Origin of the sequence: Falsiroseomonas algicola, from assembly GCF_011040385.1 — a bacterium.
In the GTDB taxonomy this organism is placed as follows: domain Bacteria; phylum Pseudomonadota; class Alphaproteobacteria; order Acetobacterales; family Acetobacteraceae; genus Falsiroseomonas; species Falsiroseomonas algicola.
The window spans coordinates 1-49,252 of record NZ_JAAIKB010000025.1 but is presented as its reverse complement, the minus strand read 5'-3'; the positions used below and the strand labels follow the sequence as shown (position 1 = coordinate 49,252).

Genomic DNA, 49,252 nt, shown 5'->3' with positions numbered 1-49,252 from the left:
TACCTCCAAAGCCCCCACGGCCACCGCCGCGGGGGCTTTCGCACGTCCAGCCCCGGAGACGCGCAGCAAAGACGCCAAGTTGCCACTGATCTCGAGCCACAACTCGCCAGGCGCTGTGACGTGCTCCCCGCCTTCCTGCCGCGGATGACTTGGATCCGTCCTCCGTCTGCCCCTGGTTGGGGCCTTGGTGGATCGGGCCGAGGGCGCGGAGTCCCCAAGTAGCGCAGCGGCCTTGGCCCGATCCTTCGCGCGGGCGCTGCATCCGGCAAACTCCTCGGGCGTCCGACCGCCGAGGTTGCCGTGCGGCCTGACACGACTGTCGTCGTCCTGCCAGGCTTCGATCAGCCGATGCGCCTCCGTCAGCAAGGCGAACACATGCTCATTCAGGCATTCGTCCCGCAGGCGACCATTGAAGCTTTCCACGCACGCATATGGATAGGAGCCGGCTCGACCGAGGCAATGCCGCTGCGGCGGGCGCCTTCGGTTCACGCCCTCGCCGTCAGGATCGAATTGCACGTGTCACGTCGGTTTGAGCCTCCTGTCCCGGACGTCCCCCCAATCTAAATGTTGCAGGCCCCAGCAACGTAACTGTTCCCGGCGGGTTTCCATGCAGGCTGACGGGTCCTCCAGGCGCGCCAGCTCCATTTCACCCACGGGAGCAGCCACTTGACGACGGGTTTCCATGTCTCAAACGAAGGCACCCGCTTGCATCCTGTCGCCAGTCTCCTGACCACAGCCGCCGTGCCCGTCAGCCCGACCACGCTGCACAGCTTTGACGTGTTCGATACGCTGGTGACGCGGACGACCTGGCGGCCAGAGGATGTGTTCCTGCTCCTCGGCTCGCGGCTTCATGCAGCAGGGTTGCTGCGGACGAAGCCCGAGTTGTTCGCCGCGCACCGCATGGCGGCCGAGGCTGCGTTGCGCGCTGCTCCCGGAACCGAGGAAGTCGACCTTCACGCCATCCATGCTGCGCTGGCCGCCACCCATGGCTGGGGCATGGCAGAGATCCAGCGGGCGATGGAACTGGAAGTGGAGGTCGAGACACTCTGCATCCGCCCCATTGCCGCCAATGTCGCTCGGCTCGCGGCACTGCAAGCCGCTGGCGCCGAGGTTGCGCTGCTGAGTGATACCTATTTCGACCACCCGTCTCTGCTGCGTCTTCTGGCCCGCGCCGGCGTCACCGTTCCGGCAGAACGCGTCTTCGCCTCAGCGCCACTCCAGGCCACCAAGCGGACGGGTCTTCTGTTCCATCACGTAGCCAACGAGCTGGGCCTGCTGCCGACACAGATCAGCCATTGTGGCGATCATCCCCATTCGGATCTGGCGGTGCCTCATCGCTTGGGCATCGATGCCACGCATTGGCTGGACGGCATGCCAACGCGGCACGAGCGCATGCTGCATGCGGGTGCCGAACGCCACCCCGCCCTGTTGCGCTCGCTTTTGGCCGGCGCCGCGCGTGTCGCGAGGCTGTCGCCCGGCCCGCTGACGCCGCATGAGCGTACTCTGTGGAACACGGGCGCAACGGTCGCAGGACCGCTTCTCTGCGGCTTCGTGCTGTGGGTCCTGCAACGCGCGCGGGCCATGGGCGAGAAGCATGTGCACTTCGTTGCCCGTGACGGCCAGGTGCTGAAGGCGATTGCGGAGATCCTCCTTGCCGGGCTGGGCTGGGACATCCGATGCAGCTACCTGCACGGGTCGCGGCAGGCGTGGCATCTGCCAGCGCTGGACGGGTTGGACGAGACGGTCCTGTCCTGGTTGTCGGACGATGCACCTCACGAGCCGCTGCGCAGCATCCTGGCGCGGGCCGATCTGCGTCTGGAGGCGCTGACGGCACCGCTCTCGCGCCACCAGATGGATGGGGCGGAAGCGCTTGATCGGCCGGTCGCCAAAGACAGGCTGCGCGCGTTGCTGGCGGAGCCGGAGGTCGAGATCGAATTGCGTCGGGCGGGGCGCCGGCGCCGCGCCGCCGCGCTCGGCTATCTCCGGCAGCAGGGTGTTGTCGGCGTGTCCTCGGCCTTGATCGTGGATCTCGGTTGGCATGGCCGCTTGCAGCGATCGCTCCGTCGGCTGGTTGAGGTCGGCGCGGAGAAGGGTGAGACGACGCGGCTGACAGGCTTCTACCTTGCGCTGCGCAGCAGGCCGGAGGGCTTCGCTGGTGCGGAGATGCAGGCATACATCGAGGATCCGCGATTCCTGAAGCGCCTCAATCCCGTGCTGCTGGAGATCTTCTGCTCGGCAGACCACGGCACGACACGCGGCTATCGCCAGCGCGCCGACGGCAGGTTCGAGCCGGAGTTGGCCGAGGAGACCGACACGCGTGTGCTTGCGTGGGGACTCCGCAGCCTGCAGGGCGGCATGCTGGCCTTCGCGCATGAACTGACGCGTGCGATGGCGCTGACAGGCAACACCGAGACGGAATCCTGGACGGCCGCGCTGCGCGATGCCGGGGTCGCTGCCTATGACGACTTCCGCCGCGATCCGAATGAGGCGGAGGCCTTGGCCTTCGGCACCTTCCTGCATGCCGATGGGCAGTCGCATGACGCGTGGAGTGAATGTGCCCCGCTGGTCGCTCAAACGGCGCGGCTCCGGCTGGCCTTCGGGCTGCGGGTGCCCGGCTATACGGGCCACTGGCCGGAGGCATCGGTTCGACGGGATGGCGGAAGGCTGGGTGAAGGGCTGATTGCGCTCAAGCGACTGCGCGTCCGGCTGTTGGCCAGGATGGCGTCAGCGCGGGCCTGAACGGCGCACTCTCGGGCAGAAGGTGCCCGCTGCTTCCGGACGCCGGGCGACGGTGGCCGTGCCATCGAAGGGATGTGCTGGAGCGCCGAAAAGGGGGCGCAGCCGATGCGGTCGAGGACGACGTCACGGGGACACTCCGCATCGGCGCGGATGCCATCCCGGTTGAGCCAGGATCGGTGCCCCTCTCGCCAACCGGGACCGCTTGAGGGCGATGGCCGAACAGGCAGCGGCGAGGGTGCGATCGGGGTTCGTCGGGTCCAGGACACTACCACGCTACCTGACGCTGGCAGGGCTCATGCCGCTTTGCAGAAATGCTGACGCATTTCCGCGCTCAAACGCCGGCGCGGCCATCCGGCCGCCTGGCTTCGCCGCATAAGCGGCGGGCCGCAGTCGCGGCCTCGGCTGGCGGTGTCGGCCGCAGGTCACGACATGTGCGCGGCGGTATCAGACAGGCACGGGGGCCGCGCTGCGCGTGCAACCTCGGTCGGGTAATTCCTGGTCGGGACCGCACGACTGTCAGAACTGGAAATGGACGAACTCCCGCCCGTCAGCCATCAGCGTCAGCGCGAAGAGGAAGCCCAGCGCAGCAAGCGGCTTAGCAACCCAGCGCGCCCGCTGCATGACCCTGCAAAACCATCGGCTCTGTGAGCAGCAATCCCACCGTCAGCCTGCCCGCCGCGGCCGCCTGACCCGGCGGCCCAACCTGCCAAGCAGCTCCGTTCCTATGCCACGCCTCGGGGCAGGATCGACATGCGCTCGGTGCTGGGAAGGGTGATGGATATCCTGAGCACCGGGTGTCCGTGGGCGGCGCTCGGACGCAGACCGGACGCTCGATCGCATCCGCATCAGGCAATGATCCCGGACGAGGCCTCCGCAGACCACCTGTCTAATTACTGGAAATTTAACCTGGAATCACCTTTGAGGTTAGACAATTTCTCGTTAAGGGTGAGTTCGGATCATTTTGGCAGCGAATTGCGGACCTGGCGCGGCTCTTGACCGGCCCCTCGACTGTCCGCTTTGCAAGACCCGGCGGGATGGACGATGGAAGGCACTGACACGCTTGTTTTCCCGGTCTCGCGCGACTTCTTCCTCGCTCCCGAGCAGCGCACGGTTCAGGTCACCTTCAACAATGAGGAAGCAGGCTGGGACGCCTATTGGGAAGATGGCGCGGAGCTGATCGAGGTCCCGCAGCTCCTTGTGGGTCTGATGCTGAGCACTGGAGGTGTCGCTGGCGCCGGCGTGCTGGCGGCGGCAACCGCCATCGCGATCAGCAACGAGGACGTCCTCCGCTTCTTCTTCGATCCCGGCGAGATCCTGGGCGAGATCCCTGTCATCGGCGGGCTCCTTGGCGCCCTGCCGCTGACCTTCGCCGTGCTGCTGGAGGCGGGCAGCGCCGATTCCGTCATGGGTACCGCGGGGAAGGACTGGCTCCTCGGCGGTTCGTCCAACGATACGCTCTACGGCCTGGGCGGCGACGACAAGCTGGAGGGCGGCGAGCGCGAGGACATCATCTATGGCGGCGCCGGCGATGACCTGATCACCGGCGGCGGCGACAGCGAGGAAGCGGACGAGACCTTCACCGACGGCTCCTCCCAATGGTCTGAGAAGATCCAGGGCGCGGCCGACATCACCTGGGATGGCGACACGCTCTACGGCGAGGCCGGGGCCGACGTGGTGCGCGGCGACTACGGCAGTGACTACCTCTCCGGTGGCACGGGGTGGGACGCCCTCATGGGCGGGATGGGGAATGACACGCTGCTCGGTGACGAGGGCAACGATCTCCTCATCGATGGCGGCGATGTCCGGGGCCGCGACTTCGAATGGATCAGCCTGGAGGATCTTGCCTCCCCATCCAATGTCGCCGACCCCGTGGGCTTCATCCAGGGCAAGCTGCGCGATTTCGGCCTCTTCCTGGTCATGGAACATGCCGTCTCCTCCCCGGAGGATGACGTGCTGTATGGCGGCGACGGACGGGACACGATCCTGGCCAGCCAGGGCACCAACCAGCTCTATGGCGGCTATGGCGACGACAGCATCGAAGGCGGGAACGGCCGCGACACCATCAATGGCGACAGGCTGATACGCTGGAGCGGCAGCTACAACGGCCAGGCCATGGTGGACACCTATGGCGACGGCACCGGCAACGATACCATCGACGGCGGCTATGGCCAGGACGTGCTGGAAGGTGGCGATGGCGACGACGTCATCACCGACCCCGGCAGCAACGGCCACACCTTCGGCACCTCCCTCGCCAACCTTTTCGGCGGCGGCAAGAAGGTGGCCGAGACCGACTTCCTGTACGGCGGGAACGGCAACGACACGGTCGGCAGCGGCAAGCGCTTCGACCCCTCGCGGCTGGAAGGCGAGGCCGGCGACGACGAGCTGCGCAGCGGCAATGGCGCGGATACGATGGTCGGCGGCGCGGGCAATGATTCCTACTACGGGATCGATTCCGGCGACCAGATGATCGAACTTGCCGATGGCGGGTCGGACTGGATCTACGCTTTCGGCAGCTTCACCCTGTCCTTGAACATCGAGCGGGTGACGACCTCCACCGAGCTCGATCCCGACCTCTTCGCCGGCTACGCCCTGCGGACGACGGCCATCACCGTCACCGGCAACGCCCAGGACAACTGGTTCAAGGCCGGTTGGTCCGGGGATGTCTTCATCGGCGGCGCCGGCAACGACACCTATATCGGCACGGAGAACATCGTCGAGGAAGCCGATGGCGGCTTCGACATGGTGGTGGTCCGCCAGGGCGGCCGGCTGCGCGACAACATCGAGGCGATGGAACTCGCCAGCGGCAACGCCGACGGCAACAACCAGGACAACCTGCTGCGCGTCACCTCCGTGCAGTATGATGGACGGATCCAGGGCTTCGGCGGCAATGACACGATCGCCGTCGAGAATTCCGTCCAGAGCGCGGTGCGCGGCGATGGCCGCGGCAACATGTCCGGCCAGCTCGGTGCCCAGATCCGCTTCGGCGATCGCAACGCCACGCTGGATGGCGGCGAGGGGCATGACAGCATCATCGCCAACGACCAGGACACGACGCTGATCGGCGGCGCGGGCGATGACACGCTGGCCGGGGGCCGGGGGCGGGACTGGCTGTCGGGCGGCGCGGGCAACGACCTCTACCGCTTCAGCGGCGGCGATACGATCACCGGCGAAACCGCCGGCGCGGACACGATCGAATCCATCGATGATGTGTCGATGGGCCGCGGCATCGAGGTTCTGCGACTGACCGGCACGACCGGCGCGGGGGGCGTCGGCAGCGCTGACGCCAATCGGATGATCGGCAATGCCGGGGCCAATCGCCTGCTGGGCCAGAGCGGCGACGATACGCTGGATGGCGGCCAGGGCAGCGATACGCTGGAGGGCAGCTCGGGCAACGACCTGCTGGCGGATAGCGCGGAGGCGATGCCCACGCTTACCAGCAGCTTCGATCGCGGCCTTTCCGCTTCGGTCTGGGAACGCGATCCCGACAGCATCCGGGTCTCCGACCGCCTGATCGAGACGGTGCTGGTGGACACCGCGCAGAACGGCACCAGGGCGCTGTATGCCCTCAGCGCCGATCAGCGCTACCTCGTCTTCACCTCCACACCCGGCCTGGTCGATGAAGGGCGTGGCAACACGCCCGTGCTGTTCCGGATGGACCTGCTGACGCGCGACATCCTGAAGGTGCCGGGATCGGATCTCGGCAGCGTCAGCGATCCGAGCGTCTCGGTCGATGGCAACCTGGTCGCCTTCACCTTCACGGAGGGCGGCGTCCAGAAGATCGGCCTGTCCTGGTTCCAGGCCCTGCCCAACCAGACCTGGCCGCGCCAGAACGGCCAGTACTTCGAGGTGGCGAGCAACTGGTACGCCTCCGCGGCCAACAGGGCGGGGGAGGCCGCGGATGGCGACAGCCGAAATGCCGTGCTCTCCGCCGATGGCGGCTGGCTGGCCTTCGAGACGCTGGCCAGCAACCTGTCCCGCACGCCGCAGGGCGAACTGCTTGACCTCGTGCCGAACGATACCAACGGCACCTGGGACATCTACCTGCGCAGCACCGCGCCGATCGGCGCGGTGGACTACTATAATGGTCCCGCCGGCTACTCCGTTGCCTATGGCAACATGACCCGCGTCTCCATCGGCATGGGCGGTGCCCAGTCGAATGGCGCCAGCGTCAGCGCCGACCTGTCCACCGATGGCCGCTTCGTCGCCTTCCTCAGCGATGCCAGCAACCTTGTCGTCAACGACGCCAACGGGCTGCGCGATGCCTTCGTGCGGGATGTGGAACTCGGCGTCACGCATCTGATCACGGCTGGCGCCAACGCCGCGACAACGCGCGTCGCCCTGTCCGATGGTGGCCAGACCGTCGCCTTCATCACGCGCGCGACGAACATCGCCGCCGTGCTCCGCCCCGGGGAAGCCCGCCCGGGCTGGCTGGATGCCGCGCTCGCTGACGGGCAGGCGCATATCTACGTCCAGAATCGCGCCACCGGTGAGACGGTGGTGCTCACAGACCGCGACGGCAACCTCGTCATCGCGCGTGAGGACATCGCCCTCAATCTCTGGAATGCCGATGGCCGCCTCTGGCTCTCCTACGGCACGACGAACAGCCCCTCCGGCGCGATCGAGCAGATGCGCACGGTGGATGAGTATTTCGGCCGCGTCAGCAATGACCTGCTGGAGGGTGACACCGGCGACGACACGCTCTCGGGCGGTATCGGGGCCGATACGCTGGATGGCGGCGCGGGGGCGGACAGCCTCTCCGGTGGGGCGGGGCGCGATACCTACATCCTCACCGATGCGCTCGATCGCTTCGCCGCCGATACCGGAGAGGGCAATGTGCTGCGCACCGCCCTCGACTACGACGCGGCCGATTATCCCGTCTTCTTCGACACGGTCCGCCTGCTGAATGCCGAGGGCGCCGACTTCGCCCGCGGCGGATCGGGGAACGAGACGCTGGAAGGCAATGTCAGGGCCGATACGCTGATGGGCGGCGGGGGCAATGACAGCCTCCAGGGTTCCGGCGGCACCGACTCCCTGGAGGGCGGTGAGGGCGCGGATACGCTGGATGGCGGTTCGGGCGCGGACACCATGTCGGGCGGGGCCGGGCAGGATGTCTTCGTCATCGGCAATGCCGGCGACCGCATCATCGATGCGGGCGGCGGCATGCGGATCATCGCCAACACCTCCGTGACGGCGGACAATCTCCTCGCCGGCACGGCGGCGCCCGTGGCGGTCACGCTGATCGGCAGCAGCCAGGCCGATGTCAGCCTGGTCGGGATGGAAGCGCAGGGCGACGCGACCCTGATCGGCAATGAGGCCGCGAACCGCCTCATCGGCGGCAGCGGCAACGATTCGATCGAGGGTGGCGCCGGTGCCGATACGCTGGTCGGCGGCGCCGGCAACGATAGCGTGTCGGGCGGGGCCGGCGACGACATCGTCGCCTATGAAACCGCCTGGCTGCAGGCGACTGTCAGCTTCTTCGGCTTCGGCGGCGGTGCCATCGCCCTCGCAGGGGGCGAGCGGGACGTCTTCGGCACCGATGTCGAGCGCGTCAGCTTCAACGGGCTGGTCGGCACGCTGGAACAGGCCGTGCGTGCCTCCGCCAGTGCCATGTCGATCACGGCCAATGGCGTGACCGCCATGGCGACGGCGGCGAACCCCTTCGCATCCACGCCGCTGCGCATCAGCCAGACCGCGACCGCGGGCCAGGTGGTGGCGACCATCGCCGTCACCGACATCAACGCCCCCTTCGGCGACACGCAGTCCCTGTTCTGGGTGGCGTCGGAGGCGGCGCGCCTCGGCCTCGACCGGCTGTTCGAGATCACGAACAACCAGATCGTGGTCAGGGCGGGGGCCGATCTTTCGCAACTGCCGACGAGTTTCTCCGCCAACATCGCCGCGCGGGGGCTGGACGAGCTGCAGCGCGGCTTCAGCTTCCGCTTCACCATTGCCATCGATCCGGTGGATCGCATCGGGACGGAGGGTGCGGACAGCCTGGCCGGCGCGGGCGCGGACGACACGCTGCGCGGCCTGGGCGGGGACGATAGCCTCGCGGGCGGCGCGGGTGACGACAACATCCAGGCGGGTGGCGGCGCGGACAGCGTCTCGGCCGGGCTGGGTGCGGATGCGGTGGCGGGCGGCGAAGGCGCCGATACGCTGCTCGGCGGGGCGGATGCGGATGTCCTGTCCGGCGAGGCCGGCGCCGATTCCGTGCGGGGCGAGGATGGCGCCGACACCATCTCGGGCGATGCCGGTGCTGACCGGCTGCAGGGCGATGCGGGTGCGGACGCCCTCTCGGGCGGCGATGGCGCCGACCTGCTGCAGGGCGATGACGGGGCGGACAGCCTGCGCGGCGATGCCGATGCCGATACGCTGCTGGGCGGTGCGGATGCCGATACGCTGGATGGCGGCATCGGCGCGGACAGCCTGGTGGGCGGCACGGGCGACGATCTCTACCGGCTCGACAACCCCGGCGACGTGGTGGTGGAAGCCGCGAATGGCGGCGCCGACACGATCGAGGCCTCCTTCGTGCCGAGCCTCGCCAACATCGAATATCTGCGCCTGACCGGCGTGCTGCCGATCTCCGCCGCCGGAAGCGCGGGGGGCGAGACGATCGAGGGCAATGGCGCGAACAACGTGCTGTCGGGCCTGGGTGGCGATGACGGGCTGATCGGCAATGCCGGCGACGATACGCTGACCGGCGGCGCGGGGCGCGACACGCTGATGGGCGGCGCCGATGACGGGGACCTCGCCGTCTTCTCCGCCGCCTGGTCGCAGACCGCCCTGGTGGCGGCCGATGGCGGCTACTGGCTGCGCGATGGCACGGATGCCGCGGGGGCGTCGGTGGAAGGCCTTGCCGGCCTGTGGCACGACCGGCTGACGGGGATCGAGTTCGTCAGCTTCGCCGGCCGCCAGGGGCGCATCGCCGATGCCGTCGCCGCCGCGGCGGATGGCATGACGCTCACCGATCCCTCCCCGGGTGACGATGGCGGCATCACGCTGATGGTCAGCGCCGGCACGGGCACGGTGCTCGGCCGCCTGGCGACGACGGACCGCAACGCCGCCTTCGGCGATGTCCAGTCCTTCGCCTTCGCCGATGCCGCGGGCGGGCTGAGCGCCGCCGCTGCTTCCGCGGTCTTCGAGATCGTCGGCCAGGAGATCCGGCTGCGCGATCCCACCGCGCTGGCGGGGCGCGTCGCGGGCGATGTGCTGACGCTGGCGGTGACGGCCACGGGCCTCGATGGCCTGAGCTTCACCCGCAGCTTCACGGTCACGATGACGACGCTGGATGTCGCGGTCAGCGGGACGGAGGGCGCGGATACGCTGAACGGCGGCGCCGGCAATGACGGGATCGCCGGTCTCGGCGGGGCGGACCTGCTCGGCGGAGCCGGGGGCGCGGATACGCTGCTCGGCGGCCTGGGCGCGGATACGCTGTCCGGCGGCGATGAGGCCGACCTGCTGCGTGGCGAGGCCGGTGACGATGTGCTGAATGGCGGTGCCGGCGCGGACACGCTGGATGGCGGCCTCGGCACCGATCGCGCCACCTACACGGGGGCCTGGACGCCGACGCGCGTCACGGCGTCCGGCGCCGGCCTCGCCGTGGATGGCGACCTTCTGCTGGGCGTGGAACAGGTGACCTTCGGCACCACCACGGGGCTTCTGGCCGATGCGGTGGCGGCGGCGCCGACCGGCATTCTCCTCGGCACGGGGGGCGGCGGCGCGGGCGTCATCGGCACGCTGTCCGCCTCGGCCCCGGGCGGCACCTCGCTGGGCGCCATCACGGTCATCGATCCCAACCGCGCCTTCGGGGAGACCTACAGCTATGCCATCACGGGCCAGGTCGGCCTGTTCAACGCCGCTTCCGTGTTCGAGGTGGTGAATGGCGAACTCCGGGTCATCGATACCTACCTGCAGGATGGCATCCTGTCCGGCGCCATCCGCCCCGGCGTCGGCTTCACGTTGCGCGTGACCGGCCAGGATGGCCTAAGCTTCGAGCAGCGCATCGACATCGACGTCGTCGGCCTGGCCCAGAGCATCCGTGGTGGCGATGGGGCGGAGACGCTGACCGGCGGCGTCGGCAATGACAGCATCCATGGCGGCGGCGGCAATGACGTCATCTTCGGCGGCGGCGGCGCGGACAGCCTGGTGGGCGGCGCCGGCGACGACTACCTCGATGGCAATGCGGGCGCCGATACCATCGCCTTCGACGAAATCACCGACGAACTGAAATACGACCTGTTCGACCTGGTGGTGACGAGCGTCAGCGGCATCGACCTCGATGCCCGCATCCGGCAATTCGCGCCGGACAGTGCCGCGATGCAGATGTTCGGCCCGCAGATCCAGCTGCTGGGCAGCGACTTCATGTTCATCCGCGGCACCTCCGTGCGCGCCGACCGGATCACCGGCAATGCCGGGGACAACCTGTTCTACCTGGACAACGACCACACCCTGTACGGCGGCGCGGACACCGTCGCGGGTGGCGCGGGCAACGACACCTATTGGCTGGATGGCGACGAGCAGGTGACGGAGCTGGCAGGCGGCGGCTTCGACGTCGTCTTCAGCAATGGCAGCCGCGGTGCCTTCACCCTCTCCGCGAACCTCGAGACCCTGACACTGGTCGGCGAGCTCGATGCCGATGGTGGCGGCAATGCCGGCGACAACACGATCGAGGGCAATGCCGGCGCCAACAGCCTGGCCGGGAATGGCGGCGATGACCGGATCTTCGGCATGGCGGGCGATGACCGCCTCTCCGGCGGCCAGGGCGATGACGATCTCATCGGTGGCGAAGGGTCGGACACCGCCGTCTTCGGCGCTGCCTGGGCCGATGTCGTCGTGGCGCAGGTGCAGGACGGTGTCTATGCCGTCACCGGGCCGGAAGGCGCCGACACGGTCACCGAGGTCGAGCGCCTGGCCTTCGCGGGTGGCGAGGGCGATATCGCCGACGCCATCGCCAGCGCGGCCAGCGCCATCGCGCTGACCCCGGCCGACCTGCCCTTCGATGCGGCGGCCGGCACAGAACTCGGCCTCGTCACCGTCACCGATCGCAACGCGGCCTTCGGCGACGTCAACACCATCGGGTTCCGAGACGCGGCGGGCGGGCTGACGGCGGCGGAGGCGGCGGCGCTCTTCGTGCTGGTGGCGCAGGATGACGGCACGCGCATCGAGGTCCGCGGCGATGCGGTGCTGGAAGCCTATGCCGGACGCACGCTCACCATCCGCCTGGCGGCCACGGGCCTCGATGGCCTGACGACGGAAGCCGATTTCGCCGTCGTCATCGGACCTGGCGGCGTGGCGCTGGAGGGCACGGAGGGGGCGGATACGCTCATCGCCGGCTCCGGCCGCGATACGCTGCTGGGCTTCGAGGGCGATGACACGCTGCTGGGCGGCACGCGCGCCGATACGCTGGATGGCGGCAGCGGCGCCGACAGCATGGTGGGGGGCGCGGGGAACGACACCTATGCGGTGGACGATGCCGGCGACCGCATCCTGGAGGTCTTCGGCGAAGGCACCGACCGCGTCATCACGTCGGTCGAGGATTACGTGCTGGCCGACCGGGTGGAGGAGCTGGAACTCGCGCCAGGCGTGCTGCGCGCGACCGCGCATGACAGCTTCAGCCTGATGCTGGGCAATGACGGCAACAACCGCCTCGACAGCGGTGGCGGCAACGGCACGATGGCGGGCGGCGCCGGCGACGATGTCTATGTCCACGTCCTGACGCGGTCCCGCCCCTTCGGCAGCAGCTTCCCGACCATCGTGGAGACGGCTGGCGGCGGCATCGACGAACTCCGCATCCGCGTCGCCGACTGGAACGCGACGCTGCCCGATTTCGTCGAGAACATGACGCTGCTCTCCGACGGCGCGACCCACCTCTCCGGCACGGGCAATACGCTCGACAACCGCATGGTGGCGGGCGGCGGCAACGACTTCATGGGCGGCCTCGGCGGCGCGGATACGCTGGATGGTGGCGCGGGGAATGACTGGCTGGAGGGCGGCGAGGGGCACGACCTGCTGATTGGCGGCCTCGGTGCCGATACGCTGCGCGGGGGCGTCGGCAACGACACCTATGAGGGCGTCGAGGATGGCGATGCGCTGCTCGACCTCGGCGGCATCGACGCACTGCGGGGCACGTCCAGCATCACGCTGCGGGACGAGGCGATCGAGAACCTGCTGCTGACCGGCACCGCCGATGCCGATGGCACCGGCCATGGCGGGGACAATCTGCTGTCCGGCAATGCCGGCGCCAACCGCCTTTCGGGCCAGGGCGGCGCCGATACGCTGCTGGGCGATGCGGGGGCCGATACGCTGATCGGCGGCGGGGGCGATGACAGTCTGCTGGGCGGTTCCGGCCAGGATGTCGCCGTCTATGACGCGGCCTGGACGGATCTGCGCGTGGAGGCGGTGACCGGCGGCTGGCGCGTGACCGATCTGCGCGGCGGTGCCCCGCTTGGCATCGACACGCTGGTGGGCGTGGAGTCCATCCAGATCAACGGCGTCGTCACCGCGATCAGCGACGCCGTCGCCCAGGCTGCCAGCCTGGTGCTGCTGATCCCGACGGATACCACGCAGCCCGTCGGCTTCACGCAGGTGGTGGCGCCGGGCCTGGCGACCGGCGCCGTCCTCGGCCGCATCGGCGCCGTGGATTCGAATGCGCCCTTCGGCGATACGCAGACCCTGACGCTGGCCGATGTGGCGGGCGACGCGGTGGATGCCACCACGCTGTTCCACATCGCGGATGGCAGGCTGGTGGTGACCGATGGCGGGGCGTTGTCGGCCCTGGCCGGACAGACGCTGCGGCTCGAGATCCGGGCCACGGGCCTCGATGGCCTGACGGGGAGCAGCACGCTCGAATTCGTGGTGGGGGAGGGTGGCCGAACCCTGGAAGGGACGGCGGGCGCCGATACGCTGACGGGTGGGGGCGGCAACGACCTGCTGTCCGGCCTCGACGGCGCGGATCTGCTGGATGGCGGCGCCGGCGCCGACACCATGCAGGGCGGCGCGGGCAACGATGCCTACAGCGTCGGTGCCGGCGATGTGGTGCGAGAGGCCGAGGGCGGCGGTGCGGACACCGTCATTGCCAGCACCGACCATGTCCTGGCCGAGGCGATCGAGGACCTGGTGCTGGCCGATCTCGCCGCCGTCTCCGGCACCGGCAATGCGCTCGCCAACCGCATCACCGGGCTTGGCGGCGCCAACATCCTCTCCGGCGAGGGCGGCGCGGACACGCTGGCCGGCGATGGCGGGGCGGATACGCTGATCGGCGGCGCGGGCGATGATGCGCTGCTCGGCGGTCTCGGCGATGACAGCCTGGCCGGCGGGGAAGGCAGCGGCGATACCGCCGTGACCGATCTCGGCTGGCAGCAATTGTCGATCCGCCTCGGCAGCGATGGCACCGTGGTGATCGAGGGCGAGGGCGCGGATACCCTGTCCGGCGTCGAATTCCTGACGGCGGGCGGCGTGACCGGCAGGCTGGCCGATGCGGTGGGCCAGGCGGCGAGCGCGATCACCGTCACGGACCCGACCCCGGGCTCGGGCAGTGCCATCACGCTCCCCGGCCTGGCCGCCGGCGGCGCCCTGGTGGCGGAGCTCTCGGCCACGGATGCCAATGCGGTCTTCGGGGACGTGCAAAGCTTCAGCTTCGGCGACGCGGCCGGCGGGCTGACCGCGGCGCAGGCGCAAGCCTTCTTCGTCATCGATGGCAACGCGATCCGCGTGCGGGACGGCGCCACCCTGCCGCTCTCGACCGACCTGGTCGTGGCCCTGGTCGCGACGGGGCTCGACGGCCTGTCCACCACGCGCGTCGTCACCATCGCGGTGGATGGCGGAAACGTCGCGACCCCCGTGGCGGTGGAGGATTTCGGGGGCGGGACGGAGGACGAGGCGATCGTCACCGACGTCATCGCCAACGACACCGATGCGGATGAGGGCGATGTCCTGACTGTCGCGACGGGTGCCGCGGCGCCGCGCATCACCGGCATCCGCTTCGGCGCCGACGCGACGGTCATCGATGCGACGACCGGCGCCATCGATGTGAACGGCATCGCCACCACCGGCGCCGTGCTGATCGCGGCGTTGCAGGCGCGTCTGTCGGTCGTGGATGGCACCAGCATCCGGCTCGACCGCAGCCCGCTGCTGGAGGCGCTGCTGAACGACGAACTGCCGCTGTTCGGCGAGACGGCGCAGGGCCCGGGCGTCGCCTATATCGAGGTGGCCTACAGCGTCGCCGATGCCGTCGGCCATGTCTCCATCGCACCCGGGACGCTGGAGATCGCGGTCTTCGGGCGCAATGAGGAGATCCTCGGCACGTCGGGTCAGGAGACGCTGCGCGGCCTGGCCGGCCATTCGGCCGACCTCATCGTCACGGGTGGGGGCGCCGATCTGGTGCTCGGCCGCGGGGGCGATGACGTCCTCTCGGTGATGACGGCGCTCGGCACCGATGCCGGCACGGCCGGCGCCGTGCTGCTGGGCGGGGCCGGCAATGACCAGCTCAATGGTGGACGCGGCGCGGACCTGCTGCGCGGTGGCGTCGGCAATGACGAGCTGCGCGGCGACTGGCGCCGCGGCCGGGACGGCGATGGCAATGACACGCTGCTGGGCGATGCCGGTGACGATATCCTGATCGGCGGCGCCGGCGCCGACCGCTTCAAGGGCGGCGCGGGCAACGACCTGATCCGGGATGAATCCGGTGCCAATGACGGCGCGGCCGATGTCGCGCTCTACAGTGCCGGCTGGGCGAACTACCGGGTTGAGTGGGATGCCGGCGGCGGCTTCTACACCGTCACGGATCTTCGTGCCGCCGGCACGCTGGACCACGACGGCGTGGACACCGTGCAGGGCGCGATCGAGCGGCTGCAGTTCGGCGGCCGCAGCGGCGCCATCGTCGATGCGGTTGGCGTCGCGGCGACCAAGGTCACGCTGACCCTCTCTGGTGGGCGGCTTGGCGTGATGGCCGGCGATGGTGCAGGTACCGCCATCGCCACGCTGTCGGCGATCGATGCGAACAGTGCCTTCGGCGATGTGCAGTCCTTCACCTTCGGCGATGCCGCGGGGGGGCTGGATGCCGCCGAGGCGGCGGCCCTGTTCCGGATCGATGGGCGGGTGGTCTCGGTGGCCGCCGACGGGGCCTTCGCCACGCTCGGCACGACGGAAGTGGTGGTGCGTATCGTCTCCACCGGCCTCGATGGGCTGAGTGCGAGCACCGACGTGACCATCCGCGTCTTCGGTGCCGGGGTGGATCGCGTGCGCCTGGGCACCGACGGGAATGACTCGATCGCCGCCCGTGCGGGCATCCAGCGTGACCTGATCCTCGGGGGCGCCGGCAATGACACGCTGCGGGGCGGGGAAGGGGCCGATACGCTCGATGGCGGTGCGGGCAACGACCTGTATCGCCCGGCTGGCCCGGACGATGTGATCCGCGAGGCGGCCGGCGCCGGCGCCGATACGGTGCGGAGCGAGGTTGACTGGACGCTTGGCGACCATCTGGAGCATCTGCTCCTCACCGGCAGCGCCGGGCTGCGGGGCACGGGCAACACGATTGCCAACCGCATCACGGGGACGAGTTCCGCCGATACGCTTTCGGGTGATGGCGGCGCCGATACGCTGGTCGGTGGCCGGGGGGCGGACAGCCTCTCGGGCGGCGCCGATGCCGACATCTTCCTCTGGAACTTCTGGCGCGAAGGGGGGGACACCGTGGCCGACTTCACCGCCGGGGTGGATCGGATCGTGGTCAAGGCGGCGGGCTTCGGTGGCGGGTTGTCTGAAGGCGCACTCTCCGCCGCGCAGTTCCGCAGCGGCGCGACGGTGTCCGACAGCCCCAGCGGCCTTGGCCAGTTCGTCTATGAGGAGGCCGCAGGCCGGCTGTGGTGGGATGCGGATGGGGCGGGTGGTCGCGCCGTGCTGATCGCGACCTTCACGGGCGCGCCGGGGCTGGTGGCGTCGGATATCCAGGTCATCGCGTGACGAACGGCGGGGGGCGTCCAGGGGCACAGCCCCATGGCTGAGATCGGGCGCGGCGCTTTGCTGGAGACGCTGCGGGCTTCGTCCGACGCGTCGCGACGATGGGAGAGGTGCCAGGCGACACGCTATCTCGCCTGGCTACCGCGCACGGTAGAGCGACGTGTCCGTCATGCAGAGAGCGGGACGGAGACGGCGATGACGAAGCGGGAAGCCAACCGGCAGCGCAGCCTGGACGCCTTCATGACGGGAAGCGCGAATGCGACGCCCCGCTTGCCGAACTGCGGCAAGCCAGCGTCGAGCACTTCGGCGCTGAACCAGTCGCGGTGTGCTGGGGCGAGGCGGTCTGGCTCGCCGGCGCTACCGCGAGGCTGAAGGACATCGCTGACCAGCATTTCCGGCGCGGCGGATACACGCCGTGACGCGGCACTGATCCCGCCACGCCCCGACAGGCGAGGCCTGCGGGGCTCGGTCTCGTAGCACCCGGATGGTCGGATGCGGCACGAGGATCCCGACGATGAAGCGCTCCGACACGCAGATACGGATTCTGGCCGCCTCGGCGGCGCATGCGGATGGTCATCAACCTGATGGCCGCCGTAACCGATAGATGCTGCGCCGTCGCCCCGACTTCTGGAGGTGCATTTCCGGGCGCCCTCGGCCGTCGGTCTCGCGCGAGGGGCCGACTTCCGGTCCCGGAGCGCCGCGGCAGGCTCAGCGATCCCCGTGCTTCCTGCTCGCCTGCATGGCCTTGTTCACGCCGCCCTGCTTGAGGTCGCCGCTGTTCTTCGACCCGGCGCGGGCGTCCTTCGGGTTGGCCTTGCCGGCGGTGGCGTTGTTGCCGCCCTGGGGAGCACGACCGGCGGCGGGGAGGGGAGGGAGTTTGGCCATGCTGCTGGTGTCCTTTCGGGACGGCGCCGCCGGCGTCCGGCGTGCTGGAAGGTGCAGTGTCGCGACCGGGTAGCGGTCGAAACCGCAAACTCCCGGCGTGGGTCGGCGGAGCAAAGCCAAGCCAGATCAACGTCGTAAGGCGTGTGGGGTACATCGGGCTACCCTCAGGGTTCGGATAACCGTTCGGGCCGTTCGTTGCGGCCTCGACCCATCAACGCTCGCGCAGAACCCCGGCCAGACAGGCGCCTCGGCGCGGTCTGCGCAGCGATGGGGAGGGTTTGTGGGAAGTCCGACTGGAGCGGGCGAAGGGATTCGAACCCTCGACCCCAACCTTGGCAAGGTTGTGCTCTACCCCTGAGCTACGCCCGCGCTCCGTTCGGCGTGGGCGGGTGATTACCATGCCGGCGGCGGATTGCAACACCCCCCTCTCGACCATGGACAAGAAGTCGCGCAGGGGGAGGATGCGCCCTGCGCATGGCATCACCCGGAGGTCGTCGCCCACCCATGGAAACACCCGAAGGCCTGCTCGCCCGCCTCGCGGCGCTGGGGATCGAGGCGCGGACCGTCCGCCATCCGCCGGTCTTCACGGTGGCGGAAAGCCAGGCGCTGCGGCCCGACCTGCCGGGCGGGCATTCCAAGAACCTGTTCCTGAAGCCCGCCCGGGGCGAGGGCCCCTTCCTGCTGCTGGTGCTGGAGGAGGAGCGCCGCGCCTCGGTCAACGCCCTGGTCCGCGCCGCCGGCGCTCCGCGCAGCGCCTTCGCGGAAGCGGAGCACCTGCGGGCGCAGCTCGGCGTGGAGCCGGGCTCCGTCACGCCCTTCGGCCTGGTCAATGCGCGGCCCGGCGCGGTGCGCGTCGTGTTCGACGAGGGGCTGATGGAGGGGTTCGAATGGGTGAACTTCCACCCGCTCACCAACACCATGACCACCGCCATCCGGCCGGCGGAGATGCTGCGGTTCCTGCGCTCGCTGGGCCATGAACCGGGCCTGCTGGCGGTGCCGGAGACGGGCTGACAGGCACCCCCCGCTTGCTTCGCGCCTCGCGGGGCGCATCTATGCACCAAGAACCCCCGCGCCGCGCCCTGCGCGCGGCTGGACCGAGGAAGAGCCTGCCATGGACGTGATCTTCGACCCGACCCGCCAGACCGCACCCGGAGGCGCTGCCGCGGCCTCCGACGTCATCAAGGATGGCGACCAGCGGACCTTCATGGCCGATGTGGTGGAGGCGAGCCGCGAGACCCCGGTCCTCGTCGATTTCTGGGCGACCTGGTGCGGCCCCTGCAAGACGCTGACGCCGACGCTGGAGAAGGTGGTCCGCGCCGCGCAGGGCCGGGTCAAGCTGGTCAAGATCGACATCGACAAGAACCGGCAGCTGGTCCAGCAGCTGGCGCAGATGGGCCTGCCGCTGCAGTCGGTGCCGACCGTCGTCGGCTTCGTGCAGGGCCAGATCGCGGACCTCTTCCAGGGCGCGCTGCCGGAAGGGGAGGTGAAGAAGTTCATCGACAACCTCCTCAAGATGGGCGGCAGCCAGAGCCCGGCGGCCGATCTGCTGGCGGAGGCCAAGGCAGCGGTCGAGAATGGCGACCACGCCGCGGCCGTGGAGCTCTTCGCCGCTCTGGCCGAGCAGGAGCCCGAGAATGCCGAGGCAGTGGCCGGCATGGCCCGCTGCCTGGTGGCGCTGGGGGAGGAGGAGCAGGCGCAGGAGGTGATCGACCAGGCGCCGGCCAAGATCCGCGACCACGCGGAGATCGCCTCCATCCGCTCCGCCCTGCAGCTGGCGGCGGAAGGGCGGCTGGCGCGGGAGAAGCTCGGCGAGTTCGAGCGGCGGCTGGCCGCCAACCCGGACGACCACGCGGCGCGGATCGACCTGGCCGTCGCGCTGAACGCCATGGACAAGCGGGCGGAGGCGGTGGACGCGCTGGTCGAGGCGATCAAGCGCGACAAGGCGTGGAACGAGGAGGCGGCGCGCAAGCAGCTGCTGAAGTTCTTCGAGGCCTGGGGCTTCACGGACCCCGCGACCCTTGCGGGACGGCGGAAGCTCTCCACCCTACTGTTCCGCTGACCATCGCGGCCCCCAGTCCGGGGGCCATGGGTGACAGGCGGCGCCACAATGACCGCCGGGCGACTGAGGCCCGGCGGCGGAAACGGAACCGATGCCCCCCTTCCATCCCGCCTTCGACGAGTTGCCCGGGGAGATCCCGATCTTCCCGCTTTCCGGCGCGCTGCTGCTGCCGGAAGGGCGATTGCCGCTGAACATCTTCGAACCACGCTACCTCGCGATGGTGGAGGACAGCCTGGCGGCGGGGCGGATGTTCGGCATGGTGATGCCCGATCCCGGCCTGCCGCGGACGGAGATCGGCAGCCAGATCTACCGCGTGGGGTGCCTCGGCCGGCTCTCCTCCTTCGCGGAGACGGATGACGGGCGCTACCTGATCACGCTGACGGGCGTGATCCGCTACCGCGTGGTGGAGGAGGTGGCGATGCGCCGCGGCTACCGGCGGGCGCGCGTCGAATATGGCGACTTCGCGCCGGACCTGGCGGTGGGCGTGAAGCCGCAGATCGACCGCGCGGCGTTGGTCGGCGCGCTGCGGCCCTACTTCAAGGCGCGGGGGATCGAGGCGAACTGGGAGGCGGTGGAGAACACCAGCGACGCCATGCTGGTCACCACGCTCTGCATGGTCTGCCCCTTCGATGCGCGGGAGAAGCAGGCGCTGCTGGAGGCGCCGGGGGCGGAGGAACGCGCCACCATGCTGGTGGCGCTGATGCAGATGGACATGCACGCCACCGGCATGGCGCCGGAGGGGCGGCCAAGCTAAACCGCGGCAGCATCGACGGAGCCTGAGGATGAGCGAGACGAGCGCCGGCGCGGTGGACCCGCGGCTGCTGGAGATCCTGGTCTGCCCGGTCACCAAGGGGCCGCTGCGCTATGACCGGGAAGCGGGGGAGCTGGTGAGCGAGAAGGCGGGCCTCGCCTATCCCGTGCGCGACGGCATCCCGATCATGCTGCCGGACGAGGCGCGCAAGGTCGGCTGACGCCACGCCCTCCATGGCGAAGCTGACGGAAATCCGGCTGAACCGGGCGGAGAAGCGGCTGGAGCTGGCCTGGGAGGACGGGACCCGGGCGGCGCTGGAGGCGGAGTATCTTCGCGTCGAGAGCCCCTCGGCCGAGGTGCAGGGGCATGGGCCGGGGCAGAAGGTGGTGGTGCCCGGGCGCCGGCATGTCGGCATCATGCGGGTGGAGCCCGTCGGGCATTACGGCGTGCGGATCGTGTTCGACGACCTGCACGACACCGGCATCTACAGCTGGGACTACCTCCGCGCCCTGGTGGAGGAGCGGGAGGCGCGGTGGGCGGCCTATGAGCAGGCGCTGGCCGCCAAGGGGCTGTCCCGCGACCCGCCGGCGCGGTCCGGCCGGCAGGGGATCGCGCCTACTGCTTCCTGAGGGGGCTCGGCACGGCCGGGGCGCGGGCGGTGCGGAAGGCTTCCCGCAGGCGGGTCACGACGGGGTCCACATCCTCGAACCGCGCGGCGGTGCCGGTGACGGTGACGACGTTGCGTTCCGGGATGCAGTAGAAGACGTAGAGCTGGTCCTGGGCCCGGTTCTCGGCCCAGACGGCGCGGCTGGTGGGGTTCATGAGCTGCAGGCCGACCTGCTGCACGGCGCGGGTCGCGCGGTTCATGCATTCCTGCAGCGGCGCGCCTTCATTGAGCCATTCATGCCCGACCGAGAGGCCAGCGGCGCCGGCCGGCGCGGTGGCGAGCAGCATGAGGGCGATGAGGGGCGCTCGGCGCATGGGCGGATCCTCCAGCTTGGCAGGCCATGATGCCAAGGCACCGCGCGCGGGCAAGGCCGGCGCGGTTTCGCGCATGTCACGAGGCTGCCGCCACGTGGGGAAGTCCGCGAGAAATACGATGGATTTAGCCGATTTAGGATCTTTAGCACCGAATCGCGGGCCGCTTTTGGACAAATTCCCGGCCCGGGGGCGGGCCGTGGGGAGGGGGCGGATGGACGGGTTCAAGGAGCCGCCCCGATGGGCGTTTCCGGAACATAATACGAACAAATGGGGTGGGGCCAGGGGAATCAGCGGGGCGCGCGCGCTTGGCTGAGGGCGAGGGCGTCTTCCTCCGTGATGTCCGATGACCAGCCATGGGCGCGCGCGACGGCGGCATCAGGGCGTCCATCCATTCGAGACGGTCCAGGGCCGTCACGGCCCTGGCGGATGGGGTGTGGGGAAGGCAGCGCCTTCCCCACGGCGTCACCCGCGATTCATGAAAGGCCGCGCCGCCGCGATCGCCGCCTCGCATCCCGGCGCCGCGTCCCGCAGCACGGATTCCGGCGCCACCGTGCCGATGCTGGCGCCGATGGCGGTGGAGATCGCCCACCAGGGGTCGCCCAGCGCGCGGTCCACCAGGCCGGGCGTGGCGTCCGCCGCGCAGCGCGTGACCTGTTCCACCACGGCGGCGGGGGCGCGCCCGGCTTCCAGCGCGGCCGTCATGCCGGATTGGAGGGGGCCGAGGAGGAAGGTGGCGACGAACCAGGCGAAGAGGGCTTCGATCATGTCAGGCGCTTTTCCGGCCGCGGATCAGGGCGTGGGCGAGGCCGGCCAGGGCGAGCAGGGCCACCAGGGCGGTGGCGGCGCGCGACGCGGTGGCGGGCCCGGCCTCCCCGGCCAGCACCGCCGGCAGCTGCGGCAGGGCGGAGCCGCCGCCCATAAGGGCGATGACGCAAACCAGGGCGCCGAGGCCGGCGGCGGCATAGGGGTGGCGGAGGCGGGAGGCGGCGAGGGCGACGCCGCCCAGCATGGCGGGGATCAGCGCCGTCCAATGCACCGGGCCGGCCGGCAGGGTGTAGCCCGCGATGCCGATGAGGAGGAGCAGGAGGCCAGTCGGGCGCAGAACCCAGGCGAGGCGCGGGTTGGCGGCAGGTCGGGCGATGGCGGTCACGGTGCAGGCCCCCAGGTCGTGGCGCCCCGGACGGACCGCCGTGGCGGATGCCGGAGGCACGAGGTGGTGATCCGACATCGCGCGCCCTGTCCCGCTTCCGGAACATCGGCGCGCCAGAGGGGCCCGGATCGATGCGCGGGAGATGGCCGCAGGGTCGGGCGGCTTCAAGGGTGGGGCGGGGCGTGTGGCGCGCTCACCCCAGCGCGTGCATCACATCCTTCACCGCGCCCAGCACGCGCCGCGTGGTGGCGAAGAGGGTGATGAACTCATAGGCCACGAGGAAGACGAGCAGGGAGAAGACGGCCGGCGCCTGGCGCAGCACGCGGTCATGCAGGCGGAGCGGCGCCTGCGGCCAGGGCAGCGCCATGACCAGGCGGGTGAGCGCGATGCCGAGGGCGGCGCCGGCCAGCAGGTCCGTCAGGTAGTGGAAGCCGAAATAGAGGCGGGGGAAGCAGACGACGAGGGCGGCCCAGAGGGCGGCGACCAGGCCGAGCCGCCGGTCGAAGGCCCAGGCTGCGGTGGCGAGCGCGGCCGCCAGCACCGCATGGTCCGAGGGAAGGGATGACCACTCTCCCAGTGTCGGCAGTTCGGCCGATTGCGGGAAATACTCGGCCGGCAGGGTCAGGCGCGGCCGGTCCCGGGGGGGCATGGCGTCCTGGATGAAGCGGCCGAAGGCGATGGTCACGATCACGCCGGCGAAGCTGCCGATGACGCGGCGGGAGCGGTCGGTGGGTGACTCGTCCTGCCGGGTCGAAAGCCAGGCGTAGACAGCGCAGAGGACGGGGATTCCGAGCTTGGCGAGATCGACCGTCAGCAGGAAGCGGAGCGCCCAGTCGAAGACCTGCGACTGGCCGGACAGGGCGTGGACCAGCGCCATGCCCGCGGCGTCGATGGGGTTGAGCGAGGCACCCGCGTTCGGTTCCATCCCGGATTCGTTCCCCCATCCCATCGCTGCTGCGCAACGCGATGGGTGTCATGGGGTTGCCATCAAACGTATACAATATTGTCTTGACGGGGCGTGCTCGAACCCGACGGGCCAGGGTTGCCCCCCGGCGCTGGCTACCGCGGCGTCAGCAGCCCCTGCCCACCCAGCAGCCCTGTCGTCCCGGGTCCCATCCCCATGGCGCGTTCCGCGAAGGCGCGCTTGAGGCGCGGCATGCGGTCCACCAGCGCGATGCCAAGGCGCCGTGCCAGGCGCACCGGCGGCAGGTCGTTGCCGAAGAGCTTCTCGAGCCCATGGCAGGCCGCCAGCATCAGGCCGGCATCGGGGCGGGCGCGGCGGTCGTAGCGGGACAGCACGGCGGCACTGCCGGGGTCCTCGTTGGCGGCCACGGCCTCGATGATCGCCTCGGCCAGGGCGGCGACGTCCCGGAAGCCGAGGTTGAGGCCCTGGCCGGCGACGGGGTGGATGCCGTGCGCGGCATCGCCGACCAGCGCCAGGCGCGTATCCACCTGGCGGGAGGCCCAGAGCGCGGTGAGCGGATAGGACCAGCGGCGGCCGATCGGGCGGATGCGGCCGAGATGGTCGCCGAGGCGGCGGGCGAGTTCGCGGCCGAAGGCGGCATCGTCCATGGCCAGGAAGCGGGTGGAGAGGTCGCGGCGGTCCGCCCAGACGAAGGCGCTGGCATGGGGATGGTCGGCGGTGCCGAAATTGCCCGGCCCGGCGAGGGGCAGCTGCGCGAAGGGGCCGTTCGGCAGGAACATCTCCAGCGCCGTGCCGTGGTGCGGCTTCTCATGCGCGAAGGCGCCGACCATGCCGGTCTGGCCGTAGTCGTGCGTCGCGACGGTGATGCCGGCCTGCTGGCGGAGGGGGGAGTTCCGGCCCTCCGCCGCCACGACCAGGCGGGCGGTGATGGTGGTGCCGGCGTGCTCGCCCTTGGTGAGGCGGAGGGTGGCGGCGTCCGGCGTGCGGGTGACCGCGGCCTCGGCGGGGGTGAAGACGTGGAGGTTGGGCAGGTGGGGGAGGCGGGCGTTGAGCGCAACGCGCAGCGCCCGTGCCTCCACCATCCAGCCGAAGGGCGTGTCGCTGCCAGGCTCCGTCACCTCGGCGGCGTTGAAGTCGAGCTTGAGGGGGGAGGGGCGGTGGCCGGGGCGGCCATCGGCGACGCGGATGTGGCGGATGGGCTGGGGTTCGCCCGGCAGGCGGTCCCAGATGCCGGCGGCGGCGAGCAGGCGCTGGCTGGTCAGCGCGATGGCATAGGCGCGGCCATCGAAATCCGGCAGTTCCATGGGCGGCAGCGGCGCCTGGTCCAGCACGGCGGTGGGGATGCCGGCAGCGGCGAGAGTGGCGGCGAGGGTGGCGCCGACGGGCCCGGCGCCGACGATGGCGACGGTGACGGAGAGGCTGGCGGGCTGGCTCATGGCTGGGAGAGTCGGCCTGGAATCGTGGTTCGGCAAGGGTCTGACACGAAAGAGGCAACTGCACAAAAATTGTGCTGACGTTGGATGCCGCGGCGCAGCATGACAACCGCGGGGTGAGTGAGTCCGCGGCGCAACGGTGTTGCGCGCGTGTGGCACGGTCCTTGGATTGGCCCTTCCGGCATAGGCCTTGGGAAGGGGATCTACGGCGCGATGAAGCTGGTGATGGCGATCATCAAGCCCTTCAAGCTGGACGAGGTGCGCGATGCGCTCACCCCGCTTGGCGTGCAGGGGCTGACGGTGACCGAGGTGAAGGGGTTCGGCCGGCAGAAGGGCCAGACCGAGATCTACCGCGGTGCCGAGTACCATGTGAGCTTCCTGCCGAAGCTCAAGATCGAAGTGGCCGTGCCCGCCGAGATGGTGGATGCGGTGGTCGAGGCGATCGCGGGTGCCGCGCGCACCGGCAAGATCGGCGACGGCAAGATCTTCGTCCTGGATGTGGAGCGGGCGCTCCGCATCCGCACGGGCGAGACCGACGACCAGGCGCTGTGACGATGCAGGGCCGGAATGCAACACCGATGACGGGGATTGGGGGAATGAGGATGCTTGCGCGCGCCGCGGCGATGGCGCTGCCGGCGATGCTCGCGGCTGGCGCGGCCTTCGCGCAGGACGCGGCGCCGGAGGCCAAGATCGACACCGGCGACACGGCGTGGATGCTGACCAGCTCCGCGATCGTGCTGATGATGTCGGTGCCGGGCCTGGCGCTGTTCTATGCGGGCATGGTCCGCAAGAAGAACGTGCTGGCGACCATGATGCAGACCTTCGCCATCACGGCGCTGGTCGGCGTGCTGTGGATGGTGGTGGGCTACAGCCTCGCCTTCGGCGAGGGCAATGCCTATATCGGCGACGTCTCCCGCCTGCTGATGGGCGGCATGGCCGAGAACTGGGACAAGCCCTTCACGCTCGGCAGCGGCGACGCCGCGGTCGCGACGACGATCCCCGAGAGCGTCTTCGCGATGTTCCAGATGACGTTTGCGATCATCACCGCGGCGCTGATCACGGGCGCGGTGGCGGACCGCATGAAGTTCTCCGCGCTGATGCTGTTCACGGCGCTCTGGACCCTGCTGGTCTATTCCCCGGTCGCGCACTGGGTCTGGCATCCGAATGGCTGGATCTTCGCGCTCGGCGCGCTGGACTTCGCGGGCGGCACGGTCGTGCACATCAATGCCGGCGTGGCCGGCCTGGTGGCGGCGATCGTGCTGGGCAAGCGGGTCGGCTACGGGACGGACAACATGTCCCCCTACAATCTGGCCTTCGCCGTGATCGGCGCCGGCCTGCTGTGGGTGGGCTGGTTCGGCTTCAACGCGGGTTCCGCGGTGGGTGCCTCCGCCCGCGCGGGCATGGCGATGCTGGTGACGCAGATCGCGGCCGCCGGCGCCGTGCTGGCCTGGCTGGTCGCGGAATGGGCCACCAAGGGCAAGCCCTCCGTCCTCGGCGCCATCTCCGGCGCGGTGGCGGGGCTGGTCGCCATCACCCCGGCTGCGGGCTTCGTGCTGCCGGGCTCCGCGCTGGTGATCGGCATCGTGGCCGGGCTGGCGGGCTTCTGGGGTGCGACGGCGCTCAAGCACTGGTGCGGCTATGACGACAGCCTGGACGCCTTCGGCGTGCACGGCATCTGCGGCATCACCGGCGCGCTGCTGACGGGCCTCTTCGCCTATGGCCCGCTGTCGGCCTCGGCGGCGACGCCGGAGGGCTACGGCGCCTCGCTGTCCCAGTTCCTGATCCAGGTCTATGCGGTGGCGGCGGTCTTCGTCTTCACGGCGGTGGTGACCTTCATCCTGCTGAAGGTGGTGGACGCCATCGTCGGCCTGCGGGTGACCGAGGAAGAGGAGCGCGAGGGCCTGGACGTGACGCTGCATGGCGAGCGCATCGGGTAACCTGCCGGCCCTTGCCGGAGACTGAGGAACGCCGGGGGGCAGCCCCCGGCGTTTTTCATTGGGGGGCGGGGCGTCTTTCGTTGGGATGTCCTGCACAAAAGCAGGCGAGGGTTGCATCCCACGCTTGGCCTTACCCCTTGGCCATTCGCGGGGGCGGGAGTAGATAGCCAGTATGCAGGCACGCAAGCTGTTTGATTTCAATGACCGTCGCAACGCGGCGGAAGAGGCCCGTAAGAAGGCAGCCGAGAAGTTCCAGGCGCTGAAGAGCCGCCTCGACGATCCGGCCGTCCAGCAGAAGATGGCGGAGCAGAAGGCGATCGCGGAGGCCCGCGCGCAGCGCCAGGCCGAGCGCGCCGCCGCCAAGGCCGCCGAGGCCGCCCGGATCGCCGCCGAGAAGGCCGCCGCCGAGGCCGCCGCCGCCGCCGCAAGGCGGGAGGAAGAGCGCCGCGCTGCCGAGGAGGCGATGCGCGCCCGCGCCGCCGAGATTGACGCCGCCAACCGCGCCGCCATCCTGGATGCCGAGAAGAAGGCCCGGGCCCTGGCGCTGGCCGCCGAGCAGAAGGCGAAGCGCGACGCCCGCTACGCCGCCCGCAAGGCCCGCACGAAGTAGCAACCGCAAGTCCTGCGGACAGACGCCCGGCCGGCCCCGCGCCCGCCGGGCGTTTGTGTGTTCAGGCGCCGAGCATCGCCGCCAACTCCGGGTTGCAGGCCGTGAGCGCCGGGCCCGGCGGCAGGCCGAGGCGCTTCGAGACCGCCCAGGCGGAAGCCAGGTTGGAGGAGAGGAGGGGCACGCCCAGCCTCTCCCGCATCCATTCCATGGCATCCAGCGTCGGCATCCCGGTGCCGGAGAGCAGCACGGCGCAATCGGCGGGCGGGCTGAGTTTCGCCAGGCCGTCGGCCACCTCCTCCGGCGTCAGCTCATAGGCGCGGAAGCTCTCGCTCACCTTGAAGCTCTCCACCAGCTCGAGCCCGGCGGCGCGCCAGTAGCGCTCCGCCCGTTCCGTCAGCCAGCCGGGATAGGGGGAGAAGAGCAGGAGCCTGGGGCGGCCGAGCGCGGCCAGCGCCTCCGCCAGGCCGCGGGCGGCCAGCACCATCGGGCGGCCGAGGGCGGCGGAGGCGCGGTCCTGCATGGCGGCGTCCTCGGCCGGGGGCAGGGCGTAGCTGGGGCCGGTGATCCCGTAGATCGCGGCATCCATCGCCAGCGCGCCGAAGCCGTCGAGCGACCGGTCCAGCGCCTCCAGATAGGCGGCGTTGCGCTGTTCGAGGGTGGTGCCCGGCATGACGGGCATGCGGGTGACGTGCAGCGCGGCCTGGGGGGCGAGCAGGTGGCGCGTCTCATGCTCCACCGCGGGGTTGGCGGAGGGGGTGACGAGGGCGACCCGATGCGTCGGGTGCCAGGCGCGGGGCGGGTGGGTCATGCGGGCGCCCCTACCTTGGCGATGTCGAGCATGCTGGCCTCCCGCGCCCAGGTCAGGGTTTCGGCCGGTGTCAGCGCGGCCATGCGGGCAACCTCATCGGCCGGGGAAGCGGCCACGCGGGCATCGGTGCGGGGCAGGAGCGCGTCGCGGACGGTGCGCAGTCGCGGCTCGGCCCAGGATTGCAGCAGGGCCTCGGGCGCGCCGCGCAGCACGGCATCGAGCGTCGCGGCCAGGGTCATGGCATCATGGATGCCGGCATTCATGTTCATGCCGCCGCGCGTGTTGGTGAGGTGGGCGGCATCGCCCGCGAGCAGCACGCGGCCGGCGCGGTAGGACAGCGCCATGGCGCGCTTCACGCCATAGACGTCCCTTCCCTCGATCGGCAGGTCGCGCAGCGCGGGCAGGAAGCGGGCGATGCGGGCGCGGGCATGGTCTTCCGCCAGCGCGGCCTCGTCCGACATCTCCGGCGCCACGCGGAAGATCAGGCGCCAGACCTTGGGCATCCGCAGCAGGGAGCAGGAGCCGGTGGCATCGTATAGGTAGCCGAGGCCATCGAGGCCCGGGATGTGGTCGCGCAGGTCCAGCGGCGTCAGCAGGCGCAGCACGCGATGGGCGTAGTCGTTGGTCTCGGCCTCGATCCCGGCCAGCGCCCGGATCGCGCCGCCGGCGCCGTCGCAGCCGATGGCGTAGCGGGCACGATGCCGCGTGCCATCCGCGGCGGTGACGGTGACACTGTGGGAATCCTGGGACAGCGCCGCGGCGCCGGCATTGAACCGCACCGTGCCCGCCGGCAGGGCGGCGAGCAGGGCCGGCGTCACGTCCTGCTGTTCCCGGTGCCAGCGATGGGGGAAGCCGGTCTCGGCGGCCAGGATGCCGAGGTCGATCGTGGCGGCGCTGCCGTCATCGACGCGCCGCCAGAGAATGCGGTCGATCCGCACGCCGCCCGGCAGCAGCGGCTTCAGCACGCCCAGGCTGTCCAGCGCATCCAGCGTCGGCGGGTGGAAGGTGGAGGCGCGGGAGGCGGTGGAGAGCCCCTCCCGCTTCTCCAGCACCCGCACGGCGATGCCGCGCTGGTGCAGGGCGAGGGCCAGGGTGAGGCCGACCGGGCCGGCGCCGGCGATCAGGATGTCGGTATCGTGGGCGGTCACCCGAAGAGGTCCTTGGCCGGCTGGTCATGGAGCAGGGCGGCGATGGCGGCGGTGGTGGCCGCCTCGCCGAGGGTCGGGGTGGCGAAGCGCCTGAACTTCGCGACCGCCTCGGCTTCGGACATGGGGCGGTCGGGGTCGCCGGTGACGCCGGTGATGGTAGCGGAGGCGTCGCCGATGGTCAGGGTGGCGCCGCGTTTTCCCGCTTCCGTCAGGGCCGTGTCCTCCCGCAACTCGATGGCGGCTTCGAGGGCACGGAGTTCCGGATCGGCCAGGGCTTCGTCCGTATAGGCGGCGGGGCCGAGATCGCCCTGGACCAGGGCGGCGGCGACGGCCCAGGTGAGGCTGAACTGTGCGGCGATGGCGGCGGTGGGCGCGCGGTTGCCGGCGTAGCGCAGGGCCTCGGCATAGGTGGAGAGGGTGATGCGGCCGGCGGGGGCCACGCCGCGCCCGCGCAACTCGATCGCCGCCGCCGCGCCGTAATGGGCGTGGCGGACGCCGGCGAAGGGTTTCAGGTAGGCGGCTTCCAGCAGCCACTCGCCAGGCGGCGTGACCTGCGCCTCGGCCTCATGGCCCAGCGCGATGCGGCGGCCCTCGGCGAAGCCGCCCTCCGGCGCGTCCATCCCGGCGGCGGCGCCGGCGGCGGCCATCACGCCGAGCAGCGCGGCATGGCTGGCATAGCTGTTGCGCCCATCCATCCCGGCCGCGATCGGCGCATAGAGGGAGAAGGGCACCTGGCACGACGCCAGCCGCACCGCGCGGCTGATGCCGGCCTGGTCCAGCCCCGCCAGCGCGGCGGCGCAGGCGGCCGCACCCAGGCTGTGCCAGGACCCGTCCACATGCATCCCCGGTTTGATGCGCCAGGCCTGGCCGGCGCGCGCCGCGACCTCATAGCCCAGCGCGAAGGCGGCGAGCGCCTGGCCGGGATCGCCGCCCCGGGCGCGCGCCACCAGGGCGAGCGGCGCCACCGGGAGTGCCGGGCGGCCATGGGCGCTGGCCAGGCCCTCATTCGCCTCGTCCCAGCAGGTGGCGGCGGCCAGCACGGCGGCGGCGGCGCCGGGCGCCAGGCGGGCGCCGGCCAGCGCGACATCGCCGGGGAAGGCGTGCTGGATGGCCGTCGCGTAGGCGGCCACGCGGGGATGCCGCAGCCCTGCCAGGGCGCAGCCGAGGCTGTCCAGCAGCAGCAGCCTGGCCTTGGCGGCGGCCGCACTGCCGGGCGGCGGACCGGCCGCCGCCCAGCTGATGACGGGGGAAAAAATCACTCGGCGCGGGCGCCGGAGCGGCGGACGGCCTCCCGCCAGGTCTGGCGTTCGCGCTGCATCAGCGTGGCGAGGCCGGCGCGGCCCTGGGGCATGGCGTCGGCCTCCCGCTGCGCCAGCACGGCGGCCCAGGCGGGGCTTTCGAGCACGGCGCGGAAGGCGGCTTCCAGCCCGGCCTGGATCGGCTCCGGCGTGCCGGCATGGCCGAAGACGCCGTACCAGGGGCTGGCATCGAAGCCCGGCACCGTCTCCGCGATGGCGGGCACATCCGGCATGGCGCGGAAGCGGCGCGCGCTGGTGACGCCGATGGCGCGCAGCGCGCCGCCCGCGCTGACCTGCGGCTTGGAGGTGGCGAGGCCGTCCAGCGCCACGGGAATGGTGCCCGCCACCATGTCCGTCAGCAGCGGCGCGCTGCCGCGATAGGGCACATGGGTCATCGGCACGTTCAGCGTCGCGCGCAGCAATTCCATCGAGAGATGGGTGAAGCTGCCGACGCCGTTCGATCCATAGGGCATCCCATCCGGCGTGGCGCGCAGCTTCGCGACCAGCGATGCCACATCCGTCACGTCCGGCAGCGCGCGGGGCGAGACGACGAGCAGATTCGGCTGCTGCGCCAGCATGGCGAGGGGGATGAAGTCGGCGTCCGGGTCGTAGCTCAGGCGCTCGAACAGCACCTTGTTGATGGCGATGATGCCCTGGGTCGCGACCAGCAGCGTGTGGCCATCGGGGGTGGCGCGGGCCACCGTCTCGGCCGCCAGATTGCCGCCGGCGCCGGCGCGGTTCTCCACCACCACGGGCTGGCCCCAGCGGGCGGAGAGCTGGTCCGCCGCGGCGCGGGCCAGGATGTCCGTCAGCCCGCCCGGCGCGAAGGGTAGCACCAGGCGGACGGGGCGCGTCGGCGCCCAGGCGCCTTGCGCGCGCGCGACCATCGGCATGGCGAGGGCGGCGCCCAGCAGCGTGCGGCGGGGAAGATTGAACATGCGGGAGCGATTCCGTTGCAGCCTTGGGAGGGCGCGCACGGTCCCGCATCCCGGTGGCCGCGTCCAGAGAGGAGGCTGTGCGAGGTCGGCATGCGCCAGAACCTCGCGGTCCAGGGTCCCGCCGGACCCTGGCCGGGGGGTTGCAGGGGGGCGGGCAGCCCCCCTGCGGACGTTACGCCTCCACGGGCAGCCGCGCCTCGGCCTCCCCGTGTTCTTCCAGCAGCGCCAGCAGGCGGCGGCGCATCTCGATGCCGGGCTTGTCGGAGGGCATGTGCAACTCCTCCGACATGGTCAGCGGCACGTCCCAGGTGGTGCTTTCCAGCACATGCCTGTCCTCGATCGTGACCGCGCGGTCGAAGGCTATGACCTTCTCGGCGGGGGAATCGGCCTCGGTGTCGTTGCGATAGACCCATTGGCAGATCTGGCTGCGGCGGTCGTCGATCGGCGTCGCGGCGGTGACCAGCACATGCGTGAGCCCCGTCGGGTAGTCGATGCGGCTGGCGCGCATGAAGGGGAGGAACCAGCGGCCCTCGATGATGCGGACGGTGCGTTCGCCGGCATCCTTGATCAGGTCCTTGGAGATGCCGCGATTCGCGACCGGCGCCTCGCCCCGCATGATGAAGCCCCAGCCCGTATGCTCGATGGTGACGGGGGCGGGCTTCGGGTCCTCGAGGATGCCGAAGGTCTCGGCATGGACGTAGCTGATATGCGCCATGTCGAAGCTGTTCTCCATCAGGCGCAGGCCGGAGACGGCCCATTCCTCGTAGAACTCGTCGATCTGGCGGAAGGCGGCGTCGGCGGCTTCCGGGATCTCCGGGATCGGCTGCAGCGGATCCTCCAGCGCCACCCAGATCCAGCCGTAGCGGGAGGCCGCGTGGTGACCTTTCGCGCCGGACTTCATGCCGCGGTTGGGGTCATGCGCCTGCGGCACCTTCACGCAGCGGCCATCCGCGCCGAAGGCCCAGCCGTGATAGGGGCAGCCGAGGGCCGGGCCCTCCGGCGCGGCTTCGTCGATGAAGCCCAGCGAGAGCTTCGCGCCGCGATGCGGGCAGCGATCGGCGATGGCGGCGGGGGCGCCCTCGGCCGCGCGCCACAGCACGATCTCCTGCCCCAGCAGGGTGAAGGGCACGGGCTTGCCGGCGGGGAGGGAGGCTTCCGGCATCACGGGATACCAGAAACGGCGGAGCAGCTTTTGGCGGGTCGGGACCATGCGGGGGGCGAGGCAATGAGTATGCCAGCCTGCAATGGCGGCAGATGAGTGTAATCGTGACGGCGGCTGCCCAGCATCTGGGCGGAATGGCGAGGAATAGGGCGGATCGCTGGGGAAGGCGCTGCCTTCCCCAGACCCCATCCGCCAGGGGGCAGAGCCCCCTGGACCATCGTCAGTTCAAGGGTTCCAAGGGCCCGCTGGCCCTTGGCGAGGGGGTGCAGGGGGAGCAGCGCTCCCCCTGCAAGGCCCGGCACACCCGTTGCTTCCCCCGCCCCGACGGCCGCCAAACGGCCGCGCAGGAGAGGCGGATCATGACCACCACCCGACGCATGCTGCTGGCCGCCGCCGGCGGCCTGCTCGCAACCCCCCGGATCGCAGGCGCGCAGGGCGCGCTGACGCCGGTGAAGTTCTCGCTGGACTGGGCCTTCCAGGGGCCGCAGGCGCCCTATCTGCTGGCTCTGGAGAAGGGGTACTACCGGGACGAAGGGCTTGCCGTCACCATCGACCGCGGCTTCGGCGCGGGCGACGTGCCGGTGAAGATCGCTTCCGGCGCCTATGAATTCGGCGTCGGCGACATCTCCGCCGTGGCGCGGTTGCGGCTGACGCAGCCCGGCACCGACGTGATCTGCCCCTTCGTGCTGGCGCAGGGCAGCCCGCTTTCGGCCATCACGCTGCGGCGCACCGGCATCCGCAACCCGAAGGAGCTGGAAGGCAAGCGCGTGGCGGCGCCGGAAACGGATGGCGGCCGCCAGTTCTTCCCCGCCTTCGCCCGCGCGACGGGGATCGACACCGCGAAGATCAACTGGATCACCGTCACGCCGCAGCTACGCGAACCCATGCTGGCGCGCGGCGATGCCGATGCCATCACGGGATTCGAGACGTCGGGCGTCTTCAGCCTGCTCGCGCTCAACGTGCCGCGGGCCGACATCGTGGTGATGCGCTATTCGAATTTCGGCGTGGCGCTGCTCTCCACCGGGCTGCAGGTGCGGAAGGCCTATGCGGAGGCGAATCCGCGCATCGTCACGGGCATGATCCGCGCCATCATCCGCGGCCATCTGGACGCGGCGCGTGATCCCGATGGCGCCATCGCCGCGCTGGTGCGGCGGGACGCGACGGCGCCGGTGGCGCTGGAGAAGGAGCGGCTCGCGGCCAATTTCGAGTTCATCCGCACGCCGGAAGTGCTCTCCGGTGGCTTCGGCAACCTGCCCATGTCGCGCGTCCAGGCCTCGATCGAGACCATCCGCACGGCCTTCAACATCAGCGCCACGCTGGCGGCGGAGGATTTCTACCTGCCGCAATTCCTGCCGCCGGCGGAGCAGCTGCGCTTTCCCGCCGCGGCGGGCTGACCGGCCCCGGGAGGCACCGCCGTGCCTCCCTTTTTCGTGCCTGGATCGTGGCGGAAAAAAGGCGTATACGACATCCAGTGGCCATGATTGGCCCTGGTTCAATATCAGGACCCCATTCCAGGAGGAGCCGCCATGTTGATCGCCCTGTGCCTTATCGCTGGCTTCACGGCGCTGGCGGGCATGTCGACCGTGGCGCTGTCGCTGGTCCCGGCGATGGGGCTCGGCCTGGTGGGGATCGCGGCGGCGGCCGGCTTCGGCGTGGTGTCGCTCGGCACCGGGCTCGGCGCCGCGATGATCGCGCTGTCTCGCGAACGGATGGCGGCGGGTTGAGGGCCGGCTACAGCGGGATGAAGGGCGCGAGTTCCGGGTCCGCGTAGCGGATCGCGCCTTCGTCCATCCGGGGCGGTCCGGGATCGGCGCCGGTCACCACCGTCAGGCAGAGATTGGGGCCGGAGAGGCCAAGCCGCTTGTCACCCCGCACCGGCAGCGGGATCCGCGCGCCATGGCAGAGCACCAGCAGCACCTGGTGCAGATCCTGCCGCGACACCTCCCACGACAGGGTGGAGCGGCTTGCGGCGCGGCGGCGGATGATGCGGGCCACGACATCGCCGCGCGGATCGGCGGCGAGTTCCAGGTGGAAGCTGTCCGCCGTCTGCGACGGCGTCGGGCGGCCCTGCATGGCCTGCTCCATGATGGCGCGCAGCAACTCCTCCGGCGTGAAGAGGATGTGGCGGACCTCCTTCGGCATGGTGTTTCCCGGACGGAATGTTGTCCCGATGACCTAGCGCCCTCCCCCTGAAGGAAGGCTGAACGGGTCAGGGGAGGAGGATCGGCAGGGGCGCGGGCGCGTCCTCGATCCGGGCGGGCAGGCAACCCGCGGGGTCGCCATCCGCCTGGAGCGCCACGCCGGGGCCGGAGAGGGTGACCCGGCTGGCCGGCAGCAGCCGCATGCCCGGCAGGCGCGGCAGCAGGCCGAGCGGGAGCGCGAGCGCGGCCGCCACCACCGCCCCGGGACCGCCGGCATCGAGCAGCGCCACCTGGAAGCCCGGCGCCGCGGGCCGCGCGGCGGGGGCGAGGAGGTGGCGCCCGGCATAGAGCCTGCCCTTGGTGACGATCACGCTGCCCGCGCGATGCCGCGTGCCGTCCAGCACCGCCTCGATCGGGGCGAAGGGGTGGCGCGCCACCTCCCGCATCGCCTGGATCACATAGGCCGCGCGGCCGAGGCGACGCTTCAGGCCGAGGTCGAGGCCCTGCACCACGGCGGCATCGAAACCCGCGCCGGCCATCTGCACGAAAAGCCGCTGCGTCCCGGCTTCGTCGGTGATGAGGCCGGGGTGGATCAGGCGGCGCGTGCCGGCGGCGAGCACCGCGGCCGCCTGTTCCGGCGCCAGCGGCACGCCGAGTTCGAGCGCCAGCACATTGGCGGTGCCGAGCGGCAGGATGCCGAGCGTGGCAGCGCTGCCCGCGATCCCCGCCGCGACTTCCGCGATGGTGCCGTCGCCGCCGGCGGCGACGATGACCGACTCGCCGCGCGATGCCGCATCCGCCGCGATCAGCCGCGCATCGCCGGGGGCGCGGGTTTCGGCGACATCGGGCGGCAGGCCTTCGCGGCACAGCCAGTCGATGGCGCGCGACAGGCGGCGACGGCGGCCGGCGCCGGCGGCGGGGTTGAAGATGACGAGCATGACGCCTTGTGGCGCAATGCGATGACGATCCGCTTGCGATGCGTTGACGCCCGCGTGACATGCGCGCAGGCCCGCTGCTGCTTTCATCGAGGATTCACGTCACGCCCGGTGCCGTCGCGTTACAGCGCGGTCGCGCAACGGCGGGGCGACCGGCGCGTTGCGCGATGCGCCGGCATTCTTCCGCCGGCACGGCCAGTATGATCGCGAGGCGCTGACGCATGAACGGAACCGAGGCGAAACGGCGATACCGCACGGTGTTCCTCTCGGACCTGCACCTCGGCACGCGCGGCTGCCGCGCGGATTTCGTGGCGCAGTTCCTGCGCTCCGTCGAATGCGAGAGGCTCTACCTGGTCGGCGACATCGTCGATGGCTGGCGGCTGCGCAAATCCTGGTACTGGGACGCCGACCATGACGAGGTGATCCGCCTGGTGCTGCGCATGGCGCGGGCCGGGACGGACGTCACCTACATCCCCGGCAACCATGACGAGATGTTCCGCGCCTGGCTCGGCCTGGAATTCGCCGGCATCAAGCTGGCGAAGGAAGCGGTGCACCGCACGGCGGATGGGCGGCGGCTGCTGGTGATCCATGGCGATGAATTCGACAGCGTCGTGCGCTACGCCAAGTTCATCGCGCATCTCGGCGACTGGGCCTATGACGCGGCGCTGGCCGCGAACCGCTGGTTCAACGCGGCGCGACGGCGGCTCGGCTATCCCTACTGGTCGCTGTCGCAATGGCTGAAGCGGCAGGTGAAGGGCGCGGTTGCTGCGATCGATCGCTTCGAGGTCGCGCTGGCGCAGGAAGCGCGGCGGCGCGGGCTCGATGGCGTGGTCTGCGGCCACATCCACCACGCCGAGATGCGGGAGGTGCAGGGCGTCCTCTACATGAATGACGGCGACTGGGTGGAAAGCTGCACCGCGCTGGTGGAACACGCCGATGGGAAGTTCGAGCTGGTGGACTGGGCGCGGGAGAACCGGCTGAGCTTCTTCCGGGGCGAGACGCAGCCCGAGCCCCAGGCCGCCTGATCTCCTTGGACGATTCGTCATCGACGGTATGGGGCATGGGGGCCTTCGCCATGGCGGGCACGCCGGCGCTGGCGGCGGGACCGCGGCGCATCCTCATCGTCTCCGACGCCTGGGCGCCGCAGGTGAATGGCGTGGTGCGCACGCTGCAGGCCGTGGTGGGGGAATTGCGCGCGGCGGGCGACGTGGTGGAGGTGATCGGTCCCGACCGGTTCAGCACCATGCCGATGCCGGGCTATGCGGAGATCCGGCTGGCGATCGCGCCGCGACGGCGGCTGCGGCGGCTGGTCGATGCCTTCGCGCCCGAAGCGCTGCACATCGCGACGGAAGGGCCGCTGGGCTGGGCGATGCGGGCGCTCTGCCGGAAGCGCGGCTGGCGCTTCACCTCCTCCTTCCACACCAAGTTCCCGGACTATGTCCATGCGCGCACGCGCATCCCGAAGGCCTGGTCCTGGGCGCTGATGCGGCATTTCCACCGCCCCTCCTCCGCCACGCTCTGCGCCACCGCGTCGCTGGCGGCGGAGTTGCGGGGGCGGGGCTTCGCCCATGTGGTGCCATGGTCGCGGGGCGTGGACCTGCGGAAATTCAATCCCGATGCGGGGGCGGAGCCGGAGCCGTGGGAGGGCCTGCCACGGCCGATCTTCCTGGTGGCCGGGCGCGTCGCGGTGGAGAAGAACCTGGAGGCCTTCCTGGCGCTCGACCTGCCGGGCAGCAAGGTGGTGGTGGGGGATGGGCCGCAGCGCGCGGCGCTGATGCGGCGCTTCCCGGACGCCCATTTCGCGGGGTGGCGGGAGAATGGGCGGCTCGCGCGGTCCTATGCCGCGGCGGATGTCTTCGTCTTCCCCTCCCGCACCGACACCTTCGGCCTCGTGCTGCTGGAGGCGCTGGCGAGCGGCACGCCGGTCGCGGCCTATCCCGTCACCGGGCCGCTCGACGTGATCGGGGAGGCGGCGGTGGGCGCGCTGGACGAGGACCTCCGAAGCGCCTGCCTGCGCGCGCTGGGGGCGGACCGGGCGGCCTGCCGGGCGCATGCGGCGCAATTCTCCTGGGCGGCCTGCGCGCAGCGGTTCCGGGACAGCCTGGTGCCCGTGGCGGCCAGCCAAGGCGGCTCAATTCCCTAACCTCGTATCGGCGTGCTACGCGGTTGCCTTGATGGTGACACGATTGCGCGGCGCCCCCGCTGCCAACCACGCTGACGGCCGCCCATGCGGACATTGATCCGCCACCCCGTCACCCAGGCGGTGCTGGCGCGGCTGGTGGGGCTGTACCTGGTGCTGGTGGTGCGGACGTCCCGGTGGGAGCTGGTGGGGGCGGGGCCGGCGCTGGCGCGGATCGCCGCGGGGGAGCCCCTGATCCTCGCCTTCTGGCATGAAAGGCTGCCCATCATCCCGCCGCTGCGCATGCTGGCCGGGGCGGTGGAGCCGGCGGCGCGGCGTGTCACGCCCCGCGTGCTGGTCAGCCAGCACCGGGACGGCCGCTTCATCGGGGAGGCGGTGCGGCGCTTCGGGGTGGAGATGGTCTATGGGTCGTCGCGGCGGGGTGGCGCCGCCGCGCTGGCCGGGCTGCTGCGCACGCTGAAGGCGGGCGACCCCATCCTGATCACGCCGGACGGGCCGCGCGGGCCGCGACGGCGCGCGGCGCCGGGGGTGGCGCAGCTGGCGGCGGTGGCGGGCGTGCCGGTGGTGCCGCTCGGGGCGGCGTCCTCCGCCCATCGGCGGCTCGGTTCCTGGGACCGGATGATGTTCCCGCTGCCCTTCGGCCGCGGCGTGCTGGCCTGCGGGCCGATGATCGAGGTGCCGCGCGACGGCGCGGAAGCGGCGCTGCCGGCGATCGAGGCGGCGCTGGATGCCGCCTGCGCGGCGGCGGATCAGGCCTGCGGCATTCCCGTCGAGGGGCGCCCGTGAGCCTCGCGGGGCGGGCCTGGGCGATGGGCGCGCGGATGATCGCGCCCTTCCTCGGGCTGCATTTCCGCAGGCGCGTGCGGATCGGCAAGGAGATCGCGGAACGGCTGGAGGAACGGCGCGGCGGCGGCGCGGCGCGGCCGCCCGGGCGGCTCTTCTGGCTGCATGCGGCGAGCGTGGGGGAGACGATCTCCGCCCTGCCGGTGCTGGAGGCGATGGCCGCGCGGGATGCGGGGCTGCGCTTCCTGTTCACCACCGGCACGGTGACGGGGGCGGAGATGCTGGGGCGGCGCCTGGCGCCGGATCTGGCGCGGCGGGTCGAACACCGCTTCATGCCGCTCGACGTGCCGGGCTGGGTGGCGCGGTTCCTGGAGGGGTGGCGGCCGGATGCCGCCGGCTTCGTGGAAAGCGAACTCTGGCCGAACCTGCTGGAGGCCGCGCGCGCGCGCGGCCTGCCCATGGCGCTGGTGAACGGCCGGATGAGCGGGCGGTCCTTCGCCCGCTGGCATCGCGCGGCCTCCCTGGCCGGCGAGGCGCTGGGCGGCTTCCGCCTGGTGCTGGCGCGGTCGGAGGGGGATCGCGGGCGGCTGGCGGCGCTGGGCGCGCCGGGCGCGGTGTGCTGGGGCGACCTCAAGGCCGCGGCGCCGCCGCTGCCCGCGGATGGCGCGGCGCTGGCGCGGCTGCGGGCGCTGGTGGGGGCGCGGCCGGTCTTCCTCGCCGCCTCCACCCATCCGGGCGAGGAAACGCAGGTGGTCGCGGCGCATCGCGCGCTGCTGGACCGCTTCCCGGACCTGCTGACCGTGCTGGTGCCGCGGCATCCCGAGCGGGGTGAAACAGTCGCGGCGGAGGCGGAGGCGCTGCTGCCGGGCGCGGTGGCGCGGCGGACGCAGGGGGGGGCGCCGGGGCCGGGCGTGGCCGTCTATGTCGCGGATACGCTGGGAGAACTCGGACTGTTCTACCGGCTGGCACGGGTGGCGCTGATCGGCGGCAGCCTGGTGCCGCATGGCGGGCAGAATCCGCTGGAGGCGGCGCGGCTCGGCTGCCCCATCCTGTTCGGGCCTCACACCCAGAATTTCGAGGAGGCGGTGGACCGGCTGCTGGCCGCGGGGGGGGCGATCCGCGTTCAAGGGGGGGCGCTGGCGGATGCCGTGGCGGGCGTGCTATCCGATGAGACCCGGGCCAAGGCGATGACAGAAGCCGCGTCCGGGGTTGCCGATGCGCATGCCGGGCTGCCGGGCCGGGTGGCGGAGGCGCTTCTTGATCTGCTGCCCCCTGCCTGAGGGAAGCGGATCGGGCGTTCTGGTTGGAACGGGCCTGGGCGCGCAGGATGCGCCGGGGTCCCATCGCGTAGCGCCCGCAAGGGCACCAACACGGGGTCGAGGAACGGTTCGGCACGATGCGAGCACCCGCCTTCTGGGCGGGCGGCGGTGGCGTGATGCCCCTGCTGCTCGCCCCCTTCTCCGCGCTCTATGCGCAGGCGACCGCGCGGCGCATGGCGCGGCCGGGCTGGCAGGCGCCGGTGCCGGTGATCTGCTGCGGCAACGCCACGGCGGGCGGTGCGGGGAAGACGACGGTCGCGCTCGATATCGGGCGGCGGCTGGCGGATCGCGGCGTCGCCGCGCATTTCCTGCTGCGGGGCTATGGCGGCACCACCAAGGGGCCGCTGCTGGTCGATCCCGCGACCCATGACAGCACGCTGGTGGGAGATGAGGCGCTGCTGCTGGCCGATGTGCGGCCGACCTGGGTCTCCGCCGATCGCGCCGCCGGCGCGAAGGCCGCGATCGAGGGCAATGCCCGCGCCATCGTGATGGATGATGGGCTGCAGAACCCCGGCCTCGCCAAGGACCTCTCGCTGCTGATCATCGATGGCGGCTTCGGCTTCGGCAACGGCCAGATCATCCCGGCCGGGCCGCTGCGCGAACCCGTGGCGGCCGCCGCGGCGCGCTGCCAGGCCGCCGTGCTGATCGGGGAGGATGAGACGGGCGCGCTGGCGCAACTGCCGCCGGGCATGCGCGTACTGCGGGCGAAGCTGGTGGCGGGGCCGGAAGCGGCGATGCTGCGCGGCCAGCCGGTCTTCGCCTTCTGCGGCATCGCCAACCCGCGGAAGTTCTTCGCGACCCTGCAGGAATCCGGCGCCGTGCTGGCGGGGCGGGAGGCCTTCGGCGACCACTACCAGTACGATGCCGGGGAAATCCAGGACCTGCTGGCGCAGGCGGAAGCCGCCCGCGCGCTGCTGGTGACGACGAAGAAGGATTTCGTCCGCATCCCGCCGCAGTTCCGCAGCCGCGTCACGGTGGTGACGGTGGCGCTGCAATGGCAGGAATCGGCGGAGATCGAGGGGCTGCTGGACCCGCTGGCGCAGCGGGTGCCGATTCCGGCCTGATTGCCGCATCCGGCAGCACCCTGCCTCCCCGCCCTGGCGGTGGGCGGCGCAGGGGGCGCTGAATCGCCGCCAGCGGGCTGGCGCGGCGCTTGCATCCCACCCGTCCCACCAAAGGACGGAGAGGGCGGATGAAAGTCGGCGACGCACCGGTTTTCCGGAAGTTCTGGTACGTGGCCATGCCGGTCGCGAAGCTGAAGCAGGGGCCGCAGCCCTTCAGCCTCTTCGGCGAGGACATGGTGATCTGGCAGGCGGAGGACGGCACCGTCTCCGCGCTGCGGGACGAATGCTGCCACCGCGCGGCCAAGCTCTCGCTCGGCGAGATCATCGGCGATTCGATCCGCTGCCCCTATCACGGCTGGGCCTTCGGCGCGGATGGCCATTGCACGAGCATCCCGCAGCGCCCGGGCCTGACGCCGGAGATCGCGGCGCGGGCCTTCGTGAAGAAGTACCGGGTGCAGGTCCGCTACGACTATGTCTGGGTCGCGGTGGAGGAGCCGCTGATGGACATCCCGCATCTGCCGGAATTCGGCGCGGCGGGGTTCCGCTTCATCGACTGCTTCCACGAGGAATGGGACATGTCGCTGTTCCGCCTCGCCGACAATTTCTTCGACCTGGCCCATGTCGCCTTCGTGCATCGCGACACGCAGGGCGACATCAAGAACCCCGTGCCGCCCTCCGAGGATGTGGAGGAGACGGAGTTCGGCATCGTCAGCCGCTCCATCGTGCCCGTCGCCAACCGCCAGGTCGGCCAGGACTATACGGGGATCAAGGAGACGACGACGGTGCGCGACCGCACGGCGACCTGGTGGGCGCCCTGCACGCGCAAGCTGCACATCAAGTTCCCGAACGGCGTGCAGCACATCATCTTCACCGCCGGCACGCCGCTGGCCGACAAGAAGATCATCTTCACGCAGTTCTGCATCAGGAACGACACCGAGGAACAGGTCCCCGCCGCCGCCGCCATCGCGCATGACCGCAAGGTGACGCTGGAGGACAAGTTCATCCTGGAATCCACGCGCGCCGACGTGCCGATCATGCCGTGGGAGACGCCGGAAGCCGGCATGCCTGCCGACAAGGCGAACAACATGGCGCGCAAGAAGCTGCGCGAGATCGTCGAGCGCTACAGCGACCCCGTCGCCGCTGCCGTTCCCTCCAAGGCCGCCTGAGGAGATGCCCCGCATGATCACGCGTCGTTCCACGCTGGTGGCCGGCCTCGGCGCCGGCCTGTCGCTGCCCGCGCTGCAGGCCCGTGCGCAGATGCGCAGCACGCGCTTCACGCTGGACTGGGCCTTCTCCGGCGCCTCCGCCTTCGCCATCGCCGCCCATCGCCTGGGCTATTTCCGGGACGAGGGCATCGATGCGCGCGTCACGCGCGGCTTCGGATCGGGCCGCGTGCCGGTCGACATCGCGGGCGGCGCCTATGACATCGGCTTCGGCGACTTCTCCTCCATGGCCAAGTTCGTGGCGGAAAATCCCTCAACCGGCCTGATCTGCGTGATGATGACCTTCGACGGCCTGCCGCTGGTCTGCGTCTCCCGCGCCGGCGGGCCCATCCGGGAGCCGAAGGACCTGGAGGGCAAGCGCCTGGCGGCGCCGGAAGGCGATGCGGGGCGGCAGATCTTCCCGGTCTTCGCGGAAGCGGCGGGCTTCGATGCCTCCAAGGTCAACTGGATCAGCGTCTCCCCGGAATTGCGGGAGCCGATGCTGGTGCGCGGCCAGGCGGATGCGATCACGGGCTTCGTCAGCTCCGCGGTCATCAGCCTGGAAGGGCTCGGCGTCGCGCGCGCGCAGCAGAACATCATGCGCTACCGCGACTATGGCGTGCCGCTCTACTCCAACGGCGTCATCACCACGCGGCGCTATGCGGAAGCGAATCCTGACATCGTCCGCGGCATCGTGCGCGGCATCAGCCGCGGCGTGCAGCTGATGGTGCGCGACCCCGCCGCCGCGGCCGCGACGGTGAAGGAGGCCGAGCCGCTGGTGGACCTGCCGCTGGAGACGCGGCGGACGCAGATCGTGGTGGATGAGATGATCATGACCGACCATGTGAAGGCGAACGGCCTGTCCGCCGTGGTGCCGGCGCGGCTGGAGGCGGGGCTGGGCATCCTGGAGAAGGTCTACCGCTTCCCGCGCCGCCCGGCGGCTTCCGAACTCTATACCGACGCCTATCTCCCGCCGCGCGCGGACCGGCTGGTCGCCTGATCGCCTGACTGTACCGGCTGGACGGTCGGGATCTTGACGAACCGTCCGGCCGGTATAGCTAAGGGGACATGGACGATCCCCCGGTAACCACCGCGCCTGCGCCCGATGCCCGTACGCGCATCCTCGATGCGGCGGAGGCCATCGTGCAGGCCCGCGGCGTGCCGGCGCTGACGCTGGAGGCGGCGGCGCGGGATGCCGGCGTCTCCAAGGGCGGGCTGCTCTACCACTTCGCCTCGAAGGAGGCGCTGCTGGCCGGGATGCTGGGCCGGCTGGCGGAGGCCATCTCCCACGATTTCGACGCAACGGTGGCGGCGCAGGCCGAAGGGCCTGGGCGCGTCGCGCGCGCCCTGCTGGCCTGGGCCTTCGAGGAGATGGCCTGCGAACACCAGGACCGCGCGGCGGCGGTGTTCCTGGCCGCTTTCCACCACGACCGCGCGCTGCTCGATCCCGTCCGCGTGGTCTTCGCGCGGATGCGCGCGGCGCTGGCGGCGGATGGCCTGCCGCCAGGGGCGGGTCAGGCGATCATGTGCGCGACCGATGGGCTGTTCATGTCACGGGTTTTCGGGATGTACGAGTTGGATGCGGCGGAGCTGAGGACACTCCGCGCGGCGCTGGAGCGCCTGCTGGAGTCTGCACCATGACGCGCCGCACGAAGCTGCTGCTGGGGACGGTGGTGGTGGTGGCCGCGGTGGCGGCGGGGTTCCAGGCGATGCAGCCGGGCGCGCCGCCGACGCCGGTGGTCGCGCCGGCCGCGGCATCGGCCCCGGCGGGTGTCGGCGCGCTGGGGCGGGTGGAGCCGGCATCGCGCATCCGGCGCCTCGCCCCCGGCAATGCGCAGGAGGGAGCGCGGATCGACCGGCTGCTGGTGGCGGAGGGCGATGTCGTCGCCGCCGGGCAGGTGGTGGCGGAATTCCATGACGCGGCGCTGAAGGACGCTGCGCTGGCGCAGGCGGAGGCGCAGCTGGCGCAGGCGCGGGCGAAGCTGGAGCGCACGCGGGCGGCCGGGCGGCCTTCGGAAGTGGCGGCGCAGCGCGCGCGGATCGAGGCGCTGACCAGCGCCGAGGCCTCCGCCCGGCGCGATGCGGAGCGGGCGGAGCGGCTGGAGCGGACGGGGGCCGGGGCGGAGGCAACGGCGGAGCGTGCGCGCTTCACCGCCAACCGCGCCCGTGCCGAACGGGCGGAGGCGCAGGCGGCGCTGGAAACCCTGCTGAGCCCGCGGCCGGAGGACCTGGCGCTGGCGGAGGCGGAATTCGCCGCCGCCGAGGCCGCGGTGACGCGCGCCCGGGCGGAAGCGTCGATGGCCAGGCTGCGCGCGCCGATCGCGGGGACCGTGCTGCGCGTGATCGCCCGCGCCGGCGAACGCGTGCCGACCGATGGCGTGCTGGAGATGGCGGACCTCTCGGCCATCGATGTCGTCGCCGATGTCTTCGAGACCGACCTGCCGCGCCTGCGCCCCGGCGCGCCGGCGGAGATCGTGGTGTCCGGGGAGGCCCGGCGCTTCGCGGCCGTGGTGCGCGAGATCGGCTGGCAGGTGCGACGCACGACGCAGGCCGGCACGGACCCCGTGGCGGCGGTGGATGCGCGCACGGTGGAGGTGCGCCTCGCGCTTGGGCCGGATGGCGTGGCGGCGCTGGCGCGGCGGTCCAACATGCAGGTGCAGGTGTCGATACGGCCGTGAACGACCAGCTGCCACCTCTGCTCCCCTGGGCGCCGGAACTCGCGACGCCAACGGGCGGCCCGCCCGCGGCCGCGCCGCGCCGCGCGCCGGGCTTCGTGGCCGCGAGCCTGCTGGCGCTGCGCCTGGCGTGGCGACAGCTGCGGAGCGAGAAGGCGCGCTTTGCCTCCGCCATCGCCGGCGTCATGTTCGCCTGCGTGCTGGTCTTCATGCAGCTGGGTTTCCGCGCGGCGCTGTTCGACAGCGCGGCGGCGGTGATCGGCGCCATGCGCGGCGACCTGTTCCTGATGCATCCGATGACGCTGGCGAGCTTCAAGCCGGAGCCGCTGCCGCGCATCCGCGCCTATCAGGTGCTGGCGCTGCCGGAGGTGGAGCGCGCCGTGCCGGTCTACCTGGCGCAGGCGACCTGGCGGAATCCGGAGGACGGCACGCGCCGCGCGATCCAGCTGATCGGCGTGGATACCGATGCGGGGGTGCTGGACTTCCCGGGCCTGGCGCCGCTGGTGGAACAGCTGAAGCGCGCCGACACCGTCGCCTTCGACCAGCGGTCCCGCCCCGAATTCGGCGCCGTGGCGCGGCTGCTGGCGGAACGCGGCCCCTTTCCGGTGGAGGTCGGCAACCGGCAGGTGGAGGTGGTCGGGCTGATCGAGATCGGGCCGAGCTTCGGCGCGGATGGCAACATCGTGCTGTCCGACGTGAATTTCCGGCGCGTCGTGAAGGAGCGGCTCGTCTCCGCCATCGACCTGGTCGCGATCAAGCTGCGGCCGGGCTCCGACGTGCTGGCCGTGCAGCGGCAACTGGCGGAGATCCTGCCGGGAGACGTCATGGTGCTGACCCAGGCGGAGCTGAATGCGCATGAGCGGCGCTACTGGGAGCAGGGGACGCCGATCGGCTTCATCTTCGCCTTCGGCAGCCTGATGGGGCTGATCGTCGGCATGGTGATCGTCTACCAGATCCTGTTCAGCGACATCGCCGGCCACCTGAAGGAATACGCCACGCTGAAGGCGATGGGGTATTCCAACGGGTATCTCGGCCGCGTGGTGCTGGGGGCGTCGCTGATCCTGGCGGTGGCGGGGTTCGTCCCGGGCTTCGTGCTCTCCACCTTCCTCTATGACGTCATCGGCGCCAGCACCTTCCTGCCGCTTTCGATGGATGTGCCGCGCGCGACGTCGGTGTTCCTGATGATCTTCACCATGTGCGCCGTGGCCGGGCTGCTGGCGATGCGCAAGCTGCGGGATGCCAACCCCGCGGACATGTTCTGATGGAGACGCTGCGTTCCCCCATCCCCGTCGATCTGCGCGGGCTGAACTACGCCTATGGCGAGGGCGAATTGCGCCGCCTGGTGCTGCGGGATGTCACGCTCGCGGTGCAGCCGGGCGAGATCGTGCTGCTGACAGGGCCTTCGGGCAGCGGAAAGACGACGCTGCTGACCCTGATCGGCGCGCTGCGGTCCATGCAGGAAGGCAGCGCGCGGGTGCTGGGGGAGGAGCTGCGCGGCGCGAGCGAGGCGGCACGCGTCCGGCTGCGCCGGCGGATCGGCTTCATCTTCCAGAACCACAATCTGCTGGGCTTCCTGACGGCGCGGCAGAACGTGGCCATGGCGCTGGAACAGGATGGGACGCAGTCGGAATCCGCGCGGCTCAGGCGGGCGGCGGAATTGCTGGGGTCCGTGGGGCTGGCCGATCATGTGGACAAGCTGCCCGCGCAGCTCTCTGGCGGGCAGCGGCAGCGCGTCTCCGTGGCGCGCGCGCTCGCCGCCGATCCCGGCCTGGTGCTGGCGGATGAGCCGACCGCGGCGTTGGACAAGGCGAGCGGGCAGGAAGTGGTGAAGCTGCTGCGCAACCTGGCCAAGTCGCGCGGCGTGCCGATCCTGCTGGTGACGCATGACCCGCGCATCCTCGACATCGCCGACCGGATCGTCGCGATGGAGGATGGGCGCATCGTCGATACCGCGAAGGAAAAGGCGGGCTGAGATGCAGCATTTCGTGTGGAACGCCGCGCCGGGGCGCGTCGTCTTCGGCGCCGGGTCGCTGGGATCGCTGGCGGAGGAGGTGGCGCGGCTCGGCGCGCGGCGTGCCGTCGTGCTGGTGACGCCGACCCAGGCGGATCGTGGCGCGCGCATCCTGGCGACCCTCGGCGACCGCGGCGCGGGCGTCATCGCGCGCGCGGCGATGCACACGCCGGTGGAGGTCACGGAAGCCGCGCTTGGCGAACTCCGCGCGATGGAGGGCGATTGCCTGGTGGCGATGGGCGGCGGATCCGCGATCGGCCTCGGCAAGGCGCTCGCGCTGCGCACGGGGCTGCCGCAGGTCGCGGTCCCGACGACCTATGCGGGGTCGGAGATGACGATGCTGCTGGGCCAGACGGAGGGCGCGCTGAAGCGCACCATCCGCGATTCCGCGGTGCTGCCGGAAGTCGTCGTCTATGACGTCGATCTCACGCTCTCCATGCCGCCGGCGCTGACCGCGACATCGGGGCTGAACGCGATGGCGCATGCGGTGGAGGCGCTCTACGCCGTGGACGCCAACCCCGTGACCTCCCTCATGGCCGAGGAATCGCTGCGGCTGCTGGCGGGTGCCCTGCCGCGCTGCGTGGCGGGGGATGCGACGGCACGGTCCGATGCGCTGCAGGGCGCCTTCCTGGCGGGGGTGTGCCTCGGTGCCGTCAGCGTCGCGCTGCACCACAAGATCTGCCATGTGCTGGGCGGCAGCTTCGGCCTGCCGCATGCGGAGACGCATGCCGTGATGCTGCCGCATGCCACGGGCTTCAACGCGCCCGCGGCGCCGGAGGCGATGGCGCGCGTCGCGCGGGCGATCGGCGCGGCGGATGCGGCGCAGGGGCTCTGGGACCTGGCCGCGCGGATCGGCGCGCCGATGAGCCTGGCGGCGCTGGGGCTGCGCGAGGAAGACCTGGACCGCGCGGCAGCGATCGCGGTGGCGAGCCCCTACCCGAATCCGCGGCCGCTGACGGAAGGCGCCATCCGCGCGCTGCTCGGCGACGCCTTCGCGGGACGCGCGCCGTCGCGATAGGTGATTGACGCCTTTATCCGGTGGCGAGACGATCCCTGCACTGCAAACAGGGAGCATCAATCATGTCATGGTTCCGGGGCCTCGCGGCCGCGGCTGTTGCCGCATGCGCCGCCTTTGCCGCTCCTGCCCAGGCGGGGCCGACGCTCGATGCCGTGCGGGCACGCGGGCAACTCGTCTGCGGCATCCATAACGGCGTGGCCGGCTTCGCGTTGCCGGATAGCCGGGGCGTGTGGCAGGGCATGGATGTGGATCTCTGCCGCGGCCTCGCCGTCGCCATCTTCAACGATGCCAGCAAGGTGCGCTTCGTCACGCTCTCCTCCTCCACCCGCTTCACGGCGCTGGGCTCGGGCGAGGTCGATGTGCTGTTCCGCACCTCCACGCAGACCATGCTGCGCGACACCACGCTCGGCCTGCGCCATGCGGTCACCTACTTCTACGACGGACACGGCTTCATGGTGCGCAACACGCTCGGCGTCTCCCGCGTCGCGGAGCTGAACGGCGCGACGATCTGCCTGATCCAGGGCACGACGAACGAACAGGTGACGGCGGATTATTTCCGCAGCATCAACGTGCCCTTCCGCCCCGTGGTGTTCGAACGTACCGACCAGGCCTCTGAGGCGCTGCAGGCGGGGCGCTGCGATGCCTTCGGCACGGATGCGTCGCAGCTCGCGGGCGTGCGGTCCTCCATGCCGCGGCCGGCGGACTGGACCATCCTGCCGGAGCGCTTCAGCAAGGAACCCTATGGCGCCTATCTCCGCCGCGGCGACGAGGAGTGGTTCGACCTGGTGCGCTGGTACACCTACGCCGTGATCGAGGCGGAGGAGCAGGGCGTCACGCGCGCCAATGCCGAGGAGCAGCGCCGCACCAGCGTGAACCCGAATACGCGCCGCCTGCTGGGCGTGACGCCGGAGCTCGGCCAGTCCCTGAAGATCGATCCCGCCTGGGCCTACAACGTCGTGCGCGCGATCGGGAATTACGGGGAGCTGTATGACCGGCATTTCGGGCCGCAGACGCCGGTGAACCTGCCGCGCGGGCCGAACAACCTCTGGACCAATGGCGGGCTGGTCTACGCGCTGCCGCTGCGCTGAGGCGGGCGCCCTCTCCCCTGCCGGGGCTACGGCATTCACACAACTCGGCTTGCGCAAGGTTGTTTGTGCTGATTCGCTGCTGTTAGAGGCGATGGAGCGGCA

The 49,252-nt window shown here is 71.0% G+C and carries 38 protein-coding genes, 1 tRNA gene and 1 pseudogene; 25 read left to right on the top strand and 15 right to left on the bottom strand.

Annotated elements, in window-relative coordinates; all coding sequences use genetic code 11:
• Positions 1-264: 264 nt before the first annotated feature.
• Positions 265-423: pseudogene (locus tag G3576_RS32100) on the bottom strand (integrase core domain-containing protein); the annotation flags it as partial.
• Between the two features lie 243 nt (positions 424-666).
• Between G3576_RS32100 and G3576_RS29410 the strand changes: the two are divergent.
• Entirely contained in the window at positions 667-2,739 is a 2,073-nt protein-coding gene (locus G3576_RS29410) for a hypothetical protein (RefSeq protein WP_164698053.1), read from the top strand.
• Positions 2,740-3,780: 1,041 nt separating this feature from the next.
• A complete protein-coding gene (locus G3576_RS32680) occupies positions 3,781-16,692 on the top strand; it encodes a hypothetical protein (protein WP_328730097.1) in 12,912 nt (4,303 codons plus the stop codon).
• Positions 16,693-17,397: 705 nt separating this feature from the next.
• Here the strand turns inward: G3576_RS32680 and G3576_RS29335 are convergent.
• Both G3576_RS29335 and G3576_RS29330 read right to left on the bottom strand, forming a co-directional pair.
• Positions 17,398-17,574: a hypothetical protein gene (locus tag G3576_RS29335; RefSeq protein ID WP_164698052.1), complete on the bottom strand. Its 177-nt coding sequence runs from the start codon at positions 17,572-17,574 to the stop codon at positions 17,398-17,400.
• A gap of 294 nt (positions 17,575-17,868) precedes the next feature.
• Positions 17,869-17,943, bottom strand: a tRNA-Gly gene (locus tag G3576_RS29330).
• A gap of 135 nt (positions 17,944-18,078) precedes the next feature.
• Here G3576_RS29330 and G3576_RS29325 point away from each other — a divergent pair.
• From G3576_RS29325 to G3576_RS29305, 5 genes are all read left to right on the top strand, one after another.
• The gene (locus tag G3576_RS29325) at positions 18,079-18,585 is read left to right on the top strand and encodes a prolyl-tRNA synthetase associated domain-containing protein (RefSeq protein ID WP_164698051.1); all 507 of its coding nucleotides are present in this window, start codon (positions 18,079-18,081) and stop codon (positions 18,583-18,585) included.
• A gap of 100 nt (positions 18,586-18,685) precedes the next feature.
• On the top strand, positions 18,686-19,633 hold the full coding sequence (locus tag G3576_RS29320) for a thioredoxin family protein (RefSeq protein ID WP_164698050.1): 948 nt from the start codon (positions 18,686-18,688) through the stop codon (positions 19,631-19,633).
• A gap of 91 nt (positions 19,634-19,724) precedes the next feature.
• Positions 19,725-20,387: an LON peptidase substrate-binding domain-containing protein gene (locus G3576_RS29315; protein WP_164698049.1), complete on the top strand. Its 663-nt coding sequence runs from the start codon at positions 19,725-19,727 to the stop codon at positions 20,385-20,387.
• 28 nt (positions 20,388-20,415) lie between these two features.
• Positions 20,416-20,604, top strand: coding sequence for a Trm112 family protein (locus G3576_RS29310; RefSeq protein ID WP_164698048.1), 189 nt, complete (start codon positions 20,416-20,418; stop codon positions 20,602-20,604).
• Positions 20,605-20,617: 13 nt separating this feature from the next.
• Positions 20,618-21,013, top strand: coding sequence for a gamma-butyrobetaine hydroxylase-like domain-containing protein (locus G3576_RS29305; RefSeq protein WP_164698047.1), 396 nt, complete (start codon positions 20,618-20,620; stop codon positions 21,011-21,013).
• Here G3576_RS29305 and G3576_RS29300 read toward each other — a convergent pair.
• The 5 genes from G3576_RS29300 to G3576_RS29280 form a co-directional block, all read right to left on the bottom strand.
• The gene (locus tag G3576_RS29300; RefSeq protein WP_164698046.1) at positions 21,000-21,365 is read right to left on the bottom strand and encodes a hypothetical protein; all 366 of its coding nucleotides are present in this window, start codon (positions 21,363-21,365) and stop codon (positions 21,000-21,002) included. The genes G3576_RS29305 and G3576_RS29300 overlap by 14 nt on opposite strands.
• A 462-nt stretch (positions 21,366-21,827) precedes the next feature.
• Entirely contained in the window at positions 21,828-22,130 is a 303-nt protein-coding gene (locus G3576_RS29295; protein WP_164698045.1) for a hypothetical protein, read from the bottom strand.
• Between the two features lies 1 nt (position 22,131).
• Positions 22,132-22,515 (bottom strand): hypothetical protein, encoded by a 384-nt coding sequence (locus tag G3576_RS29290; RefSeq protein ID WP_164698044.1) that lies wholly within the window; start codon positions 22,513-22,515, stop codon positions 22,132-22,134.
• A gap of 193 nt (positions 22,516-22,708) precedes the next feature.
• Positions 22,709-23,440, bottom strand: coding sequence for a phosphatase PAP2 family protein (locus G3576_RS29285; RefSeq protein ID WP_164698043.1), 732 nt, complete (start codon positions 23,438-23,440; stop codon positions 22,709-22,711).
• Between the two features lie 134 nt (positions 23,441-23,574).
• Positions 23,575-24,876: an FAD-dependent monooxygenase gene (locus G3576_RS29280; protein ID WP_164698042.1), complete on the bottom strand. Its 1,302-nt coding sequence runs from the start codon at positions 24,874-24,876 to the stop codon at positions 23,575-23,577.
• Between the two features lie 210 nt (positions 24,877-25,086).
• On the opposite strand from G3576_RS29280, the gene G3576_RS29275 reads away from it, so the two are divergent.
• From G3576_RS29275 to G3576_RS29265, 3 genes are all read left to right on the top strand, one after another.
• Positions 25,087-25,425, top strand: coding sequence for a P-II family nitrogen regulator (locus tag G3576_RS29275; protein ID WP_092961646.1), 339 nt, complete (start codon positions 25,087-25,089; stop codon positions 25,423-25,425).
• Positions 25,426-25,469: 44 nt separating this feature from the next.
• A complete protein-coding gene (locus tag G3576_RS29270; protein WP_164698041.1) occupies positions 25,470-26,810 on the top strand; it encodes an ammonium transporter in 1,341 nt (446 codons plus the stop codon).
• A 172-nt stretch (positions 26,811-26,982) separates the two neighbouring features.
• Entirely contained in the window at positions 26,983-27,420 is a 438-nt protein-coding gene (locus G3576_RS29265; protein ID WP_164698040.1) for a DUF6481 family protein, read from the top strand.
• Positions 27,421-27,481: 61 nt separating this feature from the next.
• Here the strand turns inward: G3576_RS29265 and G3576_RS29260 are convergent, their stop codons facing one another.
• From G3576_RS29260 to G3576_RS29240, 5 genes are all read right to left on the bottom strand, one after another.
• Entirely contained in the window at positions 27,482-28,228 is a 747-nt protein-coding gene (locus G3576_RS29260; RefSeq protein WP_164698039.1) for a maleate cis-trans isomerase family protein, read from the bottom strand.
• Positions 28,225-29,376: an FAD-dependent oxidoreductase gene (locus G3576_RS29255; protein WP_164698038.1), complete on the bottom strand. Its 1,152-nt coding sequence runs from the start codon at positions 29,374-29,376 to the stop codon at positions 28,225-28,227. Before G3576_RS29255 ends, G3576_RS29260 begins: the two co-directional genes overlap by 4 nt.
• Positions 29,373-30,635, bottom strand: a complete 1,263-nt coding sequence (locus G3576_RS29250) for an MmgE/PrpD family protein (protein ID WP_164698037.1) — start codon at positions 30,633-30,635, stop codon at positions 29,373-29,375. The genes G3576_RS29255 and G3576_RS29250 overlap by 4 nt, the downstream gene beginning before the upstream one ends.
• Positions 30,632-31,612, bottom strand: coding sequence for a Bug family tripartite tricarboxylate transporter substrate binding protein (locus tag G3576_RS29245; RefSeq protein WP_164698036.1), 981 nt, complete (start codon positions 31,610-31,612; stop codon positions 30,632-30,634). The genes G3576_RS29250 and G3576_RS29245 overlap by 4 nt, the downstream gene beginning before the upstream one ends.
• A 172-nt stretch (positions 31,613-31,784) precedes the next feature.
• The gene (locus tag G3576_RS29240) at positions 31,785-32,774 is read right to left on the bottom strand and encodes a Rieske 2Fe-2S domain-containing protein (RefSeq protein ID WP_207623098.1); all 990 of its coding nucleotides are present in this window, start codon (positions 32,772-32,774) and stop codon (positions 31,785-31,787) included.
• Between the two features lie 359 nt (positions 32,775-33,133).
• Between G3576_RS29240 and G3576_RS29235 the strand changes: the two genes are divergently transcribed.
• Both G3576_RS29235 and G3576_RS29230 read left to right on the top strand, forming a co-directional pair.
• The gene (locus G3576_RS29235; protein WP_164698034.1) at positions 33,134-34,168 is read left to right on the top strand and encodes an ABC transporter substrate-binding protein; all 1,035 of its coding nucleotides are present in this window, start codon (positions 33,134-33,136) and stop codon (positions 34,166-34,168) included.
• 132 nt (positions 34,169-34,300) lie between these two features.
• The gene (locus G3576_RS29230) at positions 34,301-34,498 is read left to right on the top strand and encodes a hypothetical protein (RefSeq protein WP_164698033.1); all 198 of its coding nucleotides are present in this window, start codon (positions 34,301-34,303) and stop codon (positions 34,496-34,498) included.
• A 7-nt stretch (positions 34,499-34,505) separates the two neighbouring features.
• Here the strand turns inward: G3576_RS29230 and G3576_RS29225 are convergent, their stop codons facing one another.
• Positions 34,506-34,916 (bottom strand): hypothetical protein, encoded by a 411-nt coding sequence (locus G3576_RS29225; protein ID WP_164698032.1) that lies wholly within the window; start codon positions 34,914-34,916, stop codon positions 34,506-34,508.
• Positions 34,917-34,983: 67 nt separating this feature from the next.
• Positions 34,984-35,853: a diacylglycerol/lipid kinase family protein gene (locus tag G3576_RS29220; protein ID WP_164698031.1), complete on the bottom strand. Its 870-nt coding sequence runs from the start codon at positions 35,851-35,853 to the stop codon at positions 34,984-34,986.
• A 218-nt stretch (positions 35,854-36,071) separates the two neighbouring features.
• On the opposite strand from G3576_RS29220, the gene G3576_RS29215 reads away from it, so the two are divergent.
• From G3576_RS29215 to G3576_RS29155, 13 genes are all read left to right on the top strand, one after another.
• A complete protein-coding gene (locus G3576_RS29215) occupies positions 36,072-36,875 on the top strand; it encodes a UDP-2,3-diacylglucosamine diphosphatase (RefSeq protein ID WP_164698030.1) in 804 nt (267 codons plus the stop codon).
• 35 nt (positions 36,876-36,910) lie between these two features.
• Positions 36,911-37,993: a glycosyltransferase family 4 protein gene (locus G3576_RS29210; protein WP_235952527.1), complete on the top strand. Its 1,083-nt coding sequence runs from the start codon at positions 36,911-36,913 to the stop codon at positions 37,991-37,993.
• 84 nt (positions 37,994-38,077) lie between these two features.
• The gene (locus tag G3576_RS29205; protein WP_164698029.1) at positions 38,078-38,776 is read left to right on the top strand and encodes a lysophospholipid acyltransferase family protein; all 699 of its coding nucleotides are present in this window, start codon (positions 38,078-38,080) and stop codon (positions 38,774-38,776) included.
• Positions 38,773-40,053: a 3-deoxy-D-manno-octulosonic acid transferase gene (locus tag G3576_RS29200; protein ID WP_328730090.1), complete on the top strand. Its 1,281-nt coding sequence runs from the start codon at positions 38,773-38,775 to the stop codon at positions 40,051-40,053. Before G3576_RS29205 ends, G3576_RS29200 begins: the two co-directional genes overlap by 4 nt.
• Before the next feature lie 116 nt (positions 40,054-40,169).
• Positions 40,170-41,156, top strand: coding sequence for a tetraacyldisaccharide 4'-kinase (gene lpxK / locus G3576_RS29195; protein WP_164698028.1), 987 nt, complete (start codon positions 40,170-40,172; stop codon positions 41,154-41,156).
• 128 nt (positions 41,157-41,284) lie between these two features.
• Positions 41,285-42,322, top strand: coding sequence for an aromatic ring-hydroxylating oxygenase subunit alpha (locus G3576_RS29190; RefSeq protein ID WP_164698027.1), 1,038 nt, complete (start codon positions 41,285-41,287; stop codon positions 42,320-42,322).
• Positions 42,323-42,335: 13 nt separating this feature from the next.
• On the top strand, positions 42,336-43,358 hold the full coding sequence (locus G3576_RS29185; RefSeq protein WP_164698026.1) for an ABC transporter substrate-binding protein: 1,023 nt from the start codon (positions 42,336-42,338) through the stop codon (positions 43,356-43,358).
• Between the two features lie 68 nt (positions 43,359-43,426).
• The gene (locus G3576_RS29180; RefSeq protein ID WP_164698025.1) at positions 43,427-43,999 is read left to right on the top strand and encodes a TetR/AcrR family transcriptional regulator; all 573 of its coding nucleotides are present in this window, start codon (positions 43,427-43,429) and stop codon (positions 43,997-43,999) included.
• Complete coding sequence (locus G3576_RS29175) at positions 43,996-45,036, top strand: efflux RND transporter periplasmic adaptor subunit (RefSeq protein ID WP_164698024.1); 1,041 nt, start codon at positions 43,996-43,998, stop codon at positions 45,034-45,036. The genes G3576_RS29180 and G3576_RS29175 overlap by 4 nt, the downstream gene beginning before the upstream one ends.
• Entirely contained in the window at positions 45,033-46,295 is a 1,263-nt protein-coding gene (devC, locus tag G3576_RS29170; protein WP_328730087.1) for an ABC transporter permease DevC, read from the top strand. Before G3576_RS29175 ends, devC begins: the two co-directional genes overlap by 4 nt.
• Entirely contained in the window at positions 46,295-47,005 is a 711-nt protein-coding gene (locus tag G3576_RS29165) for an ATP-binding cassette domain-containing protein (protein WP_164698023.1), read from the top strand. Before devC ends, G3576_RS29165 begins: the two co-directional genes overlap by 1 nt.
• 1 nt (position 47,006) lies before the next feature.
• Positions 47,007-48,062, top strand: coding sequence for a maleylacetate reductase (locus tag G3576_RS29160; protein WP_164698022.1), 1,056 nt, complete (start codon positions 47,007-47,009; stop codon positions 48,060-48,062).
• 62 nt (positions 48,063-48,124) lie between these two features.
• Positions 48,125-49,150 (top strand): amino acid ABC transporter substrate-binding protein, encoded by a 1,026-nt coding sequence (locus G3576_RS29155; RefSeq protein WP_164698021.1) that lies wholly within the window; start codon positions 48,125-48,127, stop codon positions 49,148-49,150.
• The last annotated feature ends 102 nt before the right edge of the window (positions 49,151-49,252 follow it).

What these genes read in the sequence shown, in the direction of transcription:
- G3576_RS32680 (WP_328730097.1), top strand. Translation starts at nt 3,781, where the DNA reads ATGGAAGGCACTGACACGCTTGTTTTCCCGGTCTCGCGCGACTTCTTC.
- G3576_RS29335 (WP_164698052.1), bottom strand. Translation starts at nt 17,574, where the DNA reads ATGGCCAAACTCCCTCCCCTCCCCGCCGCCGGTCGTGCTCCCCAGGGC.
- G3576_RS29325 (WP_164698051.1), top strand. Translation starts at nt 18,079, where the DNA reads ATGGAAACACCCGAAGGCCTGCTCGCCCGCCTCGCGGCGCTGGGGATC.
- G3576_RS29320 (WP_164698050.1), top strand. Translation starts at nt 18,686, where the DNA reads ATGGACGTGATCTTCGACCCGACCCGCCAGACCGCACCCGGAGGCGCT.
- G3576_RS29315 (WP_164698049.1), top strand. Translation starts at nt 19,725, where the DNA reads ATGCCCCCCTTCCATCCCGCCTTCGACGAGTTGCCCGGGGAGATCCCG.
- G3576_RS29310 (WP_164698048.1), top strand. Translation starts at nt 20,416, where the DNA reads ATGAGCGAGACGAGCGCCGGCGCGGTGGACCCGCGGCTGCTGGAGATC.
- G3576_RS29305 (WP_164698047.1), top strand. Translation starts at nt 20,618, where the DNA reads ATGGCGAAGCTGACGGAAATCCGGCTGAACCGGGCGGAGAAGCGGCTG.
- G3576_RS29300 (WP_164698046.1), bottom strand. Translation starts at nt 21,365, where the DNA reads ATGCGCCGAGCGCCCCTCATCGCCCTCATGCTGCTCGCCACCGCGCCG.
- G3576_RS29295 (WP_164698045.1), bottom strand. Translation starts at nt 22,130, where the DNA reads ATGATCGAAGCCCTCTTCGCCTGGTTCGTCGCCACCTTCCTCCTCGGC.
- G3576_RS29285 (WP_164698043.1), bottom strand. Translation starts at nt 23,440, where the DNA reads ATGGAACCGAACGCGGGTGCCTCGCTCAACCCCATCGACGCCGCGGGC.
- G3576_RS29280 (WP_164698042.1), bottom strand. Translation starts at nt 24,876, where the DNA reads ATGAGCCAGCCCGCCAGCCTCTCCGTCACCGTCGCCATCGTCGGCGCC.
- G3576_RS29275 (WP_092961646.1), top strand. Translation starts at nt 25,087, where the DNA reads ATGAAGCTGGTGATGGCGATCATCAAGCCCTTCAAGCTGGACGAGGTG.
- G3576_RS29270 (WP_164698041.1), top strand. Translation starts at nt 25,470, where the DNA reads ATGAGGATGCTTGCGCGCGCCGCGGCGATGGCGCTGCCGGCGATGCTC.
- G3576_RS29265 (WP_164698040.1), top strand. Translation starts at nt 26,983, where the DNA reads ATGCAGGCACGCAAGCTGTTTGATTTCAATGACCGTCGCAACGCGGCG.
- G3576_RS29260 (WP_164698039.1), bottom strand. Translation starts at nt 28,228, where the DNA reads ATGACCCACCCGCCCCGCGCCTGGCACCCGACGCATCGGGTCGCCCTC.
- G3576_RS29245 (WP_164698036.1), bottom strand. Translation starts at nt 31,612, where the DNA reads ATGTTCAATCTTCCCCGCCGCACGCTGCTGGGCGCCGCCCTCGCCATG.
- G3576_RS29240 (WP_207623098.1), bottom strand. Translation starts at nt 32,774, where the DNA reads ATGCCGGAAGCCTCCCTCCCCGCCGGCAAGCCCGTGCCCTTCACCCTG.
- G3576_RS29235 (WP_164698034.1), top strand. Translation starts at nt 33,134, where the DNA reads ATGACCACCACCCGACGCATGCTGCTGGCCGCCGCCGGCGGCCTGCTC.
- G3576_RS29230 (WP_164698033.1), top strand. Translation starts at nt 34,301, where the DNA reads ATGTTGATCGCCCTGTGCCTTATCGCTGGCTTCACGGCGCTGGCGGGC.
- G3576_RS29225 (WP_164698032.1), bottom strand. Translation starts at nt 34,916, where the DNA reads ATGCCGAAGGAGGTCCGCCACATCCTCTTCACGCCGGAGGAGTTGCTG.
- G3576_RS29220 (WP_164698031.1), bottom strand. Translation starts at nt 35,853, where the DNA reads ATGCTCGTCATCTTCAACCCCGCCGCCGGCGCCGGCCGCCGTCGCCGC.
- G3576_RS29215 (WP_164698030.1), top strand. Translation starts at nt 36,072, where the DNA reads ATGAACGGAACCGAGGCGAAACGGCGATACCGCACGGTGTTCCTCTCG.
- G3576_RS29210 (WP_235952527.1), top strand. Translation starts at nt 36,911, where the DNA reads ATGGGGGCCTTCGCCATGGCGGGCACGCCGGCGCTGGCGGCGGGACCG.
- G3576_RS29205 (WP_164698029.1), top strand. Translation starts at nt 38,078, where the DNA reads ATGCGGACATTGATCCGCCACCCCGTCACCCAGGCGGTGCTGGCGCGG.
- lpxK (WP_164698028.1), top strand. Translation starts at nt 40,170, where the DNA reads ATGCGAGCACCCGCCTTCTGGGCGGGCGGCGGTGGCGTGATGCCCCTG.
- G3576_RS29190 (WP_164698027.1), top strand. Translation starts at nt 41,285, where the DNA reads ATGAAAGTCGGCGACGCACCGGTTTTCCGGAAGTTCTGGTACGTGGCC.
- G3576_RS29185 (WP_164698026.1), top strand. Translation starts at nt 42,336, where the DNA reads ATGATCACGCGTCGTTCCACGCTGGTGGCCGGCCTCGGCGCCGGCCTG.
- G3576_RS29180 (WP_164698025.1), top strand. Translation starts at nt 43,427, where the DNA reads ATGGACGATCCCCCGGTAACCACCGCGCCTGCGCCCGATGCCCGTACG.
- G3576_RS29175 (WP_164698024.1), top strand. Translation starts at nt 43,996, where the DNA reads ATGACGCGCCGCACGAAGCTGCTGCTGGGGACGGTGGTGGTGGTGGCC.
- G3576_RS29165 (WP_164698023.1), top strand. Translation starts at nt 46,295, where the DNA reads ATGGAGACGCTGCGTTCCCCCATCCCCGTCGATCTGCGCGGGCTGAAC.
- G3576_RS29160 (WP_164698022.1), top strand. Translation starts at nt 47,007, where the DNA reads ATGCAGCATTTCGTGTGGAACGCCGCGCCGGGGCGCGTCGTCTTCGGC.
- G3576_RS29155 (WP_164698021.1), top strand. Translation starts at nt 48,125, where the DNA reads ATGTCATGGTTCCGGGGCCTCGCGGCCGCGGCTGTTGCCGCATGCGCC.